This window comes from Streptomyces smyrnaeus (assembly GCF_017676345.1).
GTDB classification, from domain to species: Bacteria; Actinomycetota; Actinomycetes; order Streptomycetales; family Streptomycetaceae; genus Streptomyces; species Streptomyces smyrnaeus.
The window spans coordinates 1-57,671 of the sequence record NZ_JAFFZM010000025.1 but is presented as its reverse complement, the minus strand read 5'-3'; the positions used below and the strand labels follow the sequence as shown (position 1 = coordinate 57,671).

Below are 57,671 nucleotides of genomic sequence, written 5' to 3'. Positions count from 1 at the left end.
AGTTCGTGCACGTGAGCCACCCCCAGACCGCCCCCCACATCGGCATGCCCTCCGGCCTTCCGGGCACCGGTTACCCGGCCGCCGAGCCGGTGAAGAGACCGGGCCTCGTGGTCGCCATGCTGGCCGTCACCGTACTGTCCGCGCTCTCCGGCGCTCTCAGCGCACTGCTGGTGTACGTCGGCGGCAAGGACCTCGCCGACGAGAACGTCCGCAACGCCGTGGACAGCGACCCGGCCGCGGTGGGCCTCCCCTCCGGCACCACAGCGGCCGATGTCAAGCAGCTGACGGGCACCGCCTGGGACGGCATCGTCACCGACTGGCAGAGCACGATGTCGGCACGGGCCACGATCGCCCTTGTCTTCTCCGTCGCTGTGCTGCTGTTCGCACTGTTCGCCCGTACGGGCGCCGTGTGGGCGCGGGTGCTGCTCAGCGTCGTCGCGGTGCTGGCCGCCGTCTTCCCGCACATGCTGGTCCTGCGGGACGCCGCCCCTGCCGGGCTGTACGCCACCAGCCTGGGGGCCATCGTTCTGGGGCTGCTCGCGGTGGTGCTGTGCTGGCTGCCGCCGGTCGGGCGCTACAAAAAGGCACTGCAGGGCCGCTGACGCCGCCCGTATCCGACCTCCGCACACCCCTGTCGGATCCTTCGCCCTCCTTCCACCCCTTCCCTCTCCTTCGCCCTCGTTCCGCTTCCTTCCGCCTCCCGGCCCGCACCGGTCGCAGCTGTGCGGCCGGGAGTTCGCCGACAGCGCAGCCGCTACACCACCAGCACAACGGCCCTGGAAGCTGCCGGGGGACCGCATACGGTCCCGCCATGGAACCTCGGACAGTCCGGCCCCAGGTGCACACGATCCCGTTCCCTGTCGGCCAGGCGTTTCTGTGGCAGGACGGCGAGGCGGTCACGCTCGTGGACACCGGTCCGCCCGGGGGCGCCGACGCGGTGGAGACCGTCTGCTTCGGGCACGGTGCCCCGCTGGCCACCGGTGGCGGTGAGACACTCGCCCAGGCCGCTGCAAGGTACAGCTAGTCTGGTCGCCCCACGGCGCGCGGAGCCGGGCGTTCCGTGTGTGTCCACCGTGCCAGGTCCCGGAGGCCCCCATGAACCAGCCCTCAGCGCTCCATGTCCCCACGCAGGCCGCCTCGCGTGTGCCCCCGCAGGTGGCCTCGATCGAGGGAGTCGGTGTCCGCCGTACGACGTCGGATCAGCTCATCCTCGACGGGATCGACTGGCTGGTGCGAGCCGGTGAGCACTGGGCGCTGCTGGGTGCCAACGGTGCCGGGAAGACCACCTTGCTGAAGCTGCTGGGCGCCGTCATGCACCCCACCACCGGCAGCGTGGAGGTGCTGGGCAACAGGCTCGGCAGAGTGGACGTGCGCGAGCTGCGCGCCCACATCGGCCATGTGTCCACCAGCCAGCGGGTGCCGCGGGACGCCACGGCACACACGGTCGTGCTGACAGGTGCGACAGGCACCGTGCAGCCGCTGTGGCGCAAGTACGACGACGAGACCCGTCGGCTGGCGAGCGAGCTGCTGTCGGAGCTGGACTGCAAGGAACTGGCCGATCGGCCCTTCGGGGTGTGCTCCGGCGGGCAGCGGGCCCGCATCCTGATCGCCCGCGCTCTGATGCCGGCGCCGTCGCTGCTGTTGCTGGACGAGCCGTTCAACGCCCTGGACCTGCCCTCCCGCGAGGATCTGATCGACGCGCTGCGCCGACTGGCCGCCGACCGTCCGTCCCTGGCGACCGTGACGGTCACCCACCACCTGGAGGAGCTGCCTGACACCACCAGTCACGCTCTGCTGCTGCGGGAAGGCAGGGTCACCGCGTGCGGTCCCGTCTCGGAAGTGCTCACCGGGGAACTGATGACACAGTGCTTCGGCCGCCCCATCGACGTCGGCCGTCAGGACGGCCGGTGGCTGGCCCGCTCGGGCCGCGGCGCGGAGCCTCGTAGGCCCGTCTAGTTCCCCGTCGGCCCGCCTGGGGCCCCGGGCCCGCTCAGCCGGCGGCCTGGAAGGCGTCGTAGGAGCGCTGGTCGAACAGGACGAGACGCAACTCGGCGAAGCCCTCACCCTCCTCCCGCAGCGTACGCAGCGCGATGCGTGCCGCGTCGTCGAGCGGCCAGCGGTAGACGCCTGTGGAGATGGCGGGGAACGCGATCGTACGGGCGCCGATCTCGCGTGCCACGCGCAGCGACTCGCGGTGGCAGGAGACCAGCAGGTCCGAGCGGTCCTCCTCCTGGCTCCAAACCGGACCCACCGTATGGATGACCCAGCGCGCCGGCAGCCGTCCCGCTGTCGTGGCGACGGCCTGCCCGGTGGGCAGGCCCCTCCCGTAGCGTTCGGCGCGCAGCTTGCGGCACTCGGCGATAATGTCCGAGCCACCCTTTCGATGGATGGCGCCGTCCACTCCGCCCCCGCCCAGCAGCGAGGAGTTGGCTGCGTTGACTACGGCGTCGACATCCTGTTCGGTGATGTCGCCCTGCACCAGGGTGATGTTCGTGGGCATGGCCCCATCCTGACGCGGCGCAGGTCGAAGCGCACACGGATTGCCGCGTCACCCGTCGGCGGACGCTCCGGGGTCGGCTGTCCACTGCGCGCCCTCTGGTCGGCGCTCCCGCGTTCCTATTAGCTGGTCGCATGAGCTGGTCCCACCGCCTGCTGTTCCCCGGACGCCGGAAGGACGGTTTCACATGACCGCTGCACCCTCGCGCCGTTCACTGCTGGCCAGCGGTACGGCCGCCGCTGTCGCCACCCCGCTGTTCGCCGGTTCCGCTGCCGCGGCACCGTCCACCCGGGCTGTCGGCGGGCACGGCGGACGGCCCGTGGTGCCGGGCGCCGATGTCGCGGCAGCCGCGGGCTGGCGCATGCTGCGGGGCCGGAAGGTCGGCGTCGTCAGCAACCCGACAGGAGTACTGCGGGACGCGAGCCATGTGGTGGATTCGATGGCGGCCCGGGACGAGCTGCGCATCATGGGCGTCTTCGGCCCGGAACACGGCTTCCGGGGCAGCGCACAGGCGGGCGAGTCCGAGCCCGAGTTCAAGGACCCGCGTACCGGTCTGACGGTCTACGACGCGTACGGTGCCGACGGCGCGAAGATGGCCGCCCTGTTCCGCAAGGCGGGTGTGGACACCATTGTCTTCGACATCCAGGACGTCGGCGTGCGCTTCTACACGTACATCTGGACGATGTACCACGCCATGGTCGCCGCGCGGGACATCGGAGCCTCCTTCGTCGTCCTGGACCGGCCGAACCCGATCGGCCGCAGAGCGGACGGCCCGCTGCTGAGATCCGGGTTCGCCTCCGGTGTCGGGCTCAAGCCCATCATCCAGCAGCACGGTATGACGGTCGGTGAGCTGGCCCGGTACTTCAACGGCGAACTGCTGCCCCAGGAGGGCGAGGGCGGACGGGTGGAGCTGGAGGTCGTCCAGGTGCGCGGCTGGTCGCCCCGTACGACGGCGCAGCAGACCGGGCTGCCATGGGTGCCGCCGTCCCCGAACGTTCCGACACCCGACACGGCGACCGCCTACGCCGGCACCGGCTACTTCGAGGGGACGAACCTGTCCGAGGGGCGCGGCACCACACTGCCGTTCCAGTTCATCGGCGCGCCGTTCCTGGACCACCACTACAGCGATCGGCTCAATGCTCTGCGGCTACCCGGGGTGCGCTTCCGTGAGGGCTATTTCGTGCCCACCTTCAGCAAGCACCAGGGCAAGACATGCGCGGGTGTGCAGCTGCTGGTGACCGATCCCGCCCGCTATCAGGCAGTGCCGACAGCGGTGGCCATGCTGCGCGAGGCGATGCGCTACGACGATTTCGCCTGGCGCAAGGACGCCGACCCGAAGCGGCCGTTCTGGATCGACAAACTCTCGGGCTCACCGCGGCTGCGGGAGATGCTGGATGCCGGGCGCAGTACGGAGGAGGTCACCGGCGCGTGGCGCTCGGAAGTACGCGACTTCGAGCGGGCGCGACGGCAGTATTTGCTGTACCGGTGAGAGAGTCCGTACCGCTGGGACGGTACGTGCCGGTGGGACGACGCGGTCAGCCGCTCACTGTCGCGTCCGCCGTCTCGCTGTCGCGTCGCACCAGTGCGGCGTACTTCCCGTCGGCCGCCAGCAGTTCGCCGTGGGTGCCCCGTTCGGCGATCCGGCCACCGTCCAGAACGACGATCTGGTCGGCGTCCCGGATGGTGGAGAGGCGGTGCGCGATGGTGAGTGTGGTGCGCCCTTCCGACAGCGCGTCGATGGCCTCCTGGACCGCACGTTCGGTACGGGTGTCGAGGGCGCTGGTGGCCTCGTCCAGGATCAGCACCGGCGGGTCGCGCAGGATGGTGCGCGCCAGGGCGAGGCGCTGTTTCTCACCTCCGGAGAAGCGGTATCCCCGCTCGCCGACCAGTGTGTCGTAGCCGTCCGGCAGTGCGGCGATGTGATCGTGGATCTGCGCGGCCCGCGCCGCGGCGCGCAGTTCCTCGTCCGTGGCGTCCGGCTTGGCGAACCGGAGGTTGTCCGCGACGGTCGCGTGGAAGAGGTACGTCTCCTGGGAGACTACGCCGACCGCTGTCGAGAGGGTCGCGAAGTCCAGCTCACGTACATCGACGCCGTCGAGGGTGACGCGGCCTCCCGTCACGTCGTACAGGCGGGGCACCAGATAGCTGAGGGTGCTCTTTCCGGAGCCGGTGGCTCCGACCACGGCGAGGCTGGTGCCCGCCGGGACGGCCAGGTCGATTCCGCGCAGGGTGTATCCGGTGTCGTGGGCGGGGCTACCCGGTGGGCGGGTGTCGTAGGTGAAGTCGACGTTCTCGAAGCGCACTTCGCCACGCACCTTCGAAAGCGCGGTCGGGCGGGCCGGCTCGGTGATGGCGACGGGCAGGTCGAGATATTCGAAGATGCGCTGGAAGAGCGCCAGCGAGGTCTGCATCTCCACCCCGGTGGTCAGCAGCGAGACGGTGGGCCGCAGCAGCCCCTGCTGGAGGGTGACGAACGCGACGAGAGTGCCGATGGAGAAGGCGGGGCCGCCGAACTGGGTGAGCATGCCCGCCGTCCAGTACAGCAGCGCGGGGATGGCGGCCATGACGATGCCGATGGTGGCCATCCGCCAGCGCCCGGCCATGTTCGAGCGGATCTCCAGGTCGACCAGTCGTTCGGACTCGTCGGAGAAGTTCTTGGTGAGCGAGTCGGCCCGGCCCATGGTGCGGCCGAGCAGGATGCCGCTGACCGACAGGGACTCGGTGACGATGGCGGACATGGCGGCCATCTGCTTCTGCCGCTGCGTGGTGATGCGTTTGCGCTCCCGTCCCACCCGGCGGCTCACCCACACGAAGAAGGGCAGCAGTACGAGGGAGACGAGCGTCAGCCGCCAGTCGAGCGCGAGCATGGCGACGACCGTGGCCACCACGCTGGTGAGGTTGGACACGAGCGAGGTGGCTGTGGAGGTGACGGTGGCCTGCATACCGCCGATGTCGTTGGCGATGCGGGATTGGACCTCACCCGTCCGGGTCCGGGTGAAGAAGGCGAGCTGCATCCGCTGGAGCTTGGCGTAGACACCGGTGCGCAGGTCGTGCATGACGCGCTGTCCGACCGTGGTGCTGATGAGGGTCTGGAGCACGCCGAAGACGCTGGTCACCACGGCGGTGACGATCATGCCGAGGGCGAGCAGCGAGAGCAGGCCGGTGCGCTGCTGCGGAATGGCGACGTCCAGGATCTCGCGCAGCAGGAACGGCGAGGCGACGGAGACCAGGGAGGATGCCGCCACCAGCAGGCCGACCAGTGCCAGACGGCCACGGTAGGGGCGGAAGAGGCGCAGGATGCGGCGCACCTGCGCGGGCTGTTCGGCGGGCTGTTCCTGGGTCAGCGGCTCCTTCGGCGGCTGCGTCCAGCCGGGCGCTTCACGGTGCAAGAGGCTCCTCGGGGTCGGTCTGCGGAGCAGACGTACGGCTCAGATCATGGAGCATAGTTCATCGTTACCTATACTCACAATGAATAGACCCCTGATAGGCTGCCGCCATGGTCCACCACCCCTCCGACGAGCCCGCCTCCGACCTCGCTGACCAGCTGCTGCGCCTCACCAAGCGGATCAACCACGCACACCGGCAGAACTTCGCACCGCTGGGCGTCACACCGGCGCAGGGCCGGATGCTGCGTACCGTCGCACACAGCTCTCAGCCGCCCCGGATGGCAGACCTCGCCACTCAGCTGGGCGTGGTGCCCAGGCAGGTCACCAGCTTGGTGGACGCCCTGGAAGAACGTGGGCTGGTGCGCCGGGCCCCCGACACCGCGAACCGCAGGGTGATCCGTATCGAGCTGACGGAAGACGGCTCCCTGGCCCTCACCGAGCTGCGGCGGGCCCGCAGGAGCGCTGCCGAACAGCTGCTGGCGCCGCTGGGGCCGGGGCAGCGCGAGGAGCTGAGCCGCCTGCTGGCACTGCTCGACACCGAGGGCGGCCACTGCTGAGGGTCCACCCTCGGACGACCGTTACGCGGCGGGGACGACCCCCACGGCCGGTGTCGGTGGCCCGAACTAGCATGTGGCACACATAAGCCCGCACTCCGTTCCAATCCCCTGTGCGCCCTGGAGATGCCATGCCGCTGCTCGAACCCAAGGCCGGCGCGCTGCGTCCGCGGACCGGCGCGGGCCACTCCCCCGCCGCGGACCGGGTCCCCGACGAGCTGGCGCAGGGCACTCCGCAGCCGCTGCGGAGCGATCTGGAGCGGCTGCTGGGCAGCGGAAAAGTGCTCTCGAAAGTCTCCGACCTGGTGCGCTACGCCTCGGACGCGAGCCCGTACCGCTTCATCCCGCAGGTCGTCGTACTCGCCGAGGACGTGGCCGACGTCGCCGCGGTACTGGACTACGCGCGGCGAAACGGCCGGGGCGTCGTCTTCCGCGCTGCGGGGACGTCACTCAACGGGCAGGCCCAGGGTGAGGACATCCTGGTCGACGTGCGGCGCCACTGGGCGGGTGTGGAGGTGCTGGCGGAGGGCGAGCAGGCCAGGATCCGGCCGGGGACCACCGTCTTCCGGGCCAACGCCTCGCTGGCGGCCCATGGGCGGCTGCTCGGCCCCGATCCGGCCTCTGCCATCGCGTGCACGGTGGGCGGCGTGGTCGCCAACAACGCCTCCGGGATGACGGCGGGCACCACACGCAACTCCTATCGCACCGTCGCCTCCCTCACCTGCGTCCTGCCCAGCGGCACGGTCGTGGACACGGCGGACCCGGCGGCGGACGAGAAGCTCGCACGCGCCGAGCCCGCGCTCTGCGAGGGCCTGCTGGCGCTCAAGGCCGAGATCGAGGCCGACACCGCCCTGGTCTCCCGTATCCGGGCCAAGCACGAGCTGAAGAACACCAACGGATACCGGCTGGACGCCTTCTTGGACGGCACCACTCCGGTGGAGATCCTGCGCGGGCTGATGGTGGGCTCCCAGGGCACCCTCGGCTTCCTCGCCGAGTTCGTCTTCGACACCCTCCCGCTGCACCGGCGCACCTCCACCGGACTGTTCTTCTTCCCGTCGCTGTCGGCGGCAGCCGGCGCCGTGCCGCGTTTCAACGCGGCCGGGGCGATGTCCGTCGAGCTCATGGACGGGAACACGCTGCGCGCCTCGGTCAGTGTCTCCGGGGTGCCGCAGGACTGGGCCGAGCTGCCGAAGGAGACCACCGCGCTGCTGGTGGAGTTCCGCTCCCCGGACGACGCCGTACGCGAGGAGCGGGAAGAGGCGGCACGCACGGTGCTGGCCGGGCTGGAGCTGGTCGCCCCGGTCGCCTCCGTCACCAACGAGTTGACGCGCGACCCGGCCACGATCGCCTCGTACTGGAAGGCACGCAAGGCATTCGTCACCGCGGTCGGCGGCTCCCGCCCCTCCGGCACCACACTGATCACCGAGGACTTCGCCGTACCGCCCTCCCGGCTGGCCGAGGCGTGCGAGGCCCTGCTGGAGCTCCAGGAGCGGCACGGCTTCGACGCGGCTGTCGCGGGCCACGCCGCACACGGCAATCTGCACTTCCTGCTGGCCTTCGACGCGGGCGATCCGGACGACGTCCAGCGCTATGCCGCCTTCATGGACGAGTTCTGCCGCATGACCGTGGAGCGGTTCGACGGCTCCCTCAAGGCCGAGCACGCCACCGGCCGCAACATCGCACCGTTCCTGGAACTGGAGTGGGGCAGCAAGGCGACCGAGCTGATGTGGCGCATCAAGCGGCTGCTGGACCCGACCGGGGTCCTGGCGCCCGGCGTGCTGCTGGATCGTGACCCGCGGGCACATCTGCGCGGTCTGAAGTCGATTCCCGGCGTGGAGGCTTTGGCCGACCCCTGTATCGAGTGCGGCTTCTGCGAACCGACCTGCCCCAGCGAGGACCTGACCACCACGCCGCGTCAACGGATCGTGCTGCGCCGCGAGATGATGCGCCAGCCCGGTGACTCGCTGGTGGGTGAGAACCTGCTGGCGAGCTACGGGTACGACGCCGTCGACACCTGCGCGGGCGATTCCACCTGCAAGCTGGACTGCCCGGTCGGAATCGACACCGGTGCGCTGATGAAGACGTTCCGGCACGCCCGGCACTCGCCCCGCGAGGAGCGCACCGCCGAGCGCACGGCGCGACACTTCGCGCGGGTGGAGCGCTCGGCGCGGTTGGCGGTGGCCGCCGCGGACCAGCTCCGCAGACGTCTGCGGGGACGCGAGGGCGATCTCGGGGACCGGCTGCTCGGCGCGGTCACCGGCGCCGCCCGCAAAGCGGTCCGCCCCGACCTGGTGCCCGAGTGGCTGCCGGAGATCCCGGCCCCGGCCGCCAAGCGGCTCCCGGCGACGAGCAGACAGCTCGCCACCGCCGTGTACTACCCGGCGTGCGTGAACCGGATCTTCGGCGACCCGGACGGTTACGCGGGACTGTCGCTTCCGGAGGCCCTGGTCACCGTCTCGGCACGGGCCGGCCAGCCGGTGTGGATCCCGAAAGACGTCACCGGCACCTGCTGCTCGACGATCTGGCACTCCAAGGGCTACGAAGCCGGCAACACCCTGATGGCCAACCGCATGGTGGAGGCCGCCTGGCGGTGGACCGACGGCGGCGAGCTCCCCCTCGTGGTCGACGCCTCCTCCTGCACCCTGGGCATCGCGGAAGAGGTCGTGCCCTACCTGACACCGGCCAACCGCAAACTCCACGAACGACTGACGGTCCTGGACTCGCTCGTCTGGGCCGCGCGGGAGTTGCTGCCCCGCCTCACGGTCGAGCGGCGCGTCGACTCCGCCGTGCTCCATCCCACGTGCTCGATGCGGCACCTGGGCGACGAGGCGGAGCTGCGCGAGGTCGCCGAGGCGTGCGCGGAGGAGGTCGTGGTGCCGCTGGACGCGGGATGCTGTGCCTTCGCGGGCGACCGCGGGCTGCTGCACGAGGAACTGACCGCCTCCGCGACGGCCCGAGAGGCTGCCGAGGTGACGGCGCGCTCCTACGACGCGTACCTGTCGGCCAACCGGACGTGCGAGATAGGCCTCGACCACGCGACCGGCAACCAGGGCTACCACTCGGTCATCCAGGAGCTGGAATTGGCCACCCGCCCCCGCTGATCCGCGGTGACCCCCGTACCGGGGGCCGTCTGCTCTGCGGTGCCGCACACGTCGGGCAGCTGCTCGTCGGCGACACACGCATGGGGCGGGCCGCCCCTCGGCGGCCCGCCCGGTGCGTCAGCCGGTCGCGTCCACATGCAGGGCGACGGCCCCGTGGGCAGGAACAGTCAACTGCGCACGGCCATCGGCAGCGACCGCGACCTTCTGCTCACAGCCGCCCTGTGCGGCGGCGACGTTGCAGTACGTACCGGCGGGCAAGGAGGTCTGGAAGGTCCTGTTCAACCCCCCATCGCCGTTGTTGAGGGCGACGAACCCCTTGTCGCCGCGTCCGAAGGCGAGGGCCTGCCCCTCGGACCACCAGTTCGTCAGCTCCGCCGAGCCGACCGCGTTGCGGAAGCCGACCATGCCGGTGATCTCAGGCTTGGCGTGGATGCCGGTCCACCCCTCGTCGCCGCTGGGCGGCCCGGCGTCGTGATCGCTGAACGTGTAGCCGGAGAAGACGTTGGGCGAGCCGTAGGGATGGGCGAGCTGGAAGACGTTGGCGAGCGTGTAGGCCGCGCCGTCCTTGTAGGTGAGAGTGGAGCCGTTGCGTTCGGTGTCCCAGTTGTCGACGAACGTGCGGGCATCGCCGCTGCCCAGCATTCCGTCGCCGATGGTCCGCAGGGAGCCGAGGTCGCCGCCCTGGAAGGCGCTCTTGAGCCGACGGCCGTAGCGGAACTCGTCCACGTCGCCGATGTCGGTGTACTCATCGGGCTGCACGGCCTCCCCGTCGCCGTGGATGACCTCACTGATCCAGAAGCCGGGGTCCTGGGACATCTTCGCCTTGATGGCCGCCACATCGGCTGCCGCCATGTGCTTGGCCGCGTCGATACGGAAGCCGGCCACGCCGAGGGAGCGCAGGTCGTCGAGGTAGCCGGCGATGGCGGCACGTACCTTCTCGTTGCCGGTGTCGAGGTCGGCCAGGCCCACGAGTTCGCAGTTCTGCACGTCGTCGCGGTTGGTGTAGTCGGTGATGTTCTTCCGGCAGGTGTGGAAGTCGCCGTCCTGGTAGGTGCCCGGGTAGCCGTACTTGGTGTACTGGGTGCCGCCGGTTCCGGTGCCCGAACCGGATGTCATGTGGTTGATGACGGCGTCCGCGATGACCTTGACCCCTGCGGCCTCGCAGGTGTCGACCATCTGCGCGAAGTCGGCACGGTCACCGAGTCGACCTGCGATCTTGTAGCTGACCGGCTGGTACGACGTCCACCACTGATCGCCCTGGATGTGCTCCGTGGCGGGTGAGACCTCGACGTAGCCGTAACCGGCGGGGCCGAGGGTGTCCGTGCACTCCTGGGCGACGGAGGTGAACGGGCGCTCGAACAGCGTCGCGGTGACGCTCTTCCCGCCGGGCGGTGCGGCCTGGGTGAACGAACCCTGCGCTGCTGCGGCCGACGCGAAGGTGGAGGGCATTCCTGGTCGAGACGCCTGCCCGGAAGGCGCCTGCCCGGAAGGCGCCTGCCCGGAAGGGGCCTGTCCGGAGGCAGCTTGCGCAGAGGCGGCTTGCGCCGAGTCGGTCGGCATGGAGCGGGCCGCCTGTGCGTGCCAGGGCGTTGCCGCCATCATGCCGCTTGCCGCCAGCACTCCCGCCGTACAGACGCTGAGCAGTCGTTTTCTCATCGTGCGGCTCCTTCGATGTGCGGGCATGGGGATGCCCGGGAAGGCAGCCAGGCGCCTGGGCCACCGTGGGGGGATGTGAACGGTCCGCCCACAGGGGGCCGTTCACAGGTGGTACGGCCGGGAGCCTGCCGGTGTCGGGAAGCGGCGTCAAGAGATTGCGCAAGAATTTCCAGTCAATTGCAGCAAGATCTTACGGAACCGAAAGTCCATCCACGAGCAACGAAGGTCCAAGTACGCGCTCTTGCGCACCACTGGTCTCAACCAGCAGGGTCCTGAGCCGAGTTCACGCATCCGACGTGCACACAGCTGCGGGAGAGCCGATGAGTGACGAGCAAGGATTCAGCCGCCGTTCAGTCCTGCGCAGCGCCGGGGTCGCGGGCGCCGGGTTGGGCATCGGCGCATTGGGCGCCTCGGCGGCCGAGGCGGCACAGTCCGGTGCCGCCACGGCCGCCGAGGAGAGCGGGAGCGCCGCCATGACGCCACCCCGTCGGGGCAGGACGATGATCGGCGTACCGTTCGAGGAGCGGACCACCGTCCGGGTCGGGCTGATCGGTCTGGGGCAGCGTGGCGGCAGCATGATCGACCTGTTCCTGGCGCTGGAGGGCGTGCGTGTGGTCGCGCTGTGCGACCCGGTGCGGGAGAAGACCGAACGTGCCGCGAAGAAGGTCACCGACGCCGGACAGCCCGCGCCCGCCCTCTACGCCAAGGGCGATCACGACTTCGAGAAACTGTGCAGACGCGGGGACCTCGACTTCGTGTACGTGGCCACCCCCTGGGACTGGCACTTCGAGATGGCCAAGGCCGCGCTGAAGGGCGGCAAGCACGTCGGCGTCGAGTGCCCCATCGCGATGGAGCTGGACCAGCTGTGGGAACTCGTCGACCTCTCCGAACAGACCCGTAAGCACTGCATGCAGTTGGAGAACTGCGTGTACGGGCAGAACGAGATGCGCGTCCTGCGGATGGCGCACGAGGGGCTCTTCGGCGATCTGCTGCACAGCGCCGGGGCCTACCTCCACGACCTGCGCGGGCTGATGTTCGACCCGGACTACTACGAAGGGCCGTGGCGCCGCAAGTGGCACACGCGGCTCAAGGGCGACCTCTATCCGAACCACGGCTTCGGCCCCGCCGCCAACTACATGGACGTCAACCGCGGCGACCGCGCGGTCCGTATCACCACTTTCGGCTCTCCCTCACTCGGTCTGGCCGCCTACCGCGAGGAGCACATGCCGCCCGGCCACGAGAGCTGGAAGGAGACCTATGTAAAAAGCGATATGTCGATCAGTCTCGTCCAGACGGCCAAGGGCAGGGTGATCCGGCTCGAACACGACGTCTCCAACCCGCACCCCTACTCCCGCCTCAACATCCTCGGCGGCACCAAGGGCGTCTTCGAGGACTACCCGCCCCGCATCTATCTGGAGCCGGACATGTCCGGTGACGAGTGGGGCGACTTCGACAAGTACAAGGAGCACGACCACTGGCTGTGGAAGGAACACTCCGATCCGCCCGGCGGGCACGGCGGTATGGACTACATCATGCTGTTCCGCCTGACACAGTGCATGCGTCTCGGGCTGGTGCCCGACTTCGACGTCTACGACGCGGCGACCTGGACCTCCCCCGTGCCGCTCAGCCACGCCTCGATCAAGGCAAAGGGCACCCCGCAGGAGATACCCGACTTCACCCGAGGGCTGTGGCGCAAGAAGCGCCCGGGCGTCGACTCGAAGAAGCCCTGAGCCGACTCAGCGCTTGAGCGACGCCTTGTCCCCCATCACCACGACGGGGTGTTTGTCCGGGTTCAGGGTGCGCAACAGGGTCCGCATACCGGACTTGGACAGGCTCACGCACCCTGATGTGCCGCTGCCATGATCCATGTGCAGCCAGATGCTGCCCCCCTTGGCCTTGCCCTGCGGCCTGGTCGGGTCGAGGGGGGACGTGCCCTTGACACGGTTGTAGTCGATGGCGATCACATGGTCGAAGTCGTGCCGGGTCTTCTTCGGCCAGTAGGAGGGAGGCGTGAAGGCCGAGGTCTGCGTGTACGGCAGCTTGGCGTCCGGCTCCGGCAGCACGCCACCCGCGTCGGAGAGCGTGAACACACCCACAGGGCTGCGCTTGTCGCCCTCGTGATGGTCGTTCGTCCAGCCCTTCTTGCCGTTGTGCGCCGCCCAGCTGTGCTCCTCGCGCCACTTCTCGCCGTGCCGCGTGTAGAGCCGCACCGTCGCGTCGGCGGAGTCCTTGCCCTTGCCCTCCACGGCCACCACCTGGTCGGCGTTGTCCGGGATCTTCGCCTGGAGGCGGTCGCCGACCCGGGGAATCCGGGTGGGGTGCTTGGCCAGTTCGGCCTGCGGGGAGAGCTCGGACGCCGTTGCCTTCTTCGCGCTGCCGGAACCCTGGTCACCACCACCGCTCCCGCCACCGCTGTCCCCGCCGCAGCCGGAAAGCAGCAGGGCCAGCGCCGTGCCGCCCGCCGCGGCCACCAGTGCCGCCCTGGCCTTCGCGCGCCCTGGGACCCGGACCTGGGCCACCTCGCCGGGCCGTGCTACCCCAGCCCCGTGCCGACCGGTCCCGGTGCCTGTACGTCCTGCCGCGCGCATGCCCATAGCCCCCATCTTCGCATTGGCCGGAAGTGTGCCGACGCCCGGGAAAACCCGTTGCCATTCCGCGGGTGACCGGGTGGGATCGGCGCACACCCGCAGGACCTCTGCCGCCTGCCCGCATGCCCGCCTTCCGTGTGCCGCCGCCCCTGCTCGTGCCCGTACCAGCCTCCGTACCAGTGCCCGTACCGCTCCCCGCGCTCGTGCGGTTCCGAGACCTTGGAACGTCATGCAGATTCGCGACCTCCCTTACAGCGACCCCGGCGCTCCCGACGTCAGGTCGGGTTTCCGGCTGCTCCTTTGGCTTGGGCGCATGCAGTTGGGCGGACAGCTCAAGGCACTGGGTTGGGGGGTGCTGCAGCTCGCCTCGATCGCCTCGTTCCCCGCCGTCGCCGGGCTGGCCGTGACCGCCGTTGTGCACAACTCGGGCAGCGACCTGGCATTGGCCGGGGCCGCGATGGCAGTGGTGACCGTAGCGGTGACAGTCGGCGACACCATGCTGCACAGGGTCGCCGTCACCAACTGGATCACCGCGGCAGCACGCATCCAGCAGTTGCTGGCCCGCCGAACGGCGGCCCTGGGCGCCACCCTCACCCGCCGCGTCGCCGCCGGGGAAGTCGTCGCGGTATCGACCGGTGACATCGAGCGTATCGGCTGGTGCGTCGAGGCGGTCTCCCGGTTCAGCGCCGCTCTGCTGACGACCCTGGGTGTCTGCGCCGCGCTGGTGGTCTACCAGCCGCAGCTGGGGCTGCTGGCCTGCGCGGGCATGCTCGCCCTGGCGCTGACCGTGCTGCCTCTGCTGCCGAGAGCCACCCGACGTGCCGACACACAACGCGAGCGGGCGGGACGGGCGACGGAGCTGGCCGCCGACACGGTCGCCGGCCTGCGGGTGCTGCGCGGTATCGGTGGTGAGGACCTCTTCCTCGACCGTTACCGGCGAGCCTCCCAGCAGGTGCGGCACGCAGCCGTGCGCACGGCCCGGATGTGGTCGTTCATCGAAGCGCTCCAAGTGGCACTGCCGGGGCTGCTGCTGGTCGGCGTCGTGTGGTACGGCGCCCGGCTGGCGCTGGACGGACGGATCGCGGTGGGTGAACTGGTCATGGTCTACGGCGCGGTCAGCTTCCTGCTCCTTCCGCTCCAGCTCTTCGGCGAGTTCGCCATGTCGTACTCCTTCTCCCGCCCGTCGGCCACCCGCGCCGCACGAGTGCTGGGTCTGCGACGGCCCGGCGAGGACCACGGCGCGGCGCGAGCCGACATACCCAAGGAGGAGGGAAAGGTCCAGGCGCCGCCTGCCGAGACGCGAGCCCCTGTGGGGCTGTACGACCCCGGCACCGGCCTGCACGCCCCGCCCGGACAGCTCACCGCCGTCGTCTGTGGTGACCCGGACGCTGCCGGGCGCCTCGCGGAACGTCTGGGCGGGCACCCCGCTTCCGAGGCCGACGTCTGCGACGGGAGCGACACGGAAGCCTGGGCCGGGAGTGACACGGCTGACCTGGAGGGGAAGGACGCGGCTGTCCAGGATCGGCGCGACGCGGCCGTCCTGGGTGGGAGCGACGGGGAGCCCGGCGAGGCAGACCAGACCGGAGCGGTGCACCCGGAAGCCGACCGGACGGGAGGCGGCGAGGAGCGGGCCGCGCCCGCCTCGGTGCTGCTGGACGGGGTGCCGCTCGACGGTATGCCGCTGGAGCAGGCTCGGGCCGCCGTCCTCGTACAGGACAAGGACCCGGTGCTGCTCTCGGGCACGCTCGCCGAGCTGCTGGACGTGCCCTCCTCCGGCCAGGTGACTTCCGCCCAGGCGCTCGAGGCCGCCCAGTGCGGCGATGTCCTCAAGGCGCTGGTGCAGGGCAGTCCGGACGCGGACGGTGATCCGATGCGGGCCCGGATCACCGAACGGGGACGGTCCCTCTCCGGCGGCCAACGCCAACGTCTCGCGCTGGCGCGGTCGCTGCTCACCGACCCGGAAGTACTGATCCTGGACGAACCCACCTCGGCCGTCGACTCCCACACGGAAGCGCGCATCGCCCGCGAGCTCGTCAAACTCAGGTCCGGACGGACGACGGTGGTCTTCTCCTCCAGCCCGCTGCTGCTCGACCGCGCCGACCGGGTCGTCTTCGTCGATGGATCGGCTGCCGCAGTCACCGGCACCCACCGGCAGCTCCTCCACTCAGACGCGGCATACCGGGCCGTGGTCACCCGCGAACCGCAGGGCGCCGCTCCGGTGCGGGCGGGCCGGCGGACCAAGGCCGCACATACCGAGGGAGTCGAATCCGCGTGAGCCCCCAGAGCACCACGGCGACGAGTGAGGAACGCCCGGACCCCCGGCAGTGGCGCACCCGGCGTATCGGCGTGCCCGAACCCGACTACGACCCGTCGGCCCCCGAGGACGTCACGATCCTCCCGGTCGGCTCCCCCGCGACGGTCCGGTCCTATGTGCGTGAGCTGCTGCGTCGGCACCGGCGTTCGTTCGTACTGATAGTGGCCGTGAACAGCGTCGCCGTCGTGGCGTCGATGGTGGGGCCGGCGCTGCTGGGCGGGCTCGTGGACGATCTGGCAGCCGGGGATCGCGAGCTGCAACTGGGGCGCATCACCCTCTGGTTCACACTCGCGCTGCTGGTGCAGACGGTCTTCACCCAGCAGGTGCGGCTGCGTGGCGCGATGCTGGGCGAGGAGATGCTCGCCGACTTGCGTGAGGACTTCCTCGTCCGCTCCGTGGGGCTGCCGCCCAGCGTGCTGGAACGGGCCGGGACGGGCGATCTGCTCTCCCGGATCACCACCGATATCGACCGGCTGGCCGACGCCATGCGGAAGGCCGTCCCCCAGCTGGCGATCGGCCTGGTGTGGGCCGCGCTGCTGATCGGGGCACTGTGTGTCACCGCGCCGCCGTTGGCGTTGGCCGTGGTGCTCGCGCTGCCCGTGCTGGTCGCCGGCTGTCGGTGGTACTTCCGCCGGGCACCGCACGCCTACCGCGCGGAGGCCGCAGGCTACGCGGCGGTGGCGGCGGCACTCGCCGAGACGGTGGACGCGGGCAGGACCGTGGAGGCCCATCGGCTGGGCGCACGCCGGGTGGCACTCTCCGAGCGCCGTGTCGCCGAGTGGACTGCCTGGGAGCGCAGGACACTGTGGCTGCGCACGGTGCTCTTCCCCACCGTCAACCTCAGCAACATGCTGATCATGGGTGGCGTACTGCTGCTGGGCGGTGTCTTCGTCCTCCAGGGGTGGATCAGCGTCGGACAGCTGACGACCGGCGCCCTGCTCGCCCAGATGCTGGTCGAGCCCGTGGGGCTGATCCTGCGCTGGTACGACGAGCTCCAGGTCGCCCAGGTCTCGCTCGCCCGGCTGGTGGGGGTACGGGAGATCGAACCGGAAGGCGGCAGCGGCACCGCGCCCGAGGGCAAGGAGGTGCGCGCCAGGGAGGTGCGCTTCGGCTACCACGCGGATGTCGATGTGCTGCACGGGGTCACGCTGGAGGTCGCCCCCGGCAGCCGGGTCGCGCTGGTCGGCCCGTCGGGCGCCGGTAAGTCGACGCTGGGACGGCTGCTGGCCGGTATCTACGGACCGCGGCGAGGCGAGGTCACCCTGGGCGGCGCCGAGTTGAGCGAGCTGCCCGCCGAGGAGGTGCGCCGCCATGTGGCGCTGGTCAACCAGGAGCACCACGTCTTCGTCGGTACCCTGCGCGACAACCTGCTGCTCGCCCGGCAGGGCGCCGAGGACGCGGAGTTGTGGGCCGCGCTGGGCGCGGTCGATGCCGACGGCTGGGTGCGGGCGCTCGGGGACGGGCTGGACAGCGAGGTCGGTTCGGGTGGGCTGACCGTCACCCCCGCTCAGGCCCAGCAGATCGCGCTCGCCCGACTGGTGCTGGCCGACCCGCACACCCTCGTACTGGACGAGGCGACGTCCCTGCTGGACCCCCGGGCCGCTCGGCACCTGGAGCGATCTCTCGCCAAGGTACTGGAAGGGCGCACGGTGGTCGCGATAGCGCACCGCCTGCACACGGCGCACGACGCCGATGTCATCGCCGTGGTGGAGGACGGCCGTATCAGCGAACTGGGCAGCCACCGAACGCTGGTGGCGGCGAACGGCCCGTACGCGGCGCTGTGGCGCTCCTGGCACGGCTGACCCCAGGAGTCGGCCGACGCGACGGGTCAGCTTCCTATGAATCCGAAGGCGACCAGGCTGCCGGCTCCGCCCAGCACCATGAAGGCGGGCATCAGTATGGCGTTCTCGACCCAGGCGCCGGCGCGGAAGCGCATGAAGCGGGGTGTGCCCAGCGGGTACCACCGCTTGCCCGCTATCGGAATCGGCCACAGGACCGGACAGCCGGAGATGGTCAGGGCGTCGCCGATGTTGTGCACCATCGCGCCCAGCACGATGGGCAGCCCCATCCACAGGTACTCCTGGCCGTCTCCGGTCAACAGCCAGTCCGCACCGTTGCCCGGCTTCTCCAGCACTCCCGCCAGGATCCAGGCGCAGGCGGCTCCCAGCAGCCACACCAGCACATCGCTGGAGACCCGGGCCATCCGCCACAGCAGTCCCTCGACGGCGAGCACCACATGGATGAAAAGGATGACCAGCACGGCCCAGCGGTCCCAGATGGCGGCGGCCGCGGAGAAGCCCGTACCTATGAACAGAGCCCAGGGCCAGGTGTGGGTGAGTGTGCGGTGGCCTCCGGAACGGCGCCGCTCGCCCCGCGAGCGGGTGCCGTTGTAGACGGCGGTGGACAGCTTGTCGACCACGCCGCACAAGGCGTGGGAGAGAGGACCGAAGGCCCGGGAGATGGTGGCGGACTTCTGGTCGAGGTCGGGCGCCAACGCGGCGCCCGCGCACAACAGCGCGCCGACGACCACCACCGGCCAGGGCATCGGATGGTCCAGCACAGCTGCGGCGGCCCCTACGCCTAGCCAGGCAGCTGCTCCCGACAGCGAGTGCGCCGGTCCCATCATGCGTATCCCCGCCCTGTCCTTCGTATCGCGTGCCTCGCGGCTCCGCCGCCGGGCCCGCGCCCCGCGCCCCCGCGCTGCTCCCGTTCGGGTCTGACGCCCGTTCGACGACACAGCGTAGCGCCCGGTGATCATCGAGAACCCACCGGTTCCCTGATCGGCCGGGGCAGCAGGCAGTATGGGGGGCGTGACAGCCACCCTTATCGACCAGATGCCGAGCGACGCCGATCCCGACGCCCTTTTCGAGGCTTTCTCCGGATGGGCGGAAGAGCGGGGTATCTCGCTCTATCCCGCCCAGGAGGAGGCACTGATCGAGGTGGTCTCGGGGGCGAACGTGATCCTGTCGACCCCGACGGGTTCCGGTAAGAGTCTGGTCGCGGCAGGGGCTCACTTCGCCGCACTCGCACAGGACAAGGTCACCTTCTACACGGCTCCGATCAAGGCACTGGTCTCGGAGAAGTTCTTCGACCTGTGCAAGCTCTTCGGCACCGAGAACGTCGGCATGCTCACCGGTGATGCCTCGGTCAACGCGGACGCCCCTGTCATCTGCTGCACTGCCGAAGTACTCGCCTCCATCGCGCTGCGTGACGGCGCGAATGCCGACATCGGCCAGGTGGTGATGGACGAGTTCCATTTCTACGCCGAGCCCGACCGGGGCTGGGCCTGGCAGATCCCGCTGCTGGAGCTGCCGCAGGCGCAGTTCATCCTGATGTCGGCGACGCTGGGTGATGTCTCCCGCTTCGAGGAGGACCTGACCCGCCGCACCGGCCGCCCCACGGCGGTCGTGCGTTCCGCGACACGCCCGGTTCCGCTGTCGTACGAGTACCGCACGACAACGCTGACGGAGACGCTGACCGAACTGCTGGAGACCCACCAGGCGCCGGTCTACATCGTGCACTTCACGCAGGCGCAGGCCGTGGAGCGGGCACAGGCACTGATGAGTATCAATATGTCGACCCGCGCGGAGAAGGACGAGATCGCCAAGGTCATCGGCAATTTCCGCTTCACCACCAAGTTCGGCCGCAACCTCTCCCGCTATGTGCGGCACGGCATCGGCGTGCACCACGCGGGGATGCTGCCGAAGTACCGGCGGCTGGTCGAGCGGCTTGCGCAAGCAGGGCTGCTGAAGGTCATCTGCGGCACGGACACCCTCGGCGTCGGAGTCAACGTTCCCATCCGGACGGTGCTGTTCACCGCGCTCACCAAGTACGACGGCAGCCGGGTGCGCACGCTGCGCGCCCGCGAGTTCCACCAGATCGCGGGCCGAGCCGGACGCGCGGGCTTCGACACCTCCGGCTTCGTCGTCGCCCAGGCCCCCGAGCATGTGATCGAGAACGAGAAGGCGCTGGCGAAGGCAGGCGACGACCCGAAGAAGCGCCGCAAGGTGGTCCGCAAGAAGGCCCCGGAGGGGTTCGTCAGCTGGGGTCAGCAGACCTTCGAGAAGCTGATCGCCTCCGACCCGGAGCCGTTGACCTCCCGCTTCCGGGTGACGCACGCCATGCTGCTCTCCGTGATCGCCCGCCCCGGTGACGCGTTCGCCCAGATGCGGCGGCTGCTGGAGGACAACCACGAGGACCGCCGCTCCCAGCTGCAGCACATTCGCCGTGCCATCGCCATCTACCGCTCGCTGCTGGACGGTGGCATCGTCGAGCGGCTGGACGAGCCGGACTCCGAGGGCCGCACCATCCGACTGACCGTCGACCTCCAGCAGGACTTCGCCCTCAACCAGCCGCTCTCCACCTTCGCCCTCGCCGCTTTCGAGCTGTTGGACCCCGAGTCGCCCTCCTACGCGCTGGACATGGTCTCGGTCGTCGAGTCGACGCTGGACGACCCGCGCCAGATCCTCGCCGCGCAGATGAACAAGGCCAAGGGCGAAGCCGTGGCCCAGATGAAGGCCGACGGGATCGAGTACGAGGAGCGGATGGAGCGGCTGATGGACATCAGCTACCCCCAGCCCCTCGAAGAGCTGCTCTTCCACGCCTACGGGCTCTACCGCAAGTCCCACCCATGGGTCGGGGACCATGCGCTCTCCCCGAAGTCGGTCATCCGCGACATGTACGAACGCGCGATGACCTTCAGCGAATTCGTCTCCTTCTACGAGCTCGCCCGCACGGAAGGCATCGTCCTGCGCTATCTGGCCGGCGCCTACAAAGCTCTCGAGCACACCGTCCCCGACGACCTCAAGTCGGAAGACTTCCAGGACATCGTCGAGTGGCTCGGTGAGATGGTCCGGCAGGTCGACTCCAGCCTGTTGGACGAGTGGGAGCAGCTGGCCAACCCGGAGGACGAGACGGCGGAGGAGGCCCAGGAACGCGCCGACCAGGTCAAGCCGGTCACCGCCAACCCCCGGGCCTTCCGGGTCCTGGTGCGCAACGCGATGTTCCGCCGGGTGGAGCTGGCCGCCATGGACAAGGTCGCCGAGCTGGGCGACCTGGACGGGGAGGCCGGCTGGGACGAGGACGCGTGGGCCGATGCCATGGACGCCTACTGGGACGAGTACGACGAGCTGGGCACCGGGCCGGACGCCCGTGGTCCGCGTCTGCTGAAGATCGAGGAGGTCCCGGAGGACCGGCTGTGGCGCGTCCGGCAGACTTTCGCCGATCCGCGTGGCGATCATGACTGGGGTATCTCGGCCGAGGTCGATCTCGTTGCCTCGGACGAGGAGGGTCGTGCGGTGGTCAAGGTGACCGACGTCGGCCCGATGTGAGTGCGGCACCCAGCGCACTTCGCAGCGCGATCGCCGCCCCGGACGTGAGAGAGGAACGCATGAGATGACCGGGCCCAGCCCTGCCGAACGCCTTGTCGATCTGCTGAACCTCGAAGAGATCGACCTCAACATCTTCCGGGGGCGGAGTCCCCACGAGTCACTCCAGCGGGTCTTCGGCGGGCAGGTGGCCGGACAGGCGCTGGTGGCGGCGGGGCGGACCGTGGACGAGGAGCGCCCCGTGCACTCGCTGCACGCGTACTTCCTGCGTCCTGGCATCCCCGGAGTGCCGATCGTGTACCAGGTGGAGCGGGTCCGGGACGGGCGGTCCTTCACCACGCGCCGCGTGGTCGCCGTCCAGCAGGGCCGCACGATCTTCAATCTGACCGCCTCCTTTCATATTCGAGAGCCCGGTTTCGAGCACCAGATGCCGATGCCCCGGGTGCCGGAGCCCGAGAGCCTTCCGCAACTCGCGGACGAGATCCGTGAGCGCCTGGGCTCGCTGCCTGTGCCGCTGGAGCGCATGGCCCGACGACAGGCTTTCGACCTGCGCTATGTGGACCGGCTGCGATGGAACACCTCCGAGCTCGAAGGGGTCGAGCCGCGCAGCGCGGTGTGGATGCGCGCGATCGGGTCCCTCGGTGACGACCCGCTCGTGCACACCTGCGCACTGACCTACGCCAGCGACATGACGCTGCTCGACGCGGTACGCCTGCCCGTCGAGCCGCTGTGGGGGCCGCGGAACTTCGATACCGCCTCGTTGGACCACGCCATGTGGTTCCACCGGCCGTTCCGTGCCGACGAGTGGTTCCTCTACCAGCAGGAGTCACCCATCGCCACGGGTGCGCGGGGTCTTGCCCGGGGCCAGATCTTCGACCGCGAGGGGAGGTTGATCGTCTCGGTGATGCAGGAGGGACTGTTCCGCCCGCACAGCCCCGAGCGGAACGAGACGCCCCCTGCTCCGGCTCAGGAGAAGACCCCAGGGCAGGCGACCTCGACCTGAGCCGTTCGCCGGTTGCTCGGCCGACCTGGCGGACCCGCGCGGCGCGGGAGCGCCCGGCGCACCTGGGCGGCGCGGGAACGGCTCCGGTTCACCGGGCCGGGCGAGCGGCGGGCTTCGGCCTGCGGCGCCGCAGCAGCGACCAGCGCCGCCGGGGAACCGCGACGGAGGGGGGTCCCGCAACCGGCCGCGCGGTACCGGGATCGGGCCGCGCGCCCACCTCCGGAACCGGCTGGAGGAGATGCCCTTCCTCCAGGTCGGGCGCCGACCGGGAGGTGGCCCGGCGGCGGAGGGCAGGTGCGGCTGCGACCGCCTCGGCGGCCCTGGCCGTCTCCAGCTCCGCGTCCAGCAGGAACCGGTGCCAGCGGATCTCCTCCTCGCCCTCGGCAAGACACAGCTCCGCCAGGGTGTCCCGGGTGGCCTTCGAAACGCTGCGCACCTCCAGGAAGCACGGGCGCAGGCGCTCGAGCCGGGCCCGTTCGCCGGGGTCGGGCACGGCCTCGGCGAGGGTGGCGTCGTCCAGCACGCTCGCTCGTACCGCGGCCTGCTCCCAGGGGCCGACTGCGTGCCGCACCAACTGGTTGAGGCGCCGCTGCCGCCAGCAGCGGGCACGATGGTCGGTGCCGGCCTGGAGCTTGGCCCGCATACCCGCCGGCAGCCGTCCCGTCAGCAGCATCGGATTGTTCTCCGCGAAGTCCCGCAGCTCTTCCACCAGATAGAGCCACACCACCGTGCGATAACGGTTCACATAGAAGCTGACCGGGCCGAAACAACCGGCCCTGGCGAGGCGGGCGAACCGGGCCGGGCTGATGTCCAGCAGTTCGGAGGCCTCACTCGCGCCCATGACGCGCAGCCGCTCCCGCAGCCCGCCGGGGAAATCCGGCGCCCCCTTGATCCGCTCCAGCTCTTGGCGTGGCACCCGGCGGGCTCCTCCCGGCGGCCCCGGCACCGTGCGTACGTGATCGGTCTGCACCGCCAGCTCGAACTCCCTGGGACGCAGCCCCAGCTCCTTCGCGGCCGTGCGCAGCGCCACGTCGGCCGGGTGGCGGAACGGTGCCGGCGCGCGGCGGTCCACAGGCTTGGCTCGCATATCGTCATCCCCCGTCGGTACTCGACTACCTTGCGTGAAAACGACGATAGCCCGCTGCCGCGATTCCCGCCGCGCCTGTGGATAACTTTGCTGAACCGCAGGTCAGTTGCCGTTTCGCGCTGCCAGTCCCAAGTGTTCGCCGACGCGGTTGACCAGAAGTGTCATCTCGTAGGCGACCTGGCCGATGTCCGCTTCGGCCTCGGCGAGGACGCACAGACAGCTGCCGTCCCCGGCGGCCATCACGAAGAGCACTCCCTCATCGAACTCGATCATGGTCTGGCGCACTCGTCCGGCCTTGAAGTGCTGACCGGACCCCTTGGCCAGGCTGTGCAGCCCGGACGAGACCGCGGCCAGATGCTCCGCGTCCTCCCGCTCCAGATCGTGGCTGCTCCCGGTCACCAACCCGTCGTTGGAGAGGACCAGCGCGTGCCGGACCGACGAGATCCGCTTCGTGAGGTCGTCCAGCAACCAGTCGAGTCCCGTGTTCAGTGCCACCACGCGCCCCCTTTTCCTCGGCATCTGCCGTGCCACCCTTACCCACAAGAGCACAGTGAGCAACCACAAGGTCCTGTTCTGTTGCGCACAGTTACTCCCCTGTCGCACCTGTCACAGCGGCATCGCCGAACAGAAGTGCGGGCTTCCACTCCTCAGCTGCCCGCACGCGGGAAGATGAGGAGCATGACACACGACTTGGCAGACGACCGGGCGGCGGTCCGGGCCTTCTTCGGCGAGCGGGCCGCTCGCTGGGACACCCGGTTCCCCGACGACGGTCCGGCGTTCGCCGCGGCCGTGGAGGAAACCGCCCTGCGGCCCGGCGACACGGTGCTCGACGCGGGATGCGGCACCGGGCGGGCCCTGCCCGAGCTGCGTGCCGCGGTGGGCCCGGACGGCACCGTGCTGGGCGCCGACCTCACTCCCGCGATGCTGGACGAGGCCGTCCGGGCCGGCCGGCACCGGACTGCCGCGCTGCTGCTCGCGGACGTCTCCCGACTGCCGTTGCGGGACCGCTGTCTGGACGCCGTGTTCGGAGCCGGACTGATCTCCCACCTCCCCGGCCCGGACAGCGGACTGCGCGAACTGGCCCGCGTGGTACGCCCGAAGGGCCGTCTGGCGCTCTTCCACCCGGTGGGCCGCGCCGCGCTGGCGGCTCGGCAGGGCAGGCAGATCACCCCGGACGACATCCGGGCCGAGCCGCGCTTGCGTACCCTGCTGGCCGCCACCGGCTGGCGGTTGCTGTCGTACGTGGACCGGGACGACCGGTATCTTGCGCTGGCCGAGCGGGAAGCGGAGTGACCCACCGGGCGTGCCGGGTTCTGAGACCTCTCGGTGCGTGGGCGTCGGAAGTCCGGGCCCCAACGCACGGCCCCGCCGCTCCGTCTTTCAGGAGCACCCCGGTTCCTCCTTCGGCACATGAGGCACCGGGCAGGCCGATACACCTCCCGCCCCTCCGGCCGGGAAGGTGCCGAGGTCCGCGATGCGGTAGTCGCCCGGGTAGCCGGGGTAGCTCTTGATCTCCGGGTTCTGCCGGGCGTAGTGCGGCCTGCGGCGAGGCGGCATCAACCGGACGCCCCGGCCCCGAAGCCGCAGCGCACCCCGTGTCAGTCGACGGGCGAGCGCCCCGGGCTCGTCGTAGCGGAAGGCCCGTAGCAAGGAGTCGTCCAGCAGGGCCAGGCTGGCACCGCGCACCACGGGGGCGAGCGGACGCGGATACCAGGAGGCCATCAGATCAAGGGTGGCATCGGAGACTTTCCGCGCCCCTTCGTCCCACCCGAAGTGGGTCTCTTCGTAGGAGTCGAGAAAGTCCTCGAACTCCTCGTAGCTGCGGGGAATCTCTTTGATGCCCATGTGGCGCCCGAGCGATCGATAGTAGTGGCTGACGGCCCGCAGCTCATGATGGGTGAGACGGCGCCAGCCGTAGGCGTCGAGCCAGCGCTTGGGCATGACGACGAATGTGCACAGGACGTAACGCATGTCGTCGTCGGTGATGTCGTAGGCGCGGTGCATCTGGTTGATCCGGCGGATGGCCGTGCGCCCCTGCGCGCTCTCGAAGCCGTGCTCGACGACGGTGTCCAGGAGGAGCGCTGTGTCGTCGTAGCGCTTCTGCGAGCGGTCGGTCAGCTCGGCGGTGCGGGCCAGCAGTCTGCCGATGCTGGGCACGGCGTAGGTCCGGTACAGGGCGAGTTCGAGAGCTCGGGTGAAGTCCCAGGGGAACTCATAGGCGGCGATCAGTCGGTAGATCTCGTGCGAGTCCTCTTCCGGGTCCAGCTGGAGGATGTGCCTGAGCCGGTCGTAGCGCCGCACGTGGTGCCCCTCTCATCGGATTCACTGCGTCTGTCACAGACACATTTCGGCTTCCTGCCGCGGACCCATTCCATCTGTCGCGGACGCGCTCCGAGGGCTATCGTCACCGAGATCCGCCAGGAAGGGGAGGTCACCGGTGGCCGCGGAAGAGGAAGATTCGCTCTATGTGCTGACTGCCGTGCTGCTGACGCCCGCGCAGTTCCCGAGTGTGCTGGGGGACGACTACCCCGCGGCATGCGCCGTGCTGGGGCTGGAGCCCTACGCCGAGGGGTACGGGCTGGTACTGGGGCAGGACGGCACCGGTGCGCGCTGGACCGTGGTGACCGAGGACGTGACGCAGGTGGCCTGTGCCGTGGCGGCATGGGACTGCGGCATGGAAGCCGATCTGTCTCCCGACGAACGGGACGTCGCCGCGGTGCTGCCCGGATGGCCGCTGTCGCTCGCCGTCTCCGCACCCGGTCTTCCCGAGCCGCACGACCCCGTGCTGGACGCAGAGCTCGACACGAGCGGCCCGGTGCTCTCGCCGCCGGACACCTCCGGCTGGGGACCCGCCCAGCGGCGTCTCGGTGCGGACGAGATAGCGCTCCAGTGGGCGCAGTGGCGGGCGCAGGTCGAGGAGGACGTGGAGTTCGTGGAGTCGGGAGGAGAAGCCGAAACCGACATCCAGGTGCAGCGTGTGCTGGAGGAAGTGCGGGCCTATCTGGAGACGCCTCCGCCGCCCGGGCGGATTCGGTCCGCCTTCGCCTCGGGCGATGCCCGCACGCTGCGCGCGGACGGCCCTGGGTGGAGTGTGGTGGCGCGCACCGACGACATCGCCTTCGTCCTGCTGGACGAAGCGCCCGGCGAGGTGCGGCCGGTGGGCCGCGGTCGTGAACTGCCCGAGCTCCTCTCGGCGCTCGACGGGATCGCGCTACGTCCGGCGGCGTGACGGGCCACACCGAAAGATGCCGACACCTGTGCCCGGCGGGAATGCGCCCGGCACGCATCGTTCCGACGGATCCGTCGGGGCTTGCGATGGATCCGTTGCGGCTTCGACGCGCTTCAGCGCTCCTCTGCGGCCCGGCTCCCGAGCCCGGGCCCCGGCGGAAAGGCCCGGTCAGTGGAGGCAAGGCGTACGGCCACTGCTAACGGCCGAGTTCCTTGCGGCTGACTCTGCGCAGCCTGCGCCGCTGCGAGGAGTCGAGCGTCAGATAGGCGACCGCGGGTACGCCCACGATCACCAGTAGAGCGATCCAGAACGACGTCAGCCACCACAGCAGCAGTCCGACCGCTACCCCGCCGACGGCGACTTTTGCTCGATTGGTCATCTCGGTACCTCCTCCGCACCGGCGGCACACCCACTGCTGTCCAGTCCGGTATCTCCGCCTCTCACTCCATTGAACGCCATCCGGACACGGCGGGTTCCCTCCGCGCCGCGCGCTGGCGGGTTCGCGGCCTCCTGCGCGCGATTTTCCCCGGTGTGCCACACCTGGGCCCGAGGTGATGTACCCTCGACCGCTCCCGCTCGCTAGTCAAATTTGAGGAATGCATCAGCACTGTGGCCGAGACCCTGGCAAGCACTTCCTGGATGTCCCAGCTCACCCACTGTGTGGCCGTCTTTCTGCCCGCAGACCCGCCACGCCGCTCCCGGATCGCCTTCCGGCGCCCCGAGGGAGTCTCCCACCCCACCGACAGGGCCCTCCCCGCACCGCCCGGCCCACAGGCCGGCGACGCGGACAGCGGCGATCATCGTTCCGCTGAAACCGTCGAGCTGACGGTTGTCGTCCCGACCGAGGGCGGCGTGGAGACCCGCACAGTTCCCGCGGTCACGCTCCCTGTGGCCGCGGCCCTCCCGGTTCTCACCCGGGCGTACGCCGCACGTACGGAGGAGGGCACAGAGCCCACGACGGCCTTCTGGGGCGCCACCGCGCTGTTCGCACTGCGGCTGGCTGCCCAGGGTCGGCTGCTGCCAGGGCTGAGCCCCGCCGGTTACGACGCCTGGCGGCTGGGCCCGCTCACGAGCGACGACACCACCACAGTGGCGGAACTGGCCGCTGCGATGCCTCCGGACGCGCACGCTGTCCCACTGCCCGGACCCGGTCCGCTCCGCATGCCGGCACCCGGTCCTTCGGTGCGGGGCTTCCTGGACGCCGTCGCCGACACGCTTCCGCGCACCCCTGCCGCTCCGCTGGCAGTCGGAACACCCGCCTTCACCGGTGACGAACCACTCGCCGTACCCGAACTGCAGGAGTGGGCCGCCGATGTGGCAGCAGGAATCGATGCGGGGGTCCGGCTGTCGCTGCGCATCGAGATCGACGGTCTGCCCCCGACGGACGACGTCTCAGGACAGGGTGGGAGCGAACACAAGACGCAGGAGGGCCGGCGGGATCCCGCCTTCCGCGGAGTACTGCAGCTCCACGCCCCGGCCGACAGCACACTGATCGCCGACGCAGCAGAGGTCTGGGCAGGTACGTCACCCCTCGCCGAGCGGTTCGGACCACGGGCGCGCACGGACGCGCTGCTCGCGCTGCGTCGGGCAGCGGCAGCCTGGGATGCGCTGACCCCACTGCTCTCGGCAGCGGTACCTGACGCGATCGACCTCGCCGACGAGGAAATCGCCGAACTGCTGGGCACCTCGGTGCCCCGCGCACTGGCGGCAGCTGGTGTCCAGGTGCACTGGCCGCGCGAGTTCGCTCGCTCGCTCACCTCACGCGCCGTGATCGGCCCGGGGGACGAGACGGAAGAGACCGGCGCGAGCCGGAAGTCCCCGTTCACCGCGGGACTCCCCTCCCAGCTCTCCCCGGACGCACTGCTGCGCTTCGACTGGCGCTTCGCCATCGGCGGCCAGGAGGTGACCCGGGCCGAGCTCGACCAGCTGGCCGAAGCGGGACGGCCACTGGTGCGACTGCGCGACCAGTGGGTGCTCGTCGACCCGGAGGAGATACAGGCAGCCCGACAGCGCGAGGACCACAAGGTCGGCACGCTCGAAGCTCTGAACGCCGTCCTCACCGGTACGGCCGAGCAGAAGGGCGAACGTGTCGAGGTCGAGGCCACCGGGTGGCTGGAAGCGCTCCGGGAACGGCTCTCCGATCCGGAGCGCCGCGAGGAGCCGCCCTTGCCACCGCCCGCCGAACTTCAGGCCACACTGCGCGACTACCAGTTGCGCGGTCTGGACTGGCTGCACCGGATGACCTCGCTCGGTCTCGGGGGCTGCCTCGCCGACGACATGGGCCTGGGCAAGACCATCACCCTGATCGCGCTCCACCTGCGCAGGCAGCAGACCGAGGAGACCGCGGGTCCGACCCTGGTGGTGTGTCCCGCCTCGCTGATGGGCAACTGGCAGCGGGAGATCGAACGGTTCGCCCCCGGCACCCCTGTACGTCGCTACCACGGTCCGGGCCGCTCCCTTGAGCAGCTGCGCGAGGGCGAGTTCGTGCTGACCACCTATGGCACGATGCGACTGGACGCCGACCGGCTGCTCCCCGGCGAGGGCGAGGTGTGGGGCATGGTCGTCGCGGACGAGGCCCAGCACGTGAAGAATCCGTTCGCCGCCACTGCCAAGGCACTGCGCACACTTCCCGCTCGGGCGCGCGTGGCGCTGACAGGCACACCGGTGGAGAACAACCTCTCGGAGCTGTGGGCGGTCCTCGACTGGACCACCCCGGGGCTCCTGGGCCGGCTCGGCACGTTCCGCAGGCACTACGCGGACGCTGCCGAGGGCGGTGATCCGGTGGCGGCCGAGCGGCTGGCGCGGCTTGTGAGGCCGTTCCTGCTGCGGCGGCACAAGACCGATCCCGGCATCGCACCCGAGCTGCCTCCGAAGACGGAGACGGACCGGGCGGTCTCTTTGACCACCGAACAGGCCGGGCTGTACGAGGCCGTGGTCCGGGAGAGCCTGGCGGCGCTGCACGGTACCGACGGGTTCGAGCGGCGCGGGCTGGTGGTCAAGCTGCTCACCGCTCTCAAGCAGATCTGCAACCACCCCGCGCAGTACCTCAAGGAGGACAGCGGCCGGCTTCCAGGCCGTTCGGGGAAGCTGGAGCTGCTGGACGAGTTGCTGGACACCCTTCTCGCGGAGGAGGCGAGCGTGCTCGTCTTCACGCAGTACGTGCAGATGGCGCATCTGCTGGAACGTCACCTGGCTGCACGTGGTGTGGCGAGCCAGTGTCTGCACGGCGGCACCCCGGTGGCTCGGCGCGAGGAGATGGTGCGCCGCTTCCAGGAGGGTGCCGCACCGGTGTTTCTGCTCTCCCTCAAGGCAGCCGGGACGGGACTGAATCTCACCCGGGCGAGCCATGTCATCCATTACGACCGCTGGTGGAACCCGGCGGTCGAGGCCCAGGCGACCGATCGCGCCTACCGCATCGGGCAGACGCAGCCCGTACAGGTCCACCGACTCATCACCGAGGGAACCATCGAGGACCGAATCGCCGACATGCTGCGGCGCAAGCAGGCACTCGCGGACGCCGTACTGGGCTCCGGCGAGACGGCGCTGACCGAGCTGACGGACGCCGAGTTGGCGGAGCTCGTCGAGCTGCGGAAGGTGGAGCGTTGAGCGAGTACGGGACGACGCACGAAGAGGAAGCGGAAATGGACGCGAACGGGGGGACGGACGACACCGGCGTGATGGACGACGGCGATCGGACGGAGGGCAGCGGATCCGGTGACCGGGAGCGGGTCTTCGCACCGTTGCCCCCCGCTCGCGGCCAGGGCTTCGCCCGCACCTGGTGGGGGCAGACATGGCTGAAGGCGCTCGAGGAGACCGCGCTGGACAACGCACAGCTCAAGCGGGGCCGAGCGTTCGCCCGGAAGGGCGCGGTAGGTGCCGTCTCCGTGCGGCCTGGTCGCATCACCGCCGTGGTGCTCGGCTCGGACCGCACGCCGTGCCGGGCCGATGTGCTGCTGCGCGAGCTGGACGAGAACGAGTGGGAGCGTCTGCTGGAGGTGATCGTCGAACAGGCCGGCCATATCGCTGCCCTGTTGGACCGCGACATGCCGCCCCGCCTGGTGGAGGACGCGGCAGACGTCGGGATCGAGCTGCTTCCTGGTATCGGTGATCTGGAGCCCGAGTGTGCTTGCGGAGCGTGGGATCACTGTCCGCACACTGCCGCACTCAGCTACCAGACGGCCCGGCTGCTGGACGAGGACCCGTTCGCGCTGCTGCTGATGCGCGGGCGCGGAGAACGCGAGCTGCTGAACGCCCTTCAGGAGCGCAGCACGGCGCGAGCCGCCGGGCAGACCACCGGCGGCACGGTGACGCCTGCGGAGCAGGAGGAGTCGCAGGGGGTGGAAGCTGTCGAGGCGTTCGCGCTGGGAGTACTGCTTCCTCCGTTGCCCGAACCGCCCTCCCCGGTGCGTGAGACGGGACAGATCGCGGCGTTGGAGGGTGGCGCCGCCCGGGCGCCGGGGCTGGACGTCGACGCGCTGACCTTTCTCGCTTCGCACTCCGCCGCGACGGCTCGCCGCATGCTCGCGGAGGCCGTCTCGCCGGGGCACGGCACCCGCCCGCTGCCGCGGCCGCTGACGGCCTGGGAGGATGCCGTACGGCTCGCGGCCGCACAACCTGGACGCGCGGTGGCCTCGCGGCTCGCGGAGGGCTGCGGCCGTACCGAGTCCGAGCTCGCGGTGGCCGTGCGTGCCTGGGAGTTCGGGGGCGCTGAAGCACTGACCGTGCTGGAGGGCGGCTGGTCACCGTCCGACGAGGCGCTGCACCGTGCTACCGAACAGCTCGACCTCGCCTGGGGGGAGGAGGAGCCCCGCCCCACGCTGCGGGCGTCGGGCGCCTGCTGGACGGCTGTGGGGACGGACGCCCAGCTGCGGTACGGGCCGGACGGCCGATGGTGGCCCTATCACAGGCGGCAACGCTCGTGGTGGCCGGCAGGCGGCCCGGAACGGGACCCGGCGGCTGCTTTGTCCGTGGCCCTGGCCGACGAGGCGGAGCCGAGCAGCGGAGCGGCCTGAGCGCGCCTGTGCCGCCGTCCTTGGAACAGGGCGGCGGCACAGGCGTCGCAACGTCCTGTCAGGCGAGGCCCTCCAGGACCGGGAGGTAGCCGCCGGACTGTCCGGCCGCGGTGGGGTGGTAGGACTCGTCCACGGGGAAGGTGACACTGTGCAGCCACTCGTCACCCGAGCAGATCTCGTGTCCCGCGAAGGTGGGGCGCACGTCGCCGAAGCTGAACCCGTGGTCCGCCGCACGCTTGGCGGTGACGTCGTTCAGATCGTCGGACGCGGCGTTGATGGCCTCTCGGGACTTCTCACTGATGCCGACGACACAGTCGCCGCCGAGCTTGTAGATGTGGGGGTAGCCCAGCACGACGACCTTCGCCGAGGGCGCCTTCTGGGCGATGGCGTTGTAGACGCCGTCGAGCTTGCCGGGCAGGGTGCTGTTGATGTAGTCACGGGCCTGCTGGATGCGCGCCAGACAGGCGCTCTCTCCCTGTGTGACGCAGGTCGTCATGGCGTCGGCGAACCCGGCGTCGTTGCCACCGACGCTGATGCTCACCAGGCCCGTTGACGAGTTGAGGGGGCCGAGCTGACCGGCGAGCACGTCGTCGGTCCGCGCGCCGGAGCAGGCTGTGAAGTCGAAGGAGGACGGGGAGTTGGCGGCGTTCCACAGCTTCGGATACGCGTTCGCGCTCCGCTTGCAGTCGCCCCCCTCGTAGTCCCCGGCGCCCACTCCGGAGGAGTAGGAGTCGCCCAGGGCCACATAGCCGGTGGCGGCGGTCTCTTCGGCGGATGCGGACGCGGCTCCGGTGAGGGAGGAAAGTCCGAGGAAGACGGCGACGGCGGTGGCCGTGGACGCCCATCTGCGCAGCTTCATGGAGCCTCTCAGGGGTAGGCACGGAAGGAACAGCTGTCACATCGGTCGCGGCGGATTTACCCCGCGATCGATGCGTCCATGCCAACTTCGGAGGCTCAACTACGCGCGGAGACCGTCGCGTTGAGGTACATCGGGAGCGCGCACCCGGTCGGAACAATCACACCAGCGGTTTGTGCAGCTTCTTACCCTTGCCCGCCGTCAGACTGCAGGTGACGTAACTGAAGGCCTTGCCGACGTTCTTCGACTTCGGATACGAGATGAGTGTTCCGCCCACCGTGCCGGCCGGCTGTTTGGCCGCCTTGTTGCGCAGCAGGGTGCGGCACATCGAGTCGGCCTTGCTCCGTACGGCACCGTCGGTGCTGTAGGTACCGGTGAGCTTCTTGCGGCTGACGACCTCCGCGTCGTGGGGCTTGTCGCAGTCGCGGTTCACCACCGCGGCCTCGCGCTCCTTGGAGCGGTCGTAGCAGTCACCGACACGGAGCAGGAACGAAGGCAGCGGCACATCGCTGGCGTCCTGGTCGGGCTCCTCGGACGGCTCGTCGTCCTCCCCCGGTCCCGGAAACTCGGTCGCCTCACCACTTGGGGAAGGCTCTTCGGACGGTATCCCGCTCGGCTCGTCCGAGGCGGACGGCGAGGGCGAGGGCGACTGTGACGCGGAAGGCTTGCCCTCAGCGGAGGCATCGGTGTCCCAGTCGTCCCGGGTCATGAAGACGACTGACGCCGTGATGAGTGCGATTGCGACGACAGCAGCCACCACGACTGCCGCGATCGTCTTTCCGTTGTTGCGGCCGGGCGGCTTCGGAGGGGGCCAGCCGCCTCCGGCAGGTGGACCGAAGCCACCGGACCCGGGTGGTCCGAAACCGCCCGGCGGCTGCACGGGAGGCGGTGGGCCGCCCGCTGGCGGCTGGTTCGGCGGCGGTGGCATCGTCATGGAAACCACTGTGTCATGTCGCGCTCACCGTATGCATTCGGGTTATGAAGTAGGCATGCGAGGGGGCCGGTTGGTGGGAGAGAAACCACAAGAGCGAACAGAAACCGAGGAGACGCATGAGCACTCCCCCTCCGGCCGGTCCGCCCTCTGTCTCGGCACCGCCGCCCGTGCCGTACTACGAGGACGTCTCCCCGGGGACCGGCTGTCTGCCACCGCGTGCGTGGGCACCGGGGTCCGACGCGCGCCGCCTCACGCTGACCGGTACGGCATGGAAGTTCCGCCTCTCCCCCACCGCCGACCAGCACGGTGCCGCCTTCGCGGCCCCGGACTACGACGACACCCGGTGGGGCGAACTGCCCGTGCCTTCCCACTGGGTGCTGCACGGGCACGGTGCACCCGCCTACACGAACGTCCGCTACCCCTTCCCCGTCGACCCGCCGCGTGTCCCGGACGAGAACCCGACCGGCGACCACCGCCATGTCTTCGACCTGCCGGCCGACTGGCCACTGCCGACAGCAGGCGACACCGCCCCGGACGGTGTGGAGGTGGCAGACGCCGGTGAGACGCTGCTGCGCTTCGAGGGGGTGGAGTCCTGCGCGCGGGTCTGGCTGAACGGACAGGAGCTCGGCACCTTCCAAGGTTCCAGACTGCCGCACGAGTTCGCGGTCGGAGCACTGCTGCGGCGCCGCGGCAACGTTCTGGCCGTCCGGGTGCACCAGTGGTCCGCCGGAAGCTACCTGGAGGACCAGGACATGTGGTGGCTGCCGGGAATCTTCCGGGAGGTCACACTGCTGCACCGTCCCGCCGGTGCCGCGAGCGACCACACCGTGCACGCCGAGTACGACCACGTCACGGGCCGCGGCACGCTGCGCGTCGAATGCGATCCACCAGGGCAGATCACCGTGCCGGAGCTCGGCTGGGAACTGCGCACCGGTGAGCCGATGACCGGGCAGGTCGAACCGTGGAGTGCGGAGTCGCCACGGCTCTACGACGCCGAACTGACCGTCGGCGGTGAGCGGATCGCCCTGCGCATCGGTTTCCGCACGGTGACAATCGAGGACGGACTGTTCAAGGTCAACGGCCGCAGAGTACTGCTGCGCGGGGTCAACCGGCACGAGTTCCACCCCGAGACAGGACGGGCGGTGGATCACGAGACCATGCGGCGTGATCTGGTGCTGATGAAGCAGCACAACATCAACGCCGTACGCACCAGCCACTACCCGCCGCACCCGGCTTTCCTCGACCTGTGCGACGAGTTCGGCCTGTGGGTGGTGGACGAGTGCGACCTGGAGACGCACGGTTTCGTCGGACTGGGCGACGCACGCAATCCCGTCGACGACGACCGGTGGACCCCCGCGCTGCTCGACCGCGCAGCCCGCATGGTGGAGCGGGACAAGAACCACCCGTCCGTCGTCATCTGGTCCCTGGGCAACGAGTGCGGAACGGGTGCGGGACTGACGGAGATGGCCCGCTGGATCCGACGACGGGACCCTTCCAGGCCACTCCACTACGAGGGCGACCACAGCTGCCCGGACAGCGACTTCTACTCCCGGATGTATCTGCCGCACGCCGGGGTGGAACTGGTGGGACGCCGTGAGGAACCCGCCCTGGACGATGCCTCACAAGACGCCCGCCGCCGCGCCCTGCCGTTCGTCCTGTGCGAGTACGCGCACGCCATGGGCAACGGACCGGGCGGTCTGAGCGAGTACCAGCGGCTTTTCGAGACGTACGAACGCTGCCAGGGCGGCTTCGTGTGGGAGTGGATCGATCACGGTCTGGCGCAACGCACGGAGGACGGCCGACGCTGGTTCGCGTACGGAGGTGACTTCGGTGAGCAGGTGCACGACGGCAACTTCGTCTGCGACGGCCTCCTCTTCCCCGACCGCACCCCCTCCCCCGGGCTGATCGAGTACAAGAAGGTGATCGAGCCGGTCCGGATCGGTCCGGCTGCGGCGCCCGGCAGCGTGCTGGTCACCAACGGGCACGACTTCGTCGACCTGTCCCACCTCGCCCTGGAGTGGTCGTACGAGATCGAGGGCGAGCAGGTCAGCGGCGGCATGCTGCCCCTGCCGGAGGCGTCCGTGCCGCCCGGCGGGTCCGTGGAACTGCCGCTGCCTTCCCCACCGGAGACGGTGCGGTCGGGGGAGGCATGGTGGAGCGTTCGCGCGGTCCTCGCCCACCGGACCGCCTGGGGCGAGCCCGGGCACCCGGTCGCCTGGGGGCAGCTGCGGGCCGCCGAGCCGGAGTACCCACCGGCTGCCACCCTCCCCTCGGCTCCCGCCGCACCGCGCCGGCACGACGCCGCAGACGGCCAGGAGACGGCGGACGGCGGCGATGGACGGATCCGGCTGGGTCCGGCGGTCTTCGCGGCGGACAGCGGCGCCCTGCTGCGTCTGGGAGGTGTGCCCCTGCACGGGCCGAGGCTGGACGTGTGGCGGGCGACCACCGACAACGACGATGGAGCGTCCTTCCAGCCGGATGTGCGCAACGGCCCGCTGTGGCGCCGCCACGGGCTGCACCGGATGCGGCACCGGACGGACAGCGTGGAGCTGACGCCCGAGGCGCTCGTCGTCCGTACCCGGGTGGCTCCTGCCGCCTCGGCGCTGGGTCTGCGCACGGTCTACCGGTGGACGGGGACCGTCGAGCGGCTGCGGCTGACGGTGACGGTCGAGCCGGAGGGCGACTGGGCCTTCCCGCTGCCCAGGCTGGGTGTACGGCTGGGGCTGCCGTCCGCCTACGGCCACGCGAGGTGGTTCGGCGGCGGTCCGGGCGAGGGCTACCCCGACACTACGGCAGCCGCGCGTACCGGGCTGTGGCGCAGCACCGTGGACGCGCTCCAGACGCCCTATGTACGGCCCCAGGAGAACGGTGCCCGGCCGGATGTCCGCTGGGCGGAGCTGACACGGGGCCCCGGAAGGCCGGGGCTGCGGGTCGAGGCGGACGGAGCGACGTGCTGGTTCACCGCCCGCCGCTGGACGAGCGAACAGCTGGACGCGGCCGGACACACCACCGACCTCACTCCCGGGGAGACGGTGTGGGTCAATCTCGACCACCGGATGCACGGGATCGGTTCACAGTCCTGCGGACCGGGTGTGCTGCCGCAGTACCAGCTCGCCGCCGAGCCGGCCGAGTTCGGCTTCACCTTCTCGGAGGTCGCCCCCTCCACGTGACAGCAGTGTGAGGCGGACAGGCGGGCCGGTGGCACGACCGGCCCGCCCGGCACTCACTTGACTCCCACGCCTCCGTATCCCATGTGGTGCCTCAGGTCCTCGCCGCTGGGCACCGGCCCGTCGGGCCGCCACAGGGGCAGCTGCACCAGGCCGGGTTCCAGCAGTTCGAAGCCTTCGAAGAAGGCGGAGATCTCCTCGCCCGTCCGCCACTGGGCGTTGGAGGTGGATTCCTCGTTGTAGACCTTCTCGACCTTGCCGAAACCGTCGCTGTCGTCGAAGTCGGCCGTCGCGTGGCTGAGGATCAGATGGCTTCCGGCAGGAAGCCGCTCGGTCAGGGTCCGCACGATGTCCGCCGCACCCTCGGCGTCGGTGACGAAGTGCAGCACCGCCAGCAGCATCAGCGCGACCGGCTCGTCGAAGTCGATGAGCTCCTTGGTGACCGGGTGGTCGAGGATCCCGACGGGGTCGTGGAGGTCGGCGAGCACGAATCCGGCATTGCCGGAGTTGGTCAGCTTCGCTCCCGCGTAGGTCGACACGATCGGGTCGTTGTCCACATAGGCGACCCGCACGTCCGGGTGCACCTCCCGAGCCACCTCATGGGTGTTGGGGGAGGTGGGAATGCCGGTGCCGATGTCGATGATCTGGCGGATACCGTTACCGACAACCGTTCGCACGGCACGGTGCATGAAGTCGCGGTTGCTGCGGGCGGTGATCGCCAAGTCCGGAAGGGCGGTCAGGACCCGCTCCGCCGCGTCCCTGTCCGCCTCGTAGTTGTCCTTTCCCCCCAGGTAGTAGTCGTACATCCGGGCCGGGTGCGGCCGGGTGGTGTCTATCTGCTCCGGGCTGAAGCCAGCCTCTGACACGTGCTTCTCCATCTCATCGGTCTGTCCGGGCCGGGCTTGCGCGGACCGGGCTGCTGTGCTCAGGCGACCAAGAAGTCGGCTTCCCCCGCCTTGGCCGCCTGGATGAAACCCGAGATGTCACTCCGGCTGCAGATGAGCGCCGGGCCGTCGGGATCGGTGGACTGGCGCAGCGCGACCCGGCCGTCGGCGAGCTTGAGCGCTTCCACGCAGCTGCCCCCGTTGCCCCCGCTCCAGGGCTTGCGCCATCCCTCGTTGCCCAGATGTGCGGCGGGCATCCCGTTGTAGATACGACCCATGGTTCAGATCTCCTTGCGCAGTGCACTCAGGACCGCCCGGGTCCGCACCAGCGGCACGGCCTGGGCGCTCATCCGGTCCAGTGCCTCGAGGAACACGCTGACGTCGTCCCGCTGGTCGAAGTAGACCGCACCCACAAGGCTCTCGGAGCAGACCATGTCGGGCAGTTCATCGAGTGGGAACCGGAAGAGGTGGAAGGGGCCATACATGGCCGGATGCGGCCCCGCGCTGAAGGGCATGATCTGCAGGGCGACGTTCGGCCGCTCGGTGGCCCTGATGAGGTGGTCGATCTGCTCGCGCATCACCTCGGGAGAGCCCAGCGGGCGCCGCAGAACCGTCTCGTCGATGACGGCCCACAGCAGCGGAGGGTTCGTCTCCCGGGTGAGAACCGTCTGGCGCTCCATGCGCAGCGCCACTCCACGCTTGATCTCCGTCTCGGGAGCGTGCGGCATACCGGCGCGCAGCACTGCCCTGGCGTAGCTCTCGGTCTGCAGCAGCCCGGGCACGTAGTGCGGCTCGTAGGCGCGAATGACCTCCGATTCGCTCTCCAGGCTCACGAAGACGCTGAACCACTCGGGCAGCACATCGCGGTAGCGGTGCCACCAGCCGGGCTGGTTCGCCTCCCGGGCGAGCGAGACGAAACCGTCGATCTCCTCGGGGTCCGTCACTCCATAGGTGCGCAGCAGCTTCTCGACATAGGGGACCTTGAGTCCGACCTCCGCCTTCTCCATCCGGCGGATGGTCGCGTGAGTGACATCGAGAGCTCTCGCCGCCTGCTCGAAGGTCACTCCCGCGCTCTCACGCAGATGCTGGAGCCTCTTGCCCAGCACCACACGCAGCACGGTGGGCGCCGCACCGCCCGTCCGTGAGTCCGCCACAGCCGCTCCCCTCCAACTGACTTCGGTAAGGGGAAGTTTGGCATGTGCCAGCTCTCAAGCACACCCTGTCAAACACATTTCTGCAATTTACAGATTGATCCTTGCCATACGCGAGTGACGAACCGCATAGTGGAGCTGTGGCTGCCCCCCATGACGCCCTGCCTTTAGAACACCGGCTTGACGGCGCGCCGACGACCCGTCCACTGCGCGATGCCTTCCATCTGCCGGCCCGCGACACCTCCGTGGCTCTCGCACGCGCCCGTGTGCTCGAGAGATTGCGCGAGTGGTACGTCGATGACGAGTCCAACGCCGACGCCCAGCTGTTGATGTCGGAGCTGTTCACCAACGCTGTGCGTCACACGGACAGCGAGAAGGTCAGCTGCGAGCTGTGGGTCATCGGCGTGCGGTTGCGCCTGGAAGTGGCGGACGAGGGCGGCGGCAAGTCGGTCATGCGGGTCGAGGACGCCGACCGTGGCCGGATCGGCGACGACGAACGCGAGAACGGAAGGGGCCTGCTGCTGGTGAGCGTGCTCGCCGACGACTGGGGCATACGCAAGGCCCGCACAGGCGGCTCCGAGGGAGTGACGGGGCACGCCGTGTGGGCCGAGCTGGAATGCCACAGAACGCACGGTTGACACAGACGTACGGCTGACACAGATGTACGGCTGACCTCGAACGCACAGCTGACATCGCCCCGCGCCGATGGCAGGATGCACGGCATTTACCGGCCATGATCGGGCTCCATTGCCGACCTGTCCCCCTTGTGGAGGCGCTGTGTCCGCACGATCCGCGCGTAATCGAAAGCACCGGATATCCCGCACGGCAGTACTGACGGCCGCACTGCTGACGGCCGTCACCGCCTGTTCCAGCACCAAGACTTCCGGCAAAAGCGGTGACGAGGTGCAGCTGGTGTCCTCGGGCAAACTCACCACCTGCACCCACCTTCCGTACGAGCCCTTCCAGTTCAAACAGGGCAAGAAGATCGTCGGGTTCGACGTCGAGCTGGTCGATCTGGTCGCCAAGGATCTCGGCGTCGAGCAGAAGATCGTGGACACCCCGTTCGAGGGCATCCAGTCCGGTGAGGACCTGAACGCGAGCAAGTGCGACCTGGCCGCGGCCGGCATGACCATCACGCCCGTCCGCGAGAAGAATCTCGACTTCTCCGCCCCCTACTTCGACGCGACCCAGGCCCTGCTCACCAAGAAGGGCAAGAAGTACGACTCCCTCGACGACCTCAAAGGCAAGGAGCTGGGGGTCCAGCAGTCCACCACGGGCGAGGAGTACGCCAAGAAGCACGGCAAGGGCATCACCACCCGCCAGTACGAGGACCTGGGCCTGCTGCTGACCGCGGTGAAAACGGGCCAGGTCGACGCGGGCATCAACGACAACGGCGTGCTGTACGACTACGCCAAGAAGAACCCCGACACCCAGGTCACCGCCGAGTTCGACACGGGTGAGCAGTACGGCATCGGTGTGCGCACCGGCAACGACGCACTGCGCAAGCAGATCAACAAGACGATCAAGAAGGCCAAGGGGGACGGCCGCTACGACAAGATCTACAAGAAGTGGTTCGGCACGGAGCCCAAGAAGTGAGCCGGCGCAACCGTGCCCGCGCCATTCGCACCGCCCAGTACAGCGTCCTGCTGATCGTCGTCCTCGTCTTCGCACTGGCCGCCGACTGGGGCGAGCTGCGCCGCGCCTTCTTCGACGTCGAGGTGGCCAAGAAGCAGTTCCCGGACGTGGTGACGACCGCACTCGTCAACACGGTCGTCTACACGGTGCTCGGTTTCGTGTTCGGACTGGCGCTCGGTCTGCTGCTGGCACTGATGCGGCTGTCACAGGTGTTGCCGTACCGATGGCTGGCCACCGCGTACATCGAGTTCTTCCGCGGAGTACCGGCGCTTCTGGTGTTCATCGCGCTCGGTTACGGCGTACCGGTGGCCTTCCAGGTGTCCATCAACCAGTACGTGACGGTGATGCTGGCGCTGGGACTGGTGGGGGCCGCCTATATGGCGGAGACCATCCGCGCCGGCATCCAGGCCGTCCCGAAGGGACAGACGGAAGCCGCACGCTCCCTGGGCATGTCACCGACCTGGGCGATGATCTCCATCGTCATCCCACAGGCGTTCCGCATCGTGCTGCCGCCGTTGGCCAACGAGCTGATCCTGCTCACCAAGGACTCGTCACTCGTCTATCTGCTCGGCCTGTCGATGGACCAGTACGAGCTGGCCAAATTCGGCAGGGACGCGCTCAACCAGCACCGCAGCCTCACTCCGATCCTGATCGCGGGGCTGTTCTACCTGGCCATCACGCTGCCGCTGGGCCACCTGGTGCGGCGTCTCGAGGCCCGTACGGCGAAGGCGAGGTGACCGAGGTGGGCGAGACAGCCGGAACGGACGGAACGGACAGAACGAGTGGGTCGAGCGGGACGAGCCGACCGACCGGGGCAAGCGGGACGAGCGGACCGAGCGCGACGAGCGGGGGCGGCGCGGCGGCCATAGAGATCGAGGGCCTGCGCAAGTCCTTCGGCGAGCTGGAGGTACTGCGCGGCATCGACATCACCGTGCGGCGCGGCGAGGTGGTCTGTGTCATCGGCCCGTCCGGTTCGGGCAAGTCGACGCTGCTGCGCTGTGTGAACCTGCTGGAGGAGCCCACGTCCGGCACGGTTCGGGTGGCGGGCACCGAGGTCACCGACCCGGAGGTGGACATCGACCGGGTCCGGCGGCGCATCGGGATGGTCTTCCAGGCCTTCAACCTCTTCCCCCACCTGACGGCCCTGGGCAACCTGACGATCGCCCAGCGGCGGGCCCTGGGTCGTGGCAAGGCGGAAGCGGAGGAAGTGGCCCGGCGCAATCTGCGCCGAGTGGGGCTGACGGAGAAGGAGTCGAGCTACCCCGCCCAGCTCTCCGGCGGCCAGCAGCAGCGGGTGGCGATCGCGCGTGCGCTGTCCATGGGTCCCGACCTGATGCTGTTCGACGAACCGACCTCGGCACTCGACCCGGAGCTGGTCGGCGATGTGCTCGCGGTGATGCGCGGACTGGCCGACGAAGGGATGACGATGCTGGTCGTCACCCACGAGATGAGTTTCGCGCGGGAGGTCGCCGACCGGGTGGTCTTCATGGACGACGGGCTCATCGTCGAGGAGGGACCCGCAGAGCAGGTCGTGGGTGATCCGCAGCAGGCACGCACGCGTGCCTTCCTCGCCCGGGTGCTCGACCCGGCGGCTGCGGACGTGCTGGAGGCGGAGCCGTCGCAGGAACCGACGTCGCTGTCTGAGTCACCATCGGACATCGAGCCCGGCCGTGGGGAGGTGGGCAAGGAGCGGTCCCGGTAAAACCGGGATCTGTGTTCGCGCTCTGCAGTCGCGGCATTCGGGCTCTGCGGTCGAGCCCGGTGGCCGGCCCAGTCGTCGAACCGGGTGGCCGGGCCAGGAGGTCGACCCCGGCCGTCGGGCCCAGCCGCCGGGGCCGGTGGTCGCCGCCGCGGGGAATGGCTCCGTCCGCCATGCTGGAGGGAGCAGGCTGTCAGACCCGTGCTCTACATTCACTCTCACCGACGACGAGTGCTTCGCCGGTGCCGTTGGGTGACCGGAGCAGACGAAAGGCAAGGACGATGGCAGACAGCCCCCGCACCGCGGACACTCCCGTGGACCAGCCGCTCGGTACCGCAGAGGAACTGCTCGAGCAGGCGAAGCCGTACCGCAACGAACTGCTGGCGCACTGCTACCGGATGCTGGGCTCGGTGCACGACGCCGAGGATCTGGTCCAGGACACCTATCTGCGTGCGTGGCGGGCCGGTGACCGCTTCGAGGGCAGATCCTCGCTGCGCACATGGCTCTACCGGATCGCCACCAACGCGTGTCTGACCGCCATCGAGCAGCGCGGCCGCCGCCCGATGCCCTCGGGGCTCGGCGCCCCCACCGAGGACCCCCAGCGCCCGGTGACCGAGGCCCCGGAGGTGCCGTGGCTGGAGCCGATCCCGGACGCGATGTTCTCAGGGTCCTCCGGCCCGACGGACCCGGCCTCCGTGGTCGTGAACCGCTCGTCCATGCGGCTGGCCCTGGTGGCGGCCCTGCAGCACCTCCCGACCCGGCAGCGTGTCGTCCTGCTGCTGCGTGACGTGCTCAAGTGGCGGGCGGCCGAGGTCGCCGAGCTGCTCGGCACCACGACGGCGAGCGTGAACAGCGCCCTGCAGCGAGCCCGTGCCCAGCTCGAACAGGTGGCACCGGTCGAGGAGGAGCTGGCCGAGCCCACCGATCCGGCGGCCCGGGAGCTGTTGGACCGGTACGCGGCGGCGTTCGAGCACTCCGACGTGACGGCGATCGTCGATCTCTTCAAGGAGGACGCCGTCTGGGAGATGCCTCCCTTCCCCCAGTGGTTCCGCGGCCGGGAGAACATCGTGCAGCTCATCGGTGCCCAGTGTCCCATCGGCCGCGACGAGGGCCTCATGCTGCCGACCTCGGCCAACGGCCAGCCCGCCTTCGGCCTCTACAACCTGCGGGAGGACGGCTTCTACCGCCCGTTCCACCTCCAGGTGCTCACGCTGCGGGACGGACAGGTCGCCCACGTGGGTGCGTTCTTCGGGGACGACCTGTTCGCCACGTTCGGCCTGCCGGCCCAGGTGAGCGCGGCGGAGGCCGCTGCACGGCGCTGAGGGAACGGCTCAGACGCCCAGCAGGTGGTCCATGGCCAGCTGGTCGAGGTGCTCGAAGGCCATGCCCCGCTGGGCTGCGGCCTCGACGTCGAACTCCTCGTAGGCCGTGCGGTCGCCGAGCAGTGCGCTGGGCGTCTCCCCGGGGTCGAGCGTGGGGCGGGTGAGCTCGTCCAGTCGGGAGGCCCGCAGCGCCTCCTGGACGGCCGGGTCGGCACGGAAGGCGGCGGCGCGCTCGCGCAGGATGAGGTAGTTGCGCATGCAGCCCGCCGCCGAGGCCCACACCCCGGCGGTGTCCTCGGTGCGCGGGGGCTTGAAGTCGAAGTGCCGCGGCCCTTCGTAACCCCCGCTCTCCAGCAGGTCGACCAGCCAGAAGGCGGCACGCAGGTCCCCGGCGCCGAACCGCAGGTCCTGGTCGTACTTGATGCCGGACTGGCCGTTGAGGTCGAGATGGAACAGCTTGCCCGCCCACATGGCCTGCGCAATGGCGTGCGGGTAGTTGAGTCCGGCCATCTGTTCGTGGCCGACCTCCGGGTTGACGCCGAAGAGCTCCGAGCGCTCCAGCCGTTCAATGAAGGCGAGCGCGTGGCCGACGGTCGGCAGAAGGATGTCGCCGCGCGGCTCGTTGGGCTTCGGTTCCAGGGCGAAGCGCAGACCGTAGCCCTGTTCGGTGACGTACTCGGCCAACAGGTCGAAGGCTTCCTTCATCCGGTCGAGTGCCGCCCGGACATCCTTGGCACCGCCGGACTCGGCGCCCTCCCTGCCGCCCCAGGCCACATAGGTGTGCGCGCCCAGCTCGGCCGCCAGATCGATGTTGCGCATCGTCTTGCGCAGGGCATAGCGCCGCACGTCGCGATCGTTGGCGGTGAATGCGCCGTCCTTGAAGACAGGGTGGGTGAACAGGTTGGTCGTCGCCATGGGCACCGTCATGCCCGTCGCGTCGAGGGCTTGGCGGAACCGTTTGACGTGTGCGTCCCGTTCGCCCTCGGGCGCGCCGAACGGGATGAGGTCGTCGTCATGGAACGTCACACCGTAGGCGCCGAGTTCGGCGAGGCGATGCACCGACTCGACCGGGTCGAGCGGCGCCCTGGTCGCGTCCCCGAACGGGTCCCGGCCCTGCCAGCCCACCGTCCACAGGCCGAAGCTGAACTTGTCCGCCGGTACGGGCTCGTAGCTCATCCTGCCGTTCCTCTCCCGCGCGCTGCCGCCCTGGTGCGCATGCCCGGCGACCGCGACGCGAGGCTATTCGTCATGGCTGCTTACAAATTAGTATGCGCACATCATCGGCAGCCAGGGAAGGGAGCGGCAGTCCATGACCGCACCGGAAGGCCCGTTCGTCATCGGGGTCGACAGTTCGACCCAGTCCACCAAGGCCCTCGTGGTGGACGCCGCAACCGGCCAGGTGATCGCCCGGGGCCAGGCACCGCACACCGTCTCCCCGGGCGACCGGCGCGAGACGGACCCCGAGGAGTGGTGGCAGGCACTCCGCGCAGCGGTGGGGCAGTGCGGGCGAGCCGCCGGAGAGGCCGCAGCCGTCTCCGTCGCCGGCCAGCAGCACGGCCTGGTGACGCTGGACGCCAGTGGACGCCCGGTGCGCCCGGCGCTGCTGTGGAACGATGTGCGCTCAGCGCCCCAGCGCGACCGCCTGGTGTCCGGCCTCGGCGGTCAGCAGGCGTGGGCCGAGCGCATCGGGAGCGTGCCCGCCCCGGCCTTCACCGTCACCAAGTGGGCCTGGCTGCGTGAGAACGAACCGGAAGCCGCGCAGTCGACAACAGCCGTACGACTGCCGCACGACTTCCTCACCGAACGACTGACCGGCCGGGCGAGCACCGACCGGGGCGATGCCTCCGGCACCGGATGGTGGGCCTCGTCGACCGAGTCCTACGACGAGGAGATCCTGCGACTCGCCGAGCTGGATCCCGCGCTGCTGCCGCCCGTGCTGGGCACCGGAGAGGCGGCAGGCACGGTCCGGGAGACCGAGGACGGGTTCCTCACAGCCGGCACGCTGGTGGCCACCGGTACCGGCGACAACATGGCTGCGGCACTCGGCCTGGGGCTGCTGCCGGGGCAGCCGGTGCTCAGCCTGGGAACCTCCGGCACCGTGTACGCCGTCTCCAACCGTCGCCCCGCCGATCCCACGGGAACCGTCGCGGGCTTCGCCGACGCCCGCACCGGCTGGCTGCCGCTGGCGTGCACCCTCAACTGCACCCTGGCCGTGGACCGGATGGCCGCACTGCTCTCCCGCGACCGCGAGGACGTGGAGGCGGGCGGAAGGGTCACCGCGCTGCCCTTCCTGGACGGCGAGCGCACCCCTGACCTTCCGTATGCGACCGGACTGCTGAACGGTCTTCAGCACGCCACCACCGGCGGCCAGGTGCTCCAGGCCGCCTATGACGGTGCTGTCTTCGCACTGCTGCGCGCTTTGGACCTCGTTCTGGCCGAAAGCGGTGACAGCAGTGCGACGCAAGATGCGCCACTGCTGCTGATCGGCGGCGGCGCCAAGGGGACCGCTTGGCGGGAGACGGTACGCCGGCTGTCGGGACGGGCCGTCCAGGTACCGAGCGCGCAGGAGTTGGTCGCGTTGGGAGCCGCGGCACAGGCCGCCGGGCTGCTGCTGGGCGAGGACCCGGCCGCTGTGGCACGCCGCTGGCGCACCACCGAGGGCGCCTCCTACGAGCCCGTCGAACGGGACGAGGCCACACTGGACCGGCTCGCCGGGACGCTCGAGAACGCAGGCGCGATGCTCGGGCAACGGCCATGAACCCGTAGATCGACCCGTGCGGTGCGGCGGCACCCAGCCGTGCTGCCGTACCGCCTGTCCCGTTCGCCACGCCACACAGCAGTGATCAGACACCCAGGAAACGGCGAGCCGTTGCGTTGCCTCGTTCGCCCGAAGGAGCCCCTCCATGGCAGCTCAGGCGCCCAGCTCCCAGCGGGAGATACGCAGGCGCAATCTGTCGCGCGTGCTGTACGCGGTGGCCGAGCAGGGCCCTTCCTCCCGTGCAGCCGTTGCGGCACGGCTGGGGCTGACGCGAACTGCCGTCTCGACGCTCGTCGACGAACTGCTGCGCGGCGGTCTGCTCACCGAGCAGGGGCCGACGCCAACTGGTGGCGGACCCGGCCGCCCCGGTACCGCCCTCGCACTCACCGACAGCGGCCCGTGCGGGCTGGGAGCGGAGATCGGGGTCGACCATCTCGCCGTCTGCGCGGTGGACCTGCGCGGTCGGGTACGGGTGCGCAAGGAAACCGAGTACGAGGGGAGGGACAGCCTGCCGGCCACGGTGCTCCCCCGGCTGCGCGGGCTGATCGACGAGGTGACCGCACAGGCGCGGGAACTCGGCCTGAGCCCGGCCGCTGTCGCGGTGGCGGTACCCGGACTGATCTCCCTCGGGACGTCAACAGTTGTGCGCGCGCCGAACCTCGGCTGGCACGACACCGACATCGCGCCCGCACTCGCAGTGGCAGACGCGGCCGCGAACGCGAACGCAGACGCGGAAGCAGACGCAGGCGCAGACGCAGACTCGAAAGCAGACGCGGACGACGCGGAGACAGGTGGGGACGCCAAGGCAGGTGTGAAGCGGCGCTCGGAGTCGGCAGCCAGGGCCAAGACGGCCGAGGGGGTGAGGGCGAGCACAGCGAAGAGAGCCACGGCAAGCCGAGTCGGAGCAGCGGCAGCGGCGAAGATGCCGGAGCAAGCCTGGGTGCAGGCGGCCGGAACCCGACTGCCGCTCATCGTCGACAACGAGGCCAACCTGGGGGCTCTCGCCGAGCTGTGGCTCGACAGCGGCAGGGTCCCCCGCGACTTCGTACACGTCTCGGCGGAGGTCGGCATCGGTGCAGCGATCGTGCTCGGCGGTGAGCTGCTGCGCGGCAACCGGGGCTTCGCCGGCGAGATCGGCCATGTGCCCGTACACCCGGACGGGCCGCTCTGCGCGTGCGGGGGCAAGGGCTGTCTGGAGCAGTACGCGGGTGAACCGGCACTGCTGCGCGCCGCGGGCGTATCCGTCGACAGGCCCCGGGACGCCGCACTGGCAGCGCTCCGGGAAAGTGCGGCGTCGGGTGACGAGCGGGCGCTGCGAGCGCTCGAGGAGGCCGGGTCGGCGCTGGGACTGGCGCTGGCCGGAACGATCAACCTCCTCGACCCCAGTGCCCTGGTACTCGGCGGTGTGCTGGCCAGGTTCGCTCCATGGCTGCTGCCGTCGCTGGAACGTGAACTGGTGGCACGTACGGCGGCGCCCGGCGCGCCGCCCGACCTGGTTGTCTCGGGGCTGGGCGCGGACGGCCCGCTGCTGGGCGCCGCCCATACCGCTGTGCGTGTGGTACTGGACGACCCGCTGTCGTACAGGGCCAAGACCGCGGGATGAGCGCCCTGTCCGAGGGGCCGTGGCCTCGCAGTTGATACGGCTGCCGACTGCGACTGCTCGCGGCGGCTGCCGTCGGCCGCTCGCGACGGCTGTGGTCCGGGGCGGTCACAGGTCCGTCCAATGGCACCCTATGCCGACCCTTGGCAGCCCTCTCGGCGGCTGCCATCATCAACGCGCGTCAACTCGCTCTGTACGTGCCCCCATTACTCCTCCACCATCCCCCCACTGGGAGACACGATGGACTCAGCACGCCAGTACCCCGCATCCGGTCGGACCCGCCCGCAGCTTCCCCGTCGCGCACTGCTGCGTGGCGGAGCAGGCTTCACTCTCGCCGCCGGACTCGCGGGCACCTCACTCATATCGGGCGGAGTCGCGGCGGCCCGTTCCAGAGGCCCACGCGCCGTCGACCACCCCGGAGCCGAGTGGGTCCCGGCCTCGCCCTCCAACTACACCAGCGCGAGCCGGCCGACGCAGTACCCGATCGACTTCGTGATCATCCACGTCACCCAGGAGTTCTACGACGACACCCTGGCCATCTTCCAGAACCCCGACAAGGCCGTCTCCTCGCACTACGTGGTGCGCTCAGCGGACGGCCATGTGGCCCAGATGGTGCGCGAGAAGAACGTGGCCTGGCACGCGGGCAACTGGAACTACAACACCCGCAGCGTCGGCATCGAACACGAGGGCTGGATCGACGAGCCGGACACATGGTTCACGGACGCGATGTACGAGGCGTCCGCGGCTCTGACGGCGGACATCTGCCGTCGCCACGGCATTCCGTTGGACCGTCAGCACATCATCGGGCACAACGAGGTGCCCGGTGCCGACCACACCGATCCCGGCGCGTACTGGGACTGGGCGCGCTACATGGACCTGGTGAAGGCCCAGTAGACGATCGGCGCGCGGGCCCGGGAAACCGACCGACCGCTGACCGGACCCGCGCGCCACCCACCCCGGCGTACACGAGAATGCGCCCGCACTGCACCGAGTGCTCAGCAGGTGATCGCGAGCCATCGAGTGAGCCCGTCGACGCGCAGCCGGGTGGCCGAGCGGATGCACGGGTCAACAAGCCATGTCCATACACGAGTTCGGTCAATGGGCAATCCTGTCCGTGAAACACTTCAACCCATCGTGTGACTACCGGCCGGAAACCTTCTGCTCGCTGCGCAGCCCCTCCATCCTCAGCGTGTGCAAGGACGGGACAACAGGCGGAGAAAGCGCTGCGGCAGACGGCACGCACTGACGGCTGCGACACTCACGTGCGCGGCAATCGGTGTCGCAGCAGGAGGGGCCGTCCTGGCCGCCCCCTTAGGCGCACAACCGACGGGCGCGCATGGATCCGTTGCACTCGCGGCGGCGATCCGGCCGGCGGACGCGGACGCCGCCCGGCCGGGTGCGGCCCATGACGTCACCACTCCCGCCACTCCGATGCCCTCGGCCACGGCCCCGGAACCGCACCCGCCGGGCGCCGCAGAGCCCTCGAACGCCCGGCGACCGGACGCGCAGCGATTGGACGTGCCGGGACCGAATGCGCCAGGGCCGGACGCGCCGGGACCGGACTCTCAGCGGCCCGACCCGGAGAGCGACGCCCATCTCTCCGTCAACGCAGGCGGAACCCAGGTGAACGCGACAGCTGGGCGGATCGACGGCTGTCGAGGGGCATCCCTCACGGTGCAGACCGCGCATGGGGTCAGCGTGCACCTGTCGGCCGGGCGCTGGCCGTGCCCTCCGCATCCTCCGCGTCCGCCGCACCCAACGCCACCACCCACGCCCTCACCGACGCCACCGCCGTCGCCGACGCCGCCTCCGACGGCCGGCCCTTCCCCGACCGCGCCGCCGTCGCCTCCCGCTTCGAGCACCCCGCCGAACTCCCCGGCTCCGACGACCTCCGCGGCGCCGGAGCCGTCCACTCCTCGCGAGGCCGGGAAGGCGAATCCGGTCCGGCAGCCCGTCCGCGCTGCTGAGCGGCCGAGACGTCCCTCTCCCAGCCCCTCCCGGAAGTCGCCCGACCCCGCGCCGTCGCCTTCTCGCGGCGTGCTCGCGGCTCCGCGACAGCCGGCACCCGAACGCCAGCGACCGGACGGCAGCATGTCCATGGTCACCCGCACCCTGCTGATCGTCGCCCCGGCCGTACTCGCGGCCGCCGCACTGCGGCCCCGGTCGAACAGCTCGCGGCAATCGGCGACCGGCAACGCCTCGGGGGCCGGCAGCTGACCCAGCTCTCCCCCACCCGGTGCGGCCACATCCCCGTTCCCCACCGCACCCTCACCAATCCGCGCTTCTCTCCCACCGTTCGTGCTCTGTGGAGGCCCCGTTGTCCGAATGGCTCATGCTGACGCTCAGCCTGATCGCCGCCTGTCTGGTGGTCGTCGCTGTCGTCGTCCTCAGACGCCGGCGCGCCACCTCGGAGGATCCGTCCGAGACTCCGGACGTGATCGAATACATGACAATGATGATCGGCGTGGTGTACGCGATCGTGCTCGGTCTGGCGATCGCCGGAGTCTGGGAGGCACGCAACGCCGCTGAAGAAGCGGTGACGCAAGAGGCACAAGCACTGCACGAGGTGAGCGAGCGGGTGGCTGTCTACCCCGCCGACGAGCGGGACCAGGTACGGAAGGACATCAACTCCTATGTGCGGTACGCCACCACCGCCGAGTGGTCGCACATGGTCGAGCACGGCGAACTCACCGACCGGGGGTCCCGCATGCTCGACCGGGTACGCAAGGATGTGACCTCCTACGAGCCGACCACGACACAGCAGGCGCAGTCGTACCAGGCAGTGGTCGACCAGGTGGCCGAGGCCGACACCGCACGCACCGCACGCGGATCGAGTGCCGGACCGACGATGCCGGGCGTGGTGTGGATCGGTCTGTACGCGGGCGCGGTGGTCTCGGTGGGCATGCTCTTCGCGCTGCAGATCCAGCGTTCGGGCAGGGAACTGCTACTGGCCGGCATCTTCAGCGCGCTGATCGCCTTCCTGCTCTTCCTCGTCTGGCACTTCGACGCGCCCTTCGCCCGCGGGCTCGACGAGCCGCTGGAAACCTTCGCAACGCTGTTCCCGCAGGCGACCGGTTCTTCGGGGTGAGCGGTGAACGGTGTGCGGTGGGCAGCGAGCGATGAGGGATGAGCGGGGCCCGACCGCCTCGTCACGGGTTCTCTCCACCTCGGCTCTTCATTTCGGCTCTCCACCTCGGTTCTCTTCTTCGGCCCTCTTCATCCACGCCGTCTCCTCCGGTGTCGGAGGCGGGTGAGATGCTGGCGGTCATCAGAGGCGAGAGATCACGAAGGAGTCCGGGTGTCCCTGCTCTTCCCCGCTCTGCACACGGCGTCTTCGCACACGGCGCTGCGTTTCGGCGACCGAGCCCTCAGCTACCGTCGGCTGGCCGCCGTCGCGAGTGGTGTGGCCGCCCGGTTGCACACCTCGGCGCCCGTCGCGGTCTGGGCGACGCCGACCCTGGAGACTGCGGTCGGCGTGGTCGCCGGGTTGCTGGCCGGGGTGCCCGTCGTACCGATGAACCCGAAGAGCGGCGAGCGGGAGCTGACGCACATCGTCAACGACAGCGCACCAGGGGCGGTACTGACCGAACCGGGCGCCGAACTCCCCGAAGCGCTCGGGTCGCTGCTCCGCACGGACGTCGAGATCCCGGCGGAAGGGGAGGAGGACGAGTCCTGGCCCCTGCCCACCGAGCCGAACCCGGAGACTGCCGCACTCATCGTCTACACCTCGGGGACCACGGGACCGCCCAAGGGAGTGGTGCTGTCGCGACGTGCCGTGGCCAGCAGTCTGGACGCCCTGGAGGACGCGTGGCAGTGGACCGCGGACGATGTATTGGTGCACGGCCTGCCGCTGTTCCATGTGCACGGGCTGATCCTGGGAGTCCTCGGTCCGCTGCGCCGCGGAGGCGCCCTGCGCCACCTCGGCCGCTTCTCCACTGAGGGAGTGACCCGGGAGCTGGCCAGTGGCGGCACGATGCTGTTCGGTGTCCCGACGATGTACCACCGCCTCGCCGACGCCTGTGCGAGCGACCCGGACCTGGTGCGGGCACTGGCCGGGGCGCGCCTGCTGGTCTCCGGCTCCGCCGCACTGCCGCTGCACGACCACGACAGGCTCACAGCGGCGACCGGCCAACGGGTGATCGAGCGCTACGGAATGACCGAGACGCTGATGAACACCAGCGTGCGCCCCGGAGGGACCTCCAGCCCGGGTACTGTCGGTGTGCCACTGCGCGATGTGGACCTCCGTCTGGTGGACGACGCGGGCCAGCGCCTTCCCGCAGAGGACACCGAGACCGTGGGCGAAGTCCAGGTGCGCGGGCCGAACCTGTTCACCGAATACCTCAACCGCCCGGACGCGACCGCCGAAGCCTTCGACGGCGGCTGGTTCCGCACCGGCGACATGGCCACACGGGACGCGGACGGTTCCGTGCGCCTCGTCGGCCGCAAGGCAACGGACCTGATCAAGAGCGGGGGCTACAAGATCGGGGCAGGCGAGATCGAGAACGTTCTCCTCGGGCACCCGGCCGTCGCCGAGGCAGCCGTCACCGGAGAGCCCGACGACGACCTGGGCGAGCGCATCGTCGCCTGGATCGTCCCGGCCTCGCCGCAGCAGCCGCCGCTCGCGGACGAGCTCACCGACCTGGTCGCCGACCAGCTAGCGCCGCACAAACGCCCCCGCGAGGTGCGCTTCCTGGACGCATTGCCGCGCAACGACATGGGCAAGATCGTCAAGCGGGAGCTGCCCGGCCGGCAGCAGTGACTCTGCTCGCCCCGTCCCCTTCCCCGACCCCTCAGCCCGCAGCCGACGGCTCAGGCCTGATGCCCTGCGCCAGTCCTGCGGCAACAGCCAGGCGCCGGTAGGAGCGGAGGCGGTCGTCGGGGTCATAGGTGTTCAGCGTCAACAGGACCTCATCAGCACCCGTGCGTTCCACGAGTCCGGTCAGCGCGTCGATCATCTCCCCCTCCGTCCCACGCAGCTGCGACTGCCGGGCCTCCTCGAACGCGACACGCTCCTTCGGGCTCATCGTGCGCCCCAGCACGTCCTCCGGGGCGACGAGCGGGACGAAGGTGCCGTGGGTGCGGGAGAGCGCCGTCGACCAAGCCTCCGGAAGCTGCAGCAGTTCCGCCTCCTCCGGGGTGTCGGCGGCTGCGGCATTCACAGCGATGACGACGTACGGCGCGGTCTCGTGCGGCGTCGCGTGCGGCGCGGTCTCGTACGAGGCCGGCGCGTGCGGTGACGTGCCGTGCGGCGCCAGTCCGTGCGGTGACGCGCCGGACCGGGCGGCGCCGTCGTACGCGACGCCATACGGGCGTGGTCGGAACGCGGCGCGGTAGGTCTTTACAGCCTCCAGCGTCCGGCGCTCGTCGCGGGAGGCACCGATCACCAGCGGCAGCCCGTGCTCGGCCGCCACCGTCGCTCCCGAGCCCACCGCCAGGACGAAGGGCGGCACGCGCAGTCCCTCGGCGGGCCTGGCCCGAACAAGGCCCGTACCGTCGAAGTAGCCGAGCAGTTCGGATATCTGTTCGCTGAAGCCGTCCGCGGCGTCCTTGCCGACCCGCAGCGCCTTGCGGATGCCATCGGTGAAGCCGACGGAACGGCCCAGCCCCATGTCGATACGGCCGGGGAAGAGCGATTCCAGCACCCCGAACTGTTCAGCGACCACCAGCGGCTGGTGGTTCGGAAGCATCACTCCCCCGGTACCGACACGGATCCGTGAGGTGGCGGAAGCCACTGCGGCGGCGAGCACGGTCGGTGCCGAGCCGGCGATACCGGGGACGGCGTGGTGCTCGGAGACCCAGAAGCGCAGAAACCCCAGCTCCTCCGCCTGCTGCGCGAACCGCACCGTCTCACGCAGCGCCTGACCGGGATGCTCGCCCTCCCGGGTGAGAGAGCGGTCGAGTACGGAGAGGGGGACCGGAAACCGACGTGAGGAAGTCACATCTGTTGCAACGCCTGCGAGCGCCAGGGATTCCCAGCCGGCGCTGCCCGGGGATTGTCCGTGTGGCTCAGCCCCGCGGTGCCCTGTCGCGTCCTATTCTTCGCCCGTACCGGCTTCTTCGAGCAGCCCGGCATCGTGGACGAGCAGGGCGATCTGGACGCGGTTGTTGAGGTCCAGCTTGGTCAGGATGCGGGAGACGTGCGTCTTGACCGTCGGCACGCTCATGTAGAGAGAGGCCGCGATCTCCGCGTTGGCCAGTCCGCGGCCGACACCGAGCGCCACCTCGCTCTCCCGCTCCCCCAGTACGGAGAGCGCCTTTGTGGCACGTTGACGGCGGCTGTCCTGCCCTGCGGGGGTGACGTGCTGGATGAGCTGACGCGTGACGGCGGGCGAGAGCACCGGCTCCCCGGAGACCACCTTGCGGATGGCGGCCAGAATGTCCGCGGGAGGGGTGTCCTTGAGCAGGAACCCGGCGGCGCCGGCACGCAGGGCACGCAATACGTGAGCGTCCGCGTGGAAGGTGGTGAGGACGACGACCTCCGGTGGCTCGTCGCGTGCCCGCAGTGTCTCGGTAGCGGTGAGGCCGTCCATGGTGGGCATCCGGATGTCCATCAGAACGACGTGCGGGCGGTGCTCCCCGACCAGTGGAAGCACCTGACTGCCGTCCGCCGCCTCGCCCACGATCTCGATGTCCGGAGTGCCCTCCAGCATCAGCCGGAGGCCGGCCCGTACGAGGGCGTCGTCGTCGACAAGGAGCACGCGGATGGTCATGCGCATACCGTAGCCAGCCGGCCGCAAAGGACTTACACCCGCTTCCCGCCAGAGCTCTCCCCGAAAGAGTCGTCGACGACAAAGCTGTCTTGGATGGAGCCGTCTGCGGCGGAACTGTCTTCGACGGAGGTGTGCCAGTCGATGCGGTAGTCCAGCAGCCAGTCGCTGCCGGAATCGCCGTCCTGGCGGGGGCGGGGCCGGAGGCGGGGGCTCGCCCGGGTCTCGGCGGGACGCTGGACAACCCGGTCGTTCAGCTGGGCGCTGCGCTCGACGACGGCCTCGACCCTCTCCCGGCGCAGCGCCTCGAAACGGGCGAACGCCTCACCGGCGTCGGGCAGGTCACGCAGGCACTTGGCGAGGACGACGCTGTCCTCGATCGCCATGGAGGCACCTTGCGCGGCGTTGGGCGCCGCCGCGTGCGCCGCGTCACCGAGCAGCACCATGGGGCCGCGGTGCCAGACAGGAGTGCGAGCCACGTCATAGGCGTTGGTGGCGACGATTCCGCCGCTCTCCCGGACGATGCAGGCAGCGGGCGAGTCGTCCTCGTCGAAGAGGGAGACCACGTGCTCCCGCCACCGCGCCTCATCGGCGGGGGTCCCGGTTGCCAGCTGCTCGCGGTCGAGTTCCCGACCGGGCGTGTTGGCGAACCACCAGACCTCGCCGTCCGGCGCCATGGTGCAGCCGAGGAAAGCGCGCCTGCCCTGGATCATCCGGTACGTGCCGGGTGGCGGTGCGGCTTCCGGAGGGACGCCGGGGGTGTAGCCGCACACGGTGATCTGGCCGGTGTGGCGGGGTGCGGGAGCGCCGGGATCGATGAGGGTCCGGGTGACGGAGTGCAGGCCGTCGGCACCGATCAGCAGGTCGCCTTCTGCGTGTGTGCCGTCGGCGAAGCGAGCGATCACTCGACCGTCGGGAGCAGTGTCCGCCGTCACGAGACGCTTGCCGTGCTCGATGGTGACTCCCCGGCGCGCCGCCTCGTCGTGAAGCGCCCGGTAGAGGGTTGCGCGCCGGAGCGTGCGCGGGCCGAGGAAGCCCCGTCCGCCGGCCTCCGCGCGGCTGCCCTCCCCACTGCTGCGGGCCGGGTGATCACGGCCGTTTCCATTGCCGATCCCATTGCCGTTGCCATTGCCGATGCCGCCTCCGTTGTCGCCGGCGCGGCCGTCAGCACCACCGGCGACCGGACGTACGCCCAAGCTGTCACCGGTGTGCGCAAGCATCTCCACGCGCTCCGCTGGGAAGGACACGTCCAGGACGCCCTGGTGGGCGTCGACGGTACGCAGCGCCTCCAGGCCGTTGTGGAAGAGCACAAGGAAGGCCCCGGCATCATCGGCACCGGTCGGGTACGCCTCGTAGACGGTCGAGCCGATCCCCGCCTTGCGCAGCGAAATCGCCGTCATGGCTCCGGCGATACCACCGCCGATGATGAGCGCGTGCCTCATGGCACCTCCTGGTCGGTCACGCTTTGATCAGTGCTGCTCTCCCCTCCTTACGGACCGCACGCAGGGAGCCGATGGTTGCGTGTGGCAGCCGCCGATGTGGGGCAACCCGCGGCTGTGGGACGGACCGCAGCTGTCGGGCAATCGCGGCTGTGGGGCAGTCGCGGCTGTTGTGGCGGGGCCAGGGCGGGCAGAGGCGGGGCTCACTCGTTCAGGGCCGCCGCGAGATAGGCAGCAGTCACACTCGTGCGGGAGCCCGCCACCTCCTCCGGCGTTCCGGCCGCGACGATCCGCCCGCCCCGATCCCCGCCACCGGGACCGAGATCGATGACCCAGTCGGCGCCCGAGACCACCGTCAGGTCGTGTTCCACAACGACGACCGTGTGGCCGGACCGGACCAGCCCGTGCAACTGACGCAGCAACACCTCCGTATCGGCGGGGTGCAGCCCGGTCGTCGGCTCGTCCAGCAGGTAGAGGGTGTGGCCGCGCCGAGCGCGCTGGAGTTCACTGGCCAGCTTGATCCGCTGTGCCTCGCCCCCGGACAGCTCCGTCGCCGGCTGTCCCAGCCGCAGATACCCGAGGCCCACGCGCTGCAAGGCGTCCAGCCCGCGCCGAGCCGCCGGGACGTCCGACAGGAACTCGGCAGCGCCGTCGACCGTCATCCCCAGGACATCCGCGATGGTCGCGCCCCGATAGGTGATCTCCAGGGTCTCGGGGTTGTAGCGAGATCCATGGCAGTCCGTGCAGGGCGCGTACGTACCGGGCAGGAAGAGGAGCTCCACCGCGATGTATCCCTCGCCCTGGCAGGTCGGACAGCGGCCGTCGGGCACGTTGAAGGAGAACCGTCCCACGCCGTAACCCCGCGCCTTGGCCTCCTCGGTGGCTGCGAAGACCTTCCGTACGGCGTCGAAGAGGCCCGTGTAGGTAGCGAGATTGGAGCGCGGAGTGCGCCCGATAGGCTTTTGATCGACCCGTACGAGTCGGTCGACGGCACTCAGACCCTCGGCTGCCGCGACGCTCGCCCCACGGTCCTGTGCGGCCGTCTGCTCCGTTTCCGGCTCCTGCCCCTGGTCCTGGTCCTCCGTTGCCGCGCCGGTACGGGCCCCCGCCCCGGCCGCTGGAGAGGTCGCTGCCCCGGTGCCTGTGTGGTCGGCGACGATATCGGCAAGGACCTGGCTGACCAGCGTGGACTTGCCCGACCCCGAGACGCCGGTGACGGCCGTGAACAGACCGAGCGGGAATGCCACGTCCAGCTCCCGCAGGTTGTGCCGTGTCACCCCGGACAGCGACAGCCAGCGCTCGGGACTCCGTCGGCTCCCCGGACTCCGCCGCGCGGCGGTTGCTTCCGGTCCGCCGGACGTCTCCGGGAAGAGGTATGCACGCGTGGCGGATGATTCCGTCTCCCTCAACCCTGCGACGGGGCCGCTGTAGAGCACCTCGCCTCCGTGCTCGCCCGCCCTGGGACCGACATCCACGATCCAGTCGGCCCGTTCGACCACCGCCATCTCGTGCTCGACGACGAACAGCGAGTTCCCCGCTTCCTTCAGCCTGTCCAGCACCGTCAGCAGCGCCTCGGTGTCGGCGGGATGCAGTCCGGCCGACGGCTCGTCCAGTACATAGACGACGCCGAACAGCCCGGACCGCAGCTGGGTGGCCAGCCGCAGCCGCTGCAGCTCCCCCACCGAGAGCGTGGGGGTGGGTCTGTCGGTGCTCAGATAGCCGAGGCCGAGCTCGACCAGCACCTCGATGCGGGAGACGAGGTCTT

47 protein-coding genes are annotated in these 57,671 nt (G+C 70.0%); 28 read left to right on the top strand and 19 right to left on the bottom strand.

From position 1 onward, the window contains the following. The first annotated feature begins 11 nt into the window (after positions 1-11). From JW613_RS30440 to JW613_RS30430, 3 genes are all read left to right on the top strand, one after another. The gene (locus JW613_RS30440; RefSeq protein ID WP_209214100.1) at positions 12-602 is read left to right on the top strand and encodes a hypothetical protein; all 591 of its coding nucleotides are present in this window, start codon (positions 12-14) and stop codon (positions 600-602) included. Positions 603-811: 209 nt separating this feature from the next. After that, on the top strand, positions 812-1,024 hold the full coding sequence (locus JW613_RS30435; protein WP_209214099.1) for a hypothetical protein: 213 nt from the start codon (positions 812-814) through the stop codon (positions 1,022-1,024). 71 nt (positions 1,025-1,095) lie between these two features. Continuing rightward, positions 1,096-1,956, top strand: coding sequence for an ABC transporter ATP-binding protein (locus JW613_RS30430; protein ID WP_209214098.1), 861 nt, complete (start codon positions 1,096-1,098; stop codon positions 1,954-1,956). 34 nt (positions 1,957-1,990) lie between these two features. Here the strand turns inward: JW613_RS30430 and JW613_RS30425 are convergent, their stop codons facing one another. Then, positions 1,991-2,500, bottom strand: coding sequence for an O-acetyl-ADP-ribose deacetylase (locus JW613_RS30425; protein ID WP_209214097.1), 510 nt, complete (start codon positions 2,498-2,500; stop codon positions 1,991-1,993). Between the two features lie 184 nt (positions 2,501-2,684). On the opposite strand from JW613_RS30425, the gene JW613_RS30420 reads away from it, so the two are divergent. Beyond that, complete coding sequence (locus JW613_RS30420) at positions 2,685-3,986, top strand: exo-beta-N-acetylmuramidase NamZ family protein (protein ID WP_209214096.1); 1,302 nt, start codon at positions 2,685-2,687, stop codon at positions 3,984-3,986. Positions 3,987-4,032: 46 nt separating this feature from the next. Here JW613_RS30420 and JW613_RS30415 read toward each other — a convergent pair whose 3' ends face one another. Continuing rightward, a complete protein-coding gene (locus JW613_RS30415) occupies positions 4,033-5,886 on the bottom strand; it encodes an ABC transporter ATP-binding protein (protein ID WP_372448022.1) in 1,854 nt (617 codons plus the stop codon). 107 nt (positions 5,887-5,993) lie between these two features. Between JW613_RS30415 and JW613_RS30410 the strand changes: the two genes are divergently transcribed. Together JW613_RS30410 and JW613_RS30405 are read left to right on the top strand one after the other, a co-directional pair. Next, entirely contained in the window at positions 5,994-6,440 is a 447-nt protein-coding gene (locus JW613_RS30410; protein WP_099885717.1) for a MarR family winged helix-turn-helix transcriptional regulator, read from the top strand. A gap of 128 nt (positions 6,441-6,568) precedes the next feature. Continuing rightward, entirely contained in the window at positions 6,569-9,538 is a 2,970-nt protein-coding gene (locus JW613_RS30405; protein ID WP_209214095.1) for an FAD-binding and (Fe-S)-binding domain-containing protein, read from the top strand. A 117-nt stretch (positions 9,539-9,655) separates the two neighbouring features. Here the strand turns inward: JW613_RS30405 and JW613_RS30400 are convergent, their stop codons facing one another. Then, the gene (locus JW613_RS30400) at positions 9,656-10,987 is read right to left on the bottom strand and encodes an alpha-amylase (RefSeq protein WP_209214125.1); all 1,332 of its coding nucleotides are present in this window, start codon (positions 10,985-10,987) and stop codon (positions 9,656-9,658) included. Between the two features lie 527 nt (positions 10,988-11,514). Between JW613_RS30400 and JW613_RS30395 the strand changes: the two genes are divergently transcribed. After that, positions 11,515-12,924, top strand: a complete 1,410-nt coding sequence (locus JW613_RS30395) for a Gfo/Idh/MocA family protein (protein ID WP_209214094.1) — start codon at positions 11,515-11,517, stop codon at positions 12,922-12,924. A 6-nt stretch (positions 12,925-12,930) separates the two neighbouring features. On the opposite strand, the gene JW613_RS30390 is transcribed toward JW613_RS30395, so the two are convergent. Then, entirely contained in the window at positions 12,931-13,788 is an 858-nt protein-coding gene (locus JW613_RS30390; RefSeq protein WP_209214093.1) for a L,D-transpeptidase family protein, read from the bottom strand. A gap of 223 nt (positions 13,789-14,011) precedes the next feature. On the opposite strand from JW613_RS30390, the gene JW613_RS30385 reads away from it, so the two are divergent. After that, a complete protein-coding gene (locus tag JW613_RS30385) occupies positions 14,012-16,057 on the top strand; it encodes an ABC transporter transmembrane domain-containing protein (RefSeq protein ID WP_209214092.1) in 2,046 nt (681 codons plus the stop codon). 65 nt (positions 16,058-16,122) lie between these two features. After that, a complete protein-coding gene (locus tag JW613_RS30380; protein WP_209214124.1) occupies positions 16,123-17,898 on the top strand; it encodes an ABC transporter ATP-binding protein in 1,776 nt (591 codons plus the stop codon). Between the two features lie 26 nt (positions 17,899-17,924). Here JW613_RS30380 and JW613_RS30375 read toward each other — a convergent pair whose 3' ends face one another. After that, complete coding sequence (locus JW613_RS30375; protein ID WP_209214091.1) at positions 17,925-18,722, bottom strand: metal-dependent hydrolase; 798 nt, start codon at positions 18,720-18,722, stop codon at positions 17,925-17,927. A gap of 175 nt (positions 18,723-18,897) precedes the next feature. On the opposite strand from JW613_RS30375, the gene JW613_RS30370 reads away from it, so the two are divergent. Together JW613_RS30370 and tesB are read left to right on the top strand one after the other, a co-directional pair. Then, positions 18,898-21,426, top strand: a complete 2,529-nt coding sequence (locus JW613_RS30370) for a DEAD/DEAH box helicase (RefSeq protein WP_209214090.1) — start codon at positions 18,898-18,900, stop codon at positions 21,424-21,426. Between the two features lie 64 nt (positions 21,427-21,490). After that, complete coding sequence (gene tesB, locus JW613_RS30365) at positions 21,491-22,426, top strand: acyl-CoA thioesterase II (RefSeq protein ID WP_209214089.1); 936 nt, start codon at positions 21,491-21,493, stop codon at positions 22,424-22,426. An 88-nt stretch (positions 22,427-22,514) separates the two neighbouring features. On the opposite strand, the gene JW613_RS30360 is transcribed toward tesB, so the two are convergent. Beyond that, positions 22,515-23,513 carry a DUF6397 family protein gene (locus JW613_RS30360; RefSeq protein WP_245226546.1) on the bottom strand — a complete coding sequence of 333 codons (999 nt, stop codon included), beginning with the start codon at positions 23,511-23,513 and terminating at the stop codon, positions 22,515-22,517. A gap of 102 nt (positions 23,514-23,615) precedes the next feature. After that, positions 23,616-24,008 carry a roadblock/LC7 domain-containing protein gene (locus JW613_RS30355; protein ID WP_099886967.1) on the bottom strand — a complete coding sequence of 131 codons (393 nt, stop codon included), beginning with the start codon at positions 24,006-24,008 and terminating at the stop codon, positions 23,616-23,618. A 183-nt stretch (positions 24,009-24,191) separates the two neighbouring features. On the opposite strand from JW613_RS30355, the gene JW613_RS30350 reads away from it, so the two are divergent. Then, positions 24,192-24,806, top strand: a complete 615-nt coding sequence (locus JW613_RS30350; RefSeq protein WP_209214088.1) for a class I SAM-dependent methyltransferase — start codon at positions 24,192-24,194, stop codon at positions 24,804-24,806. Positions 24,807-24,893: 87 nt separating this feature from the next. Here the strand turns inward: JW613_RS30350 and JW613_RS30345 are convergent, their stop codons facing one another. Next, positions 24,894-25,814, bottom strand: a complete 921-nt coding sequence (locus JW613_RS30345) for an oxygenase MpaB family protein (RefSeq protein WP_209214087.1) — start codon at positions 25,812-25,814, stop codon at positions 24,894-24,896. Between the two features lie 136 nt (positions 25,815-25,950). On the opposite strand from JW613_RS30345, the gene JW613_RS30340 reads away from it, so the two are divergent. Continuing rightward, positions 25,951-26,742: a hypothetical protein gene (locus JW613_RS30340; protein ID WP_209214086.1), complete on the top strand. Its 792-nt coding sequence runs from the start codon at positions 25,951-25,953 to the stop codon at positions 26,740-26,742. Positions 26,743-26,938: 196 nt separating this feature from the next. On the opposite strand, the gene JW613_RS30335 is transcribed toward JW613_RS30340, so the two are convergent. After that, positions 26,939-27,121: a tail-anchor membrane protein gene (locus JW613_RS30335; RefSeq protein WP_099885707.1), complete on the bottom strand. Its 183-nt coding sequence runs from the start codon at positions 27,119-27,121 to the stop codon at positions 26,939-26,941. Between the two features lie 260 nt (positions 27,122-27,381). On the opposite strand from JW613_RS30335, the gene JW613_RS30330 reads away from it, so the two are divergent. Both JW613_RS30330 and JW613_RS30325 read left to right on the top strand, forming a co-directional pair. After that, the gene (locus tag JW613_RS30330; RefSeq protein ID WP_209214085.1) at positions 27,382-30,348 is read left to right on the top strand and encodes an SCO1167/SCO6262 family helicase; all 2,967 of its coding nucleotides are present in this window, start codon (positions 27,382-27,384) and stop codon (positions 30,346-30,348) included. A gap of 71 nt (positions 30,349-30,419) precedes the next feature. Further along, a complete protein-coding gene (locus JW613_RS30325; RefSeq protein ID WP_245226556.1) occupies positions 30,420-31,754 on the top strand; it encodes an SWIM zinc finger family protein in 1,335 nt (444 codons plus the stop codon). A gap of 58 nt (positions 31,755-31,812) precedes the next feature. Here the strand turns inward: JW613_RS30325 and JW613_RS30320 are convergent, their stop codons facing one another. Both JW613_RS30320 and JW613_RS30315 read right to left on the bottom strand, forming a co-directional pair. Beyond that, positions 31,813-32,613: an SGNH/GDSL hydrolase family protein gene (locus tag JW613_RS30320; protein ID WP_209214084.1), complete on the bottom strand. Its 801-nt coding sequence runs from the start codon at positions 32,611-32,613 to the stop codon at positions 31,813-31,815. A 157-nt stretch (positions 32,614-32,770) separates the two neighbouring features. Then, a complete protein-coding gene (locus JW613_RS30315) occupies positions 32,771-33,544 on the bottom strand; it encodes a septum formation family protein (protein ID WP_245226545.1) in 774 nt (257 codons plus the stop codon). Between the two features lie 116 nt (positions 33,545-33,660). Here JW613_RS30315 and JW613_RS30310 point away from each other — a divergent pair, with 116 nt between their 5' ends. Further along, positions 33,661-36,714, top strand: coding sequence for a glycoside hydrolase family 2 TIM barrel-domain containing protein (locus tag JW613_RS30310; protein WP_209214083.1), 3,054 nt, complete (start codon positions 33,661-33,663; stop codon positions 36,712-36,714). Positions 36,715-36,767: 53 nt separating this feature from the next. Here the strand turns inward: JW613_RS30310 and JW613_RS30305 are convergent, their stop codons facing one another. The 3 genes from JW613_RS30305 to JW613_RS30295 are packed head-to-tail and all read right to left on the bottom strand — an operon-like array spanning position 36,768 to position 38,749. Further along, positions 36,768-37,589, bottom strand: a complete 822-nt coding sequence (locus JW613_RS30305) for an SAM-dependent methyltransferase (protein ID WP_209214082.1) — start codon at positions 37,587-37,589, stop codon at positions 36,768-36,770. A gap of 47 nt (positions 37,590-37,636) precedes the next feature. Next, positions 37,637-37,873, bottom strand: a complete 237-nt coding sequence (locus tag JW613_RS30300; protein ID WP_099885703.1) for a DUF397 domain-containing protein — start codon at positions 37,871-37,873, stop codon at positions 37,637-37,639. A 3-nt stretch (positions 37,874-37,876) separates the two neighbouring features. After that, a complete protein-coding gene (locus tag JW613_RS30295) occupies positions 37,877-38,749 on the bottom strand; it encodes a Sco1979 family transcriptional regulator (RefSeq protein WP_209214081.1) in 873 nt (290 codons plus the stop codon). 203 nt (positions 38,750-38,952) lie between these two features. Between JW613_RS30295 and JW613_RS30290 the strand changes: the two genes are divergently transcribed. The 5 genes from JW613_RS30290 (at position 38,953) to JW613_RS30270 (ending at position 43,402) form a co-directional block, all read left to right on the top strand. After that, positions 38,953-39,384 carry an ATP-binding protein gene (locus JW613_RS30290; protein WP_372448023.1) on the top strand — a complete coding sequence of 144 codons (432 nt, stop codon included), beginning with the start codon at positions 38,953-38,955 and terminating at the stop codon, positions 39,382-39,384. A gap of 139 nt (positions 39,385-39,523) precedes the next feature. Next, a complete protein-coding gene (locus JW613_RS30285; protein ID WP_372448021.1) occupies positions 39,524-40,342 on the top strand; it encodes an ABC transporter substrate-binding protein in 819 nt (272 codons plus the stop codon). Further along, positions 40,339-41,118, top strand: coding sequence for an amino acid ABC transporter permease (locus JW613_RS30280; protein ID WP_209214078.1), 780 nt, complete (start codon positions 40,339-40,341; stop codon positions 41,116-41,118). The genes JW613_RS30285 and JW613_RS30280 overlap by 4 nt, the downstream gene beginning before the upstream one ends. Positions 41,119-41,246: 128 nt before the next feature. Further along, positions 41,247-42,083, top strand: a complete 837-nt coding sequence (locus JW613_RS30275; RefSeq protein WP_307866105.1) for an amino acid ABC transporter ATP-binding protein — start codon at positions 41,247-41,249, stop codon at positions 42,081-42,083. 278 nt (positions 42,084-42,361) lie between these two features. After that, positions 42,362-43,402 carry a sigma-70 family RNA polymerase sigma factor gene (locus JW613_RS30270; RefSeq protein WP_209214077.1) on the top strand — a complete coding sequence of 347 codons (1,041 nt, stop codon included), beginning with the start codon at positions 42,362-42,364 and terminating at the stop codon, positions 43,400-43,402. 9 nt (positions 43,403-43,411) lie between these two features. On the opposite strand, the gene xylA is transcribed toward JW613_RS30270, so the two are convergent. After that, entirely contained in the window at positions 43,412-44,578 is a 1,167-nt protein-coding gene (gene xylA, locus JW613_RS30265) for a xylose isomerase (protein WP_209214076.1), read from the bottom strand. 133 nt (positions 44,579-44,711) lie between these two features. Here xylA and xylB point away from each other — a divergent pair, with 133 nt between their 5' ends. The 7 genes from xylB (at position 44,712) to JW613_RS30235 (ending at position 52,519) form a co-directional block, all read left to right on the top strand. Then, positions 44,712-46,160 (top strand): xylulokinase, encoded by a 1,449-nt coding sequence (xylB, locus tag JW613_RS30260; protein ID WP_209214075.1) that lies wholly within the window; start codon positions 44,712-44,714, stop codon positions 46,158-46,160. Between the two features lie 145 nt (positions 46,161-46,305). Beyond that, positions 46,306-47,763: an ROK family transcriptional regulator gene (locus JW613_RS30255; protein WP_245226543.1), complete on the top strand. Its 1,458-nt coding sequence runs from the start codon at positions 46,306-46,308 to the stop codon at positions 47,761-47,763. 237 nt (positions 47,764-48,000) lie between these two features. Next, entirely contained in the window at positions 48,001-48,654 is a 654-nt protein-coding gene (locus JW613_RS30250; protein WP_209214074.1) for an N-acetylmuramoyl-L-alanine amidase, read from the top strand. An 830-nt stretch (positions 48,655-49,484) separates the two neighbouring features. Continuing rightward, entirely contained in the window at positions 49,485-49,727 is a 243-nt protein-coding gene (locus JW613_RS30245; RefSeq protein ID WP_209214073.1) for a hypothetical protein, read from the top strand. 124 nt (positions 49,728-49,851) lie between these two features. After that, the gene (locus JW613_RS36490; protein WP_280635249.1) at positions 49,852-49,977 is read left to right on the top strand and encodes a hypothetical protein; all 126 of its coding nucleotides are present in this window, start codon (positions 49,852-49,854) and stop codon (positions 49,975-49,977) included. A 100-nt stretch (positions 49,978-50,077) separates the two neighbouring features. Continuing rightward, complete coding sequence (locus JW613_RS30240; protein WP_209214072.1) at positions 50,078-50,848, top strand: bestrophin-like domain; 771 nt, start codon at positions 50,078-50,080, stop codon at positions 50,846-50,848. 210 nt (positions 50,849-51,058) lie between these two features. After that, entirely contained in the window at positions 51,059-52,519 is a 1,461-nt protein-coding gene (locus JW613_RS30235) for an acyl-CoA synthetase (protein WP_209214071.1), read from the top strand. Positions 52,520-52,550: 31 nt separating this feature from the next. Here JW613_RS30235 and JW613_RS30230 read toward each other — a convergent pair whose 3' ends face one another. The 4 genes from JW613_RS30230 to JW613_RS30215 form a co-directional block, all read right to left on the bottom strand. Further along, positions 52,551-53,699: an MsnO8 family LLM class oxidoreductase gene (locus tag JW613_RS30230; protein ID WP_209214070.1), complete on the bottom strand. Its 1,149-nt coding sequence runs from the start codon at positions 53,697-53,699 to the stop codon at positions 52,551-52,553. Between the two features lie 93 nt (positions 53,700-53,792). Next, on the bottom strand, positions 53,793-54,470 hold the full coding sequence (locus tag JW613_RS30225) for a response regulator transcription factor (RefSeq protein WP_209214069.1): 678 nt from the start codon (positions 54,468-54,470) through the stop codon (positions 53,793-53,795). 32 nt (positions 54,471-54,502) lie between these two features. Further along, positions 54,503-55,909, bottom strand: a complete 1,407-nt coding sequence (locus JW613_RS30220) for an FAD-dependent monooxygenase (RefSeq protein ID WP_209214068.1) — start codon at positions 55,907-55,909, stop codon at positions 54,503-54,505. Between the two features lie 200 nt (positions 55,910-56,109). Next, positions 56,110-57,671, bottom strand: a 1,562-nt coding sequence (locus tag JW613_RS30215; protein WP_504739764.1) for an excinuclease ABC subunit UvrA, incomplete at its 5' end; no start/stop codon positions are given.

Coding starts and splice junctions, on each gene's coding strand:
- JW613_RS30300 (WP_099885703.1), bottom strand. CDS start 37,873: ATGGGTCGTATCTACAACGGGATGCCCGCCGCACATCTGGGCAACGAG.
- JW613_RS30420 (WP_209214096.1), top strand. CDS start 2,685: ATGACCGCTGCACCCTCGCGCCGTTCACTGCTGGCCAGCGGTACGGCC.
- JW613_RS30225 (WP_209214069.1), bottom strand. CDS start 54,470: ATGACCATCCGCGTGCTCCTTGTCGACGACGACGCCCTCGTACGGGCC.
- JW613_RS30270 (WP_209214077.1), top strand. CDS start 42,362: ATGGCAGACAGCCCCCGCACCGCGGACACTCCCGTGGACCAGCCGCTC.
- JW613_RS36490 (WP_280635249.1), top strand. CDS start 49,852: ATGTCCATGGTCACCCGCACCCTGCTGATCGTCGCCCCGGCCGTACTC.
- JW613_RS30385 (WP_209214092.1), top strand. CDS start 14,012: ATGCAGATTCGCGACCTCCCTTACAGCGACCCCGGCGCTCCCGACGTC.
- JW613_RS30400 (WP_209214125.1), bottom strand. CDS start 10,987: ATGCCCTCCACCTTCGCGTCGGCCGCAGCAGCGCAGGGTTCGTTCACC.
- JW613_RS30360 (WP_245226546.1), bottom strand. CDS start 23,513: ATGCGAGCCAAGCCTGTGGACCGCCGCGCGCCGGCACCGTTCCGCCAC.
- xylA (WP_209214076.1), bottom strand. CDS start 44,578: ATGAGCTACGAGCCCGTACCGGCGGACAAGTTCAGCTTCGGCCTGTGG.
- tesB (WP_209214089.1), top strand. CDS start 21,491: ATGACCGGGCCCAGCCCTGCCGAACGCCTTGTCGATCTGCTGAACCTC.
- JW613_RS30395 (WP_209214094.1), top strand. CDS start 11,515: ATGAGTGACGAGCAAGGATTCAGCCGCCGTTCAGTCCTGCGCAGCGCC.
- JW613_RS30350 (WP_209214088.1), top strand. CDS start 24,192: ATGACACACGACTTGGCAGACGACCGGGCGGCGGTCCGGGCCTTCTTC.
- JW613_RS30305 (WP_209214082.1), bottom strand. CDS start 37,589: ATGGAGAAGCACGTGTCAGAGGCTGGCTTCAGCCCGGAGCAGATAGAC.
- JW613_RS30390 (WP_209214093.1), bottom strand. CDS start 13,788: ATGGGCATGCGCGCGGCAGGACGTACAGGCACCGGGACCGGTCGGCAC.
- JW613_RS30250 (WP_209214074.1), top strand. CDS start 48,001: ATGGACTCAGCACGCCAGTACCCCGCATCCGGTCGGACCCGCCCGCAG.
- JW613_RS30430 (WP_209214098.1), top strand. CDS start 1,096: ATGAACCAGCCCTCAGCGCTCCATGTCCCCACGCAGGCCGCCTCGCGT.
- JW613_RS30410 (WP_099885717.1), top strand. CDS start 5,994: ATGGTCCACCACCCCTCCGACGAGCCCGCCTCCGACCTCGCTGACCAG.
- JW613_RS30220 (WP_209214068.1), bottom strand. CDS start 55,909: ATGAGGCACGCGCTCATCATCGGCGGTGGTATCGCCGGAGCCATGACG.
- JW613_RS30330 (WP_209214085.1), top strand. CDS start 27,382: ATGTCCCAGCTCACCCACTGTGTGGCCGTCTTTCTGCCCGCAGACCCG.
- JW613_RS30325 (WP_245226556.1), top strand. CDS start 30,420: ATGGACGACGGCGATCGGACGGAGGGCAGCGGATCCGGTGACCGGGAG.
- JW613_RS30320 (WP_209214084.1), bottom strand. CDS start 32,613: ATGAAGCTGCGCAGATGGGCGTCCACGGCCACCGCCGTCGCCGTCTTC.
- JW613_RS30255 (WP_245226543.1), top strand. CDS start 46,306: ATGGCAGCTCAGGCGCCCAGCTCCCAGCGGGAGATACGCAGGCGCAAT.
- JW613_RS30405 (WP_209214095.1), top strand. CDS start 6,569: ATGCCGCTGCTCGAACCCAAGGCCGGCGCGCTGCGTCCGCGGACCGGC.
- JW613_RS30425 (WP_209214097.1), bottom strand. CDS start 2,500: ATGCCCACGAACATCACCCTGGTGCAGGGCGACATCACCGAACAGGAT.
- JW613_RS30435 (WP_209214099.1), top strand. CDS start 812: ATGGAACCTCGGACAGTCCGGCCCCAGGTGCACACGATCCCGTTCCCT.
- JW613_RS30315 (WP_245226545.1), bottom strand. CDS start 33,544: ATGACGATGCCACCGCCGCCGAACCAGCCGCCAGCGGGCGGCCCACCG.
- JW613_RS30375 (WP_209214091.1), bottom strand. CDS start 18,722: ATGATGGGACCGGCGCACTCGCTGTCGGGAGCAGCTGCCTGGCTAGGC.
- xylB (WP_209214075.1), top strand. CDS start 44,712: ATGACCGCACCGGAAGGCCCGTTCGTCATCGGGGTCGACAGTTCGACC.
- JW613_RS30335 (WP_099885707.1), bottom strand. CDS start 27,121: ATGACCAATCGAGCAAAAGTCGCCGTCGGCGGGGTAGCGGTCGGACTG.
- JW613_RS30310 (WP_209214083.1), top strand. CDS start 33,661: ATGAGCACTCCCCCTCCGGCCGGTCCGCCCTCTGTCTCGGCACCGCCG.
- JW613_RS30370 (WP_209214090.1), top strand. CDS start 18,898: ATGGGGGGCGTGACAGCCACCCTTATCGACCAGATGCCGAGCGACGCC.